Here is a 41,853-nt window from a genome sequence, read left to right as displayed (position 1 = left end):
TTTGGGTGTGTTGTGCGTCTGGGGTGTGACGTCTTGTTTTGGTCAGCTTGTACGCCACGTAGCATGTTCCAGGTTATGTGTCTTTGGGTCTGGTTGCATGTGTGTTGATTATATGATACAGTTTGGAGCGTATGGTGGTGGTTAGTTTGGGGGGGGGTGTTGGGTCGGTTGTGTGGGGGGGGTGGGTGGGGGGAGTGGGGGGTGTAACTCCGTGCGGCGCTCACTGGCGGTTATGCCCATCGCTGCGCCGATATTGTGCGCTTTTACGGCGATGCGGCGAAGGTGCGGTTTCCCGCGAGTGCAGATGCCTGCCCGCAAGGTCCGTAATCTACCCCCACGAACGCAGATGGCTTGCGTTTCCGCCGCTTCCTCCCTCTTCCGCGATCCGCCGGGTTGCGATAGGCTGTTACGCGTGACTGAATCCGTGAATACTGAACTTCGCATCGCCGTTATCGGCGCCGGTCCGGCCGGCGTCTACTCCTCCGACATCTTCCTGCGCCAGCTCAAGAAGCTCGGCGAGGGCCTCGGCCTCGGCACGCAGGCCCGCATCGACCTGTTCGAAAAGCTGCCCGTGCCGTTCGGCCTGGTCCGCTACGGCGTGGCCCCCGACCACCCGTCCATCAAGTTCATCGCCGACGCGCTCGAGAAGACCCTCGACAACCCGGACATCCACCTCTACTGCGACGTGGAGTTCGGCAAGGACGTGACCCTCGAGGACCTGCTCGCCCGCTACGACGCCGTGCTGTTCGCCACCGGCGCCGTCAAGGACAAGCCGCTGCGCATCCCCGGCGCGGACCTCGACGGCGTGTACGGCGCCGCCAAGTTCGTCGAATGGTACGACGGCTACCCCACGGGCGCCCGCGAGTGGCCGCTCACCGCCGAGAAGGTCGCCGTGATCGGCGGCGGCAACGTGGCCATGGACGTGGCGCGCGAACTCATGCGCAACGCCGACGACCTCAAGGCCAAGACCGACATCCCGGACAACGTGTACGCCGGCATCCAGTCCAACAAGGCCAAGGAGCTGCACCTGTTCATCCGCCGCGGCGTGGCCCAGGCCAAGTTCAGCGTGCAGGAGCTGCGCGAGATGGAGAAGCTGCCGGGCGTGCAGCTCATCATCAACGAGGACGACTTCGAGCTGGACGACGACACCATCGAGGTGGCCCAGAAGGACAAGCTCACCCGCCAGATGGTCGAGGAGCTGTACACCATCCGCGAGATGGCCGAGGACATGGAGGACGACGGCGACGTCGACTTCGAGGGCAATCCGGCCGACCGCAAGTACTACGTGCACTTCAACTCCGCGCCCACCGAGATTCTGGGCGAGGACGGCAAGGTGACGGCCATCCGCGTTGAGCGCACCGAAACCGGCGCCGACGGCAAGATGCACCGCACCGGCGAGTTCGACGACTACCCGGTCGAGGCCGTGTACCACGCGATCGGCTACCAGCCCGCCGAGGCGCCCGGCATCGCGTACGACGCCAAGGGCGCGCACCTCGCCAACGCGAATGGCGACGGCCGCATCACCACCGAGCCCGACGGCGGCGAAATCCGCGAACGCCTGTACGCGACCGGCTGGGCCAAGCGCGGTCCGGTGGGCCTGATCGGCTCCACCAAGTCCGACGCGCTCGCCATCGTGACCAACATGCTCGAGGACCTGGCCAAGGCCGCCGAGGGCGGCCGCGTGGCGCCGGACCGCGACCCGGAGTCCATCGACCGCCTGCTCGCGGAGCGCGGCATCAAGCCGATCGACTTCGCCGGCTGGAAGAAGGTCGACGCCTTCGAGCGCGCCGAGGGCGCCAAGGAGGGGCGCGAGCACAAGAAGGTCATCGAGCCCGACCAGATGCGCGAGCTGGCTCACGCCTGAGACGTGAGCGGCCGCATGCAACGGCAAACTCCCCCTGCAAACGGGGGAGTTTGCCATATTCAAGGCACCTCTAGGCAACGTTCAGAAAAATCACAGCGTAGTTCCCTAGCCTTGAAACCATGAATGGGCAGACAGGGCAGTTGCGCGTGCACGGCCACTTCAACGGGCTGAAAACCACGCTGCTATTTGGGCTGATGTGGGCCATCATCATGCTGATTTGGTGGACCACCGGCGGCAGCCGCGGCACGCTGGGCGTGTACATCGTCATCGGCCTCGCCACCACGTTTCTGTCCTACTGGTTCTCCGACCGCATCGCCATCGCGTCCATGGGCGCGCGCGAGGTGTCCGAGGCCGAAGCCCCCGAACTGTACTGCATCGTGCGCGAACTGTCCGCCCGCGCCGGCCGCCCGATGCCGCGCATCTACGTCGCCCCCACCATGAGCCCCAACGCCTTCGCCACCGGCCGCAACGAGAACCACGCCGCCGTGTGCTGCACGCAGGGCATCCTGCGCATCCTCAACGAGCGCGAACTGCGCGGCGTGCTCGGGCATGAGCTCATGCACGTCTACAACCACGATATCCTCACCTCCGCGGTCGCCTCCGCCATGGCCACGGTGATCACGTACCTCGGCTACTCGCTCATGTATCTGGGCAACGGGCGCGACGACCGCAACAACGGCGGCGGTCTGGGCCTGATCGGCGTGCTGGTGAGCTCGATTCTGGCGCCGCTGGGGGCCTCGCTCATCCAGCTGGCCATCAGTCGCACGCGCGAATTCGACGCCGACGAGGACGGCAGCATGCTCACCGGAGACCCGATGGCCCTCGCCTCGGCGCTCAACCGAATTGAGACCGGCATCAACGCGGAGCCGATGCGTCAGACCGCCGGCACCCAGTCGGCCTCCGCCATGATGATCGCCAATCCGTTCCGCGGCGACGGGTTTAGCCGTCTGTTCTCCACGCACCCGCCGACTTCCGAGCGCATCGCCCGCCTTATGCAGATGAGTCAGGAGATGGCCGCCGCGCAACTGCAGGGCGGTCCGGCGGGCGTCCAGCAGCCGTACGTCCAGCCCTCTTATTCCCAGTACGCGCGGTAGCCTCGCGTCGAGTCTCGTGTCAAATCGCGTTGCGCCCGCCGGGTGGTTGATTCGAGGGCTTCACCTTCACGCGTAGTATTGTGCCTGCGCGTGCCAGAGCTCGTAGTACTTGCCCGACCGGTCCGCGACCAGCTGATCGTGCGTTCCCGTCTGCACGATCCGCCCGTGGTCGAACACCGCGACCTCGTCGCAGAACCGGCACGACGACAGCCGGTGGCTGATGTACACCGCCGTCCGGTCCAAGGCGATCCGGTCGAACCGTTCGTAGATCTCCGCCTCCGCGACCGGGTCCAGCGCCGCGGTCGGCTCGTCGAGCACGATGAACGGCGCGTCCCGGTACAAGGCGCGGGCGATCGCGATCTTCTGCGCCTCCCCGCCGGAGATCTCCACGCCGTCCGGGTCGAGCTCGCGGTACAGGAACGTGTCCAGCCCGTGCGGGAGCGAGGCGAACCGCTCCCCGAAGTCCGCGTCCCGCAGACAGCGGGCCGCCAGCGCGGGGTCGTAGGACGCGCTTCCGGCGACGTTCTGGCCCAACGGGAGGGCGAGAAGCCGGAAGTCCTGGAACACGACGGCGAAGATGCGCATGTACTCGTCGTACCGGTATTTGCGCACGTCGATCCCGTTGAGCAGGATCTGGCCCTCGGTCGGGTCGTAGAGGCGGCACAGGAGCTTGATGAACGTGGTCTTGCCGCTCCCGTTCTCGCCGACGACCGCGAGCCGTGAGCCGACGCGGAACTTCACGTTCGCGTGCCTCAGGGCCCAGACGCCTTCGGGGGCGCCGGGGTAGCGGAAGGACACGTCGCGGAACTCCACGTCGTATTCGCGGTCGGAGCGCTTCTCGGTGGTGAGTGTGCCTTGGTACATGGTGTTCGGGGTGTCGAGGAAGGCGAACAGGCGCTGCAGGAACGGACCGTTGGCGCGTATCTCGCCGGCTTGGTTCAGCACCGTGTGCACGCCGGCGAACATGGTGGTGATCGCGCCAACATATTGGGTGACCGCGCCCACGCCGAACGCCCCGCCCCACGCCTTGAGACACACGAACGCGTAGATGACGCCGACCGGCAATGCGGAGACGCCCGCCGAAAGCGCGGCCAACGGGCCCATGACGCGCGTGATCATGCGGTACGACTTCGCGTGGACGCCGAACGTGTTGTTCGTCTTCCAGAACGGCAGGGCCACCCGTTCGTACTGCCGGTACATGCGCAGGTCCAGCGCGCGCCGGCGGTCGCGGAACAGCAGACCGAAGGACCGGAACACGCGGTTGCCGAACCGGCCCATGTCGTCGAACCGGAACCACACCATGCTGGACTTGGCGTAGCACAGCGACGACAGCGCCACATCGGCGATCAGCAGAGCGAACAGCGCCGCGCCAGCCATCGGATGATTGAGCGCGACCAGCCATCCCGCGTCCGGCGTGCCCGGCACCGGGGACGTGAACAGTCCCACGGAAAGCGCCGCGCCGCCTGTGATTTGGAATATGCCCGGCAACGCCCGGCCGAAGGTCAGCGTCACGTTGCGCAGCCCTTTGCCGGCCATGCGGTCGCTTTGCAGGATGTGCGCCACCACGTCGGACGTGCGCTGATCGTCGAGGATCGGGAAGTCCACCGTGGACAGCTTGTCCGCCGTCACTTGCTGCCGTGCGACGAGTTCCATCGCCTCGTCCTCGGCGTCCCTCCACCGGGCGAACACGGCCGCGGCCAAGCCGAGCGCGGCGCCGACCGCGAGGATGAGGAGCACCCACATGCGCAGTCGGGCCGGGTCGCGCGCGCCGGCGAGCTCGTCGATGAGGCGCGCGGAGAACCAGATCGTGGCGTAGGGCAGCGCGGCCTTCATCAGCGCATCGCCGACCGTCGCCACGAACCATGCGGGACGCAGCCGCCAGCACAGGCGCAGCGCCCGCCATTCCAAGCGCCAAGCCCGTCCGACGGTCACCTGCGCGTCGTCCTGCGAAGTCTCGTTCTTCATCGCTGATTCCTCACTCGCCATCACTGACTTCCTTTGCTGCGGCCGTCGTCACCCGCAACCGCGTCCCCAGCCGCAGCCGCGTTCATGTCGTCCCGGTAGTACTTGCTCTGCACTTCGAACAATCGCGCGTACCCGCCGCCCATGGCGAGCAGGGACTCGTGCGTGCCCTCCTCCGCGATCCGCCCGCCGGCAAGGAACACGATCCGGTCGCAGAACCGCGTCGACGCCAGACGATGCGAAATGAACACCGACGTGCGCCCCGCGGTCATGCGCGCGTAATGCCGGTACACGTCGTCCTCCGCGATCGGGTCCAACGCCGCCGTCGGCTCGTCCAGCACCAATACCGGCGCGTCCTTGTACAGTGCGCGCGCCAGCATGAGCCGCTGCGTCTGCCCGCCCGACAATTCCACGCCGTCCTCGTACACGCCGCGGCCCATATGCGCGTCCACCCCGCCCGGCAGCCGGCCCACCGCGTCCATGAGCCCCGCCTCCCCGAGGCACGCCTCCACGCGCGCCCGGTCGATCCCGTCCACGCGCTGGGCCACGTTCTGCGCGACCGTGGAGTCCAACACGGAAAAATCCTGGAACACGGCGGAGAACAGCGCGTAATAGTCCCGCCGGTCGTATTGGCGCACGTCCACGCCGTCCACAAGGACGCGTCCGGAAGTCGGGTCCAGCAGGCCGCAGACGAGCTTGACGAGCGTGGTCTTGCCCGCCCCGTTCAGGCCCACGACCGCGAGCCGCTCGCCCGGGCGGATGTCCAAGCTGACGTCGTGCAGCGTGTCCCGGTCGGCGCCCGGGTATCGGAACGACACGTGCTCCAGGGTGATCCGGTACGCGTGGCCGGGCCTGCGTTTCAGGGGTTCGCCATCCTCGAACGCATAGGGTTCGGGCCAGTCGAGGAACTCGCGGATCTGGGAGAGCTCCAGGCTTTCCTTGTTCAGTTCCGCGAACTGGTCGAGGATGCCGGTCACCCACATGCCGAACCCGCTCACCGCCGTGAAGTAGAGCAGGAACTCGGAGGCCGTCAGGCCCTGCGCGAGGGTGAGGCGGATCAGGTACGCGTACGCGATCCCGTTGCGCGCAAAGGCAAGCGCCACATCGATCACATTCGCCCACAGATTGTTGGCCTCACGCCGGGCATAGAACGCCAGCAATGCCCGGAACGCCCTGTTCCGCAGTTCCAGAATCCACGGGCGCAGGTTGAGGATGCGCATGTCCTTCGCGTACTCGCGCTTGCCGAACACGTCATTGAGATAGGTGTAGCGCTTGAGTCTGGCCCGTTCCTCCTCGCGATGCCGGTAGCCCCACTCGTTGATCCGCTTGGCCGCCGCATATCCGACACCCGCAGTGACGATCACGAGCAGGATCATCCATATGCTGAGGTTCGCCAGCACGAACAGGTACGCCACGAATCCGAACACGTTGGTGAGGATCTCCGTCCATGTGCGCCAGAATTTCTCCGTGGCCGCGTCGTTGCCGCTGCAGTTGCGGTAGCTCTTCTCCTCCAGCGCGTTGAAATCGGCGTCCAACATATTGGCGTAGGCGGTGCCGGAGGCCTTCAGCCCGATGCGCTTGACGATGGAAACGCGCACCTCGACGTTGCCGGAAAACGAGATCTGGTCGAAATAGTCATGCACCGCCGCAAGCGCCACCAGCCCCGCGGCGAACGCCGCTATATCAAGCAGCATGCCGCCCAGCGACGCATGAACCTCGATGCGATGCAGGACCACCGGCGCGACGAACAATTCGGTGAGCGTGGTTCCCGCGGCCGTCAGCGCCATGACGGCCGCGACGAACGGCACCGTCCATGCCGTATGCCACGCGGCGTCCAACATGAAACGCGTGTTGCTCCACAGCCCGTATTTTGTCTTTCCCGAGCGCCGTGTCTCATCCGAAGCGTGGGTGCGTTCCCGTTCCATGCGTCCCCTTTCCGTCGCCCTTGCGATCGCCACGCTTGGTTGTACCGCAGAATCGGCGTCCATGAGGCTCCGTGGGGACGAAACGCGCAAATTCGGGGACGAATTGCACGGCGGACGGCATGCCTCGGCGTGTCGCGCGGTCACCCCTGCGGCAGCAGAATCTCCGTGGTGAACGCGCCGGACTCCGAATTGCGGCTCAGGTACCCGCCGGCGTCCTCCACGATCCGGTCGACGCTCACCAGCCCGAATCCGTGGCCCCCGCCGCGTTTGGTGGTGCGGAACAGCCCGCCCACCTTGCGCTTCTTCACGGCCGGCGCGGCGTTGGTGAACGAGATGTACAGCTGCGTGCCCTTCATGTCCATGTACACGCGGATCATGCGGTCGGACTCGGGCAGGGGCGCGTTCGCCTCGATCGCATTGTCGAACAGATTGCCCAGCACGCAGCACAGGTCCAGCTCGGAAATCCTGAGCCTGATGGGAATGCGGGCGTCCACGCGCACGTCGATCCCGCGCGCCTTCGCCAGCGACACCTTGCTGTTCAGGATCGCGTCGGCCATAGCGTTGCCGGACTTGATGGGCGTGTCCAGCTCCCTGAGCTCGGTGTCGAGCCCATCCAGATATTTACGGATCGCGTCCATGTTGCCGTCCGCCGCCAGCACCTTGAGCGTCTGGATGTGATTGCGGTAGTCGTGCCGCCACACGCGCATCTGGCGGTACATGTTCTCCACCTCGCGGTAGTGCGTGTCCACCAGCTCGCGCTGGTATGCGGCCAGCGCCTTGTTCGTCCTGCCACGTCCGAACAGTCGCGGAAATTTCATCGTCGCCCCTCTCATGTCCGTTCGATGATCGCGCGGTTCAGCGGCTCGTACGCCCCTCGCGGCAGCCGCAACGCGGTTCCGTCCGTGAGCTCCACCGCCGACCTGGTCACGCGCCGGATTCGCCGCAGGTTCACGATCAGCCCGCGTCCCGCGCGGAAGAACCCCGGTCCCAGATCATGTTCGAACTCGCTGAGCGGCCGTTTGACCGTGTACTCGCGTCCCGCATGTACGGTGACGTAGTTCTGCCGCACGTCGAGGTAGCGAATCGTCTCCAGCGGTACGCGCGCCACGCCGTCCGCGCATTGCAGGGTCAGGCAGCGGCCGCCTTGGTGCAGGTGTTGCGCGGCCCGATCGAGCACTGCGAACAGCTTGCGCTCGTTCACGGGCTTCATGAGGTAGTGCAGCGCCTCCACGTCGTACCCTTCGGCGATGTAGTCGGAGTAGCCGGTGATGAACACGATCTGCGCATGCCCTGTGCCGTCGTCTTCGCCATGGCCGTCGTCTTCCGCACGCCGCACGGCCTTCGCCAGCTCCACGCCGTCCATCGAGCCGGGACCGCCCATTTCGATGTCCAGCAGCAGGATGTCGAAGTCCCTGCGCTCCTCGTAGCGGGTCAGGAACCGCTCGGCGGAGGGGAACGTCTCGACCGTGACGCCGTCGCTGGCGTTGCCGTTGCCGTCGCGGTTGCTGTTGCCGGTGCTGCGGTTCTCCGCCCACCGTTCGACCAGTGACCGTACGTATGCGGCGTCCACGTCGCTGTCGTCGCAGACCGCAATCCGGTATGGCATGCGCGTCCCTCCTTCCGGGCCCATCCTACGCGCCTTGCGATTCCTGCGGCGCCGGGCTCATTTTGCGCTGTTTGGCGGCCATGACCCTTACGTATGTGGTACAGTGAATATTTGTGTGTTCGCGTCATCGCGCGAGTTCATCTGCGGATGTAGTTCATCGGTAGAACGAAAGCTTCCCAAGCTTTAAAGGCGGGTTCGACTCCCGTCATCCGCTCCATCTGTTTTCGTTGCAATTCCGCGTATTTTCGGGCTTTTCTCATGCCTTGAGGGGCATGCAAGGGGCGTCTCGACAACATGACGACAACGCGCTGAGAGCATGATGAGAACAATTCCGCGGGATCGCGCACGGCAGTTGCGGATTCCCGCATGCGCCAACATGCTGCGCCCATCTGCATAGTGTGCAGCACTTTCTGGCCTGCGCGGACACCTATCTGCGTTCTGTGCAGCAGTCCCTCCCGCCATCAGGCTGCAAAATGCTTCACATATGCATCATTTTGGGGTCGAAATGGCATCGATCCGGCAGTGGCGCATGACCAAGTGCTGCACAGAACGCAGATAGGTGTTCATGCCCCTGCAAAAGTGCTGCACACTATGCAAATAGGCGCGCGAAGCCCCCCATCGCTTGCCGCATATTCGTGCGACATCGTCGGCTTAATGCAATGGATGAGAAAAAGTGGAGGCTCCCATGACGAAGCACGGGAGCCTCCACTTGCATCACACGAGAGCCGCGCCCTCGTTCCGTATCATTGCGAGCATCGCGATCACTGCTGCGACGGCGGCAGCTCGCCCTTGATGGCCCAGTCGGGGAAGCGCTGCTGCTGGTCCATGGCCATGAGCTCGCTCACGGTCACGAATTCGTAGCCCTGCGCCTTGAGGTCGTCGATGATGCTCGGCAGCGCCTCCACGTCCTGCTCGCGGTTGCCGCCGCCGGTGTGCATCAGCGCGATGGCGCCGTTGTGCGCCTCCTTGAGCACCGTGTCGTGGATGGCCTGCGCGCCCGGCATCTTCCAGTCGAGCGTGTCGATGTCCCACAGCACGTTGGTGGAGAGCATGTCGCCCACGCGATCCCAGTCCTTGTTGGTGAACGCGCCGTAGGGGGAGCGGAACATGCGCGAGGTCACGCCGGCCTGCTCCAAGCCGCCGAATCCGGCGGTGAGCTCGGAGCGGATCGCGTCGTCGCTGAGCTTCGGCAGGAACGGGTGGGTGTTCGAGTGGCTGCCCACCTCGTGACCCTCGTCCACCATGCGCTTGACCACGTCCTTCATCTCCGCCGACTGCGAGCCGATGTTGAAGAACGTCACATGGATGCCCTTCTCCTTGAAGATGTCGAGCATCGGGGCCGTGTACTGGCTCGGGCCGTCGTCGAACGTGAGCGCGATGACCTTCTTGTCCGCCGGCGGCTTCGGCGTGAGCGCGGTGGTCTGCTCGTCCACGGGCTCCTTGGTCACGCCCTTGTCCACGGTCTCGCCGGACACCTTGCCGACCCACGTCTCCTTGGTGCCGTCGGAGCCGGGCAGATGCAGCTGGATGATGCCTCCGGTGACGATGTTCGTGGCCTTCTTGCCGTGCGGGATCGTCTCGGTCTTGGTTTCGTGCTCCTCGTCCTTGTCGGTGCCGTTGGTGAGCGTCACCTCGTCCTGCTCCTTCAGATGCGTGGACGCGAGCTGCTCCTCGGGCACGGTGGTGCCGTTGACGGCCACCTCGACCGGATTGCCAACCTGCCCGTCGATCACCTTGCCGCTCACGGAAATGAGCCGGCCCGGGGTCTTGCCGAAGTAGGCGTTGTCTTCGAGGATGGTCTTGATCGACTGGCCGTTGAGGATGTTCACGACCTGCCCGTCGATGATCACGGGGTAGCGGCGCAGGTTGTTCCACCAGTACCAGCCGCCGCCTCCGCCAAGGCCCGCGATGGCGATGATCACCACCAGCACGATCGCCACGATCTTGCCCGCGCCTCGCTTGACGGGCTTCCTGCCCGGACGCGGACCGTATGCGCTGCCGTTGAAGTCCAGCTCCTGAACGTCTCCCCGTTCGTCGTCCGAAACACCCTCCAGCAGATGTTCCATGCTGGCGTCGTTCTCTTCGTTGTTCCCGGCCAACTGACCACCTTTCTATCCGCTCATATTCTATGGACCATCCCGGTCCGGCCCGCCGTGCGAGGGGGTAATATTCCCCTCTGCCGTGCCTATGACGCGGGTGTATATGGCACCGCGCTATGACGCCGCGTTACAGCACCGCGTTACAGCACCGCGCCGATGAGCGTCCAGCCGAGCGTGACGCACACCAGCGGCGCCAGCATGGTCGCGGCCAGATAGGCGCCCGCCATGCCGCGCTTGCCGCCGCGGGCCAGCGTGACGATTTCGTTGATCGCGGTGGAGAACGTGGAGAAGCCGCCGAGGAAACCCGTCACGAACAGCAGGTACGTGGGGTTCGTGACGGCCAGATGCGCGGCCGCGCCCGCCGCAAGTCCCGCGCAGAACGTGGCGATGAGGTTGATGATGAACGTGGCCAGCGGGAAGTCGCCCTTCCACTGCTGCTTGATCGACACTGTGAGCACGAAGCGCGCCATGGCTCCCAGACCGCCGCAGACGCAGACGCCGAGGAATACGATCATCGTTCCGCCTCCTCTTCTTCCTTGCGCCGCTCGTTGACCGCGGTCACGATGCGCCCGAAGCTCGGCGCGTCGTCGCCGGCCTCGCCGACGATGTGCGGGATGATCACCGGCTCGGGCTTGGCCGGTTCCGGCTCCGGTTTCGCCTCTTGGGACGGTTCGCCTTCGGGCTCGGGTTCGCTTTCATGCCCGGGGATTGCCTCGGCGGTTGTGGCGTCGGACGACGGTTCTCCGGACGGCTGAGACCCGGCCGGCTCTTCCGGCGCGGGAATGCCCAGCATCCCCATACCCGGCTGATCGTCACCGTCGCCGCCGTTGTCCGTGATGGCAGTCTCTTCGACTGCTGCCTGACCCGCGACGGAAAGACCGACTGGCGTTTCAGTGCTCTGAACGGGCTCGGAACCCGCCGCCTCCGTATGCCCGTTCCGCGTGGAACGGGCCGTCTCGGCCTCATCATCCTGAGCGGAATGCGCCTGACCGGCATCAGCCTGCGCGGAGCCGGTCGGTGTGGATTCCGCCGGAGCGGCGCCGAAGGATTCATCCTCGTCGGTGTCCCGGCCGTCTCCGTTCGGATTTCCGGTTTCCGGAGTCTCGCTCACTTCCGGAATCTCCGCCGTAACCGGACCGGCGTCCTCTCCCGGTTCCTCAACTTTCTCGGCCTTGCCGGCGGCGTCATCCGTCCCAAACGACGGGAACACCAGCGCCGGCAGCGGATTCGCCGTCGCCGCGGGGTTTTCGCCCGCCTCATCGGCGGGATCGTTCACGTCGGGGGCGGTCCCGCCAATGCCATGCCCTCGCCTCGGCGTCATGGCGAACACTTCGGTCGGCGCCTCCGCCACGGGCCCGGATTCCGGCGGCGCAAACGTGGCTGCCTTGACGGCGGCTGCCCCGGCGGATGCAGCGCCGACGGTCACACCGGCGGTCGCATTCCTCTCGGAAGCCGCCGTGCCCGTCGTCCCCGAATCCGCCACTGCATCCGCGGGATGAGCCGCCAAAAACGCGTCCGCCGCCGCGTCGGCGTCCTCCATGGTGATCGGAATGTCGCCCGTCGTTTCGGCGGCGGTCCGACCGTTGCGCGCCCGCGTCGGGCCGGTCAGCGTCAATCCCAGCCGCGTGCCCGCGTACGCCAGCGCGAGGCCGCACGCGAAGCTCATGACCTCGTAGAACGCCACGCCCCAGAAGTTGCCGCCGCGCCAGTTGAGCAGCTCCTCGATCACGAGCGCGCTCAGCGTGGAGAAGCCGCCGCACATACCCATGCCGATGCCGCGGTTGGCGAGCTCGCGCCGCCGCGCCGGAATCCACTTGGCCTGTCCCATGGCCGCGGTCAGGCATGCGAAGATGAAGCACGCGAACATGTTCGCCACGAACGTGGCCGTGTGGAAGGCCGAGAAGAAGCCCGTTTCCGCCGCCGGGCGCGGGATGAGCAGACTCAGGCCGTAGCGCATGCCCGTGCCCAGGCAGCCGCCCAGAAACACCACCAGATACAGCATAGGGTCCATCAGCGGCTCGCTGCGGTCGGGGTTGCCTTGCATGAGCGGTCGCACCACCTGCACCGCGGGGGTGATGGTGGTCTGCGTGGGCGCGTCGTCGTAATCGGGATGTGGTGTGTTCATGGGCGTACCGGTGCCTCTGTAGCGAAGTGAATGGTCCAAAAGCCAAAAACCGCCGGACGCTGGGCATCCGGCGGTTCAACGCTTAGTCGATCAGGGAATGGATCTGAATGATGTGGTCACGCTGCGGGCCGGTGCCGATCACGGAGATGCGGCAGTTGCTGATCTCCTCGAGGCGCTTCACGTACGCCTGGCAGGTGGCGGGCAGATCGTTGAAGTCGTGGACCTTGGAGATGTCCTCGTCCCAGCCCGGCATGGTCTCGTAGACCGGCTTGGCGGCGGCGAACGCGGCCTGATCGGTCGGCATGTCGTCGTAGCGGGTCACGGTGCCGTCCGCGTTCTCGACCTCGTAGGCCACGCAGATCGGGATCTCCTTGAGGCCGGTGAGCACGTCGAGCTTGGTGAGCACGATGTCCGTGAGCCCGTTGACCTGCGAGGCGTAGCGGGTCACCACCGCGTCGAACCAGCCGCAGCGGCGCGGACGGCCCGTGGTCACGCCGTACTCGTGGCCCTGCGCGCGCAGCCAGTCGCCCTCCTCGCCGAACTGCTCGGTGGGGAACGGGCCCTCGCCCACGCGGGTCACGTACGCCTTGGCCACGCCGATCACGCGGTCGATCTTGGTCGGGCCCACGCCGGTGCCCGTGCAGGCGCCACCGGCGGTCGGGTTGGAGGAGGTGACGAACGGGTAGGTGCCGTGGTCCACGTCGAGCATGGTGGCCTGGCCGCCCTCGAACAGCACGGTCTTGCCCTCGTCGAGCGCCTTGTTGAGGATCAGCGACGTGTTGGCCACGTACGGCTTGAGGCGCTCGCCCAGACGCAGCAGCTCGTCGGTGGTTTGGTCCACGTCGATCGGGCGGCGGTTGTACAGCTTGACGAGCATCTGGTTCTTCTGGTGCAGGCTGGCTTCCACCTTGTCGTGCAGGTGGTCGGCGTTGAACAGGTCGTGCACGCGGATGCCCACGCGGTTGATCTTGTCCGCGTACGCCGGGCCGATGCCGCGGCCGGTGGTGCCGATCTTGTGCTTGCCGAGGAAGCGCTCGGTCACTTTGTCGATCACGCGGTGGTACGGGGCGATGATGTGCGCGGCCTCGCTCACCAGCAGGCGGGAGCAGTCCACGCCGCGGCTCTGCAGGCCGTCGATCTCCTGGAAGAGCACCTCGACGTCCACCACCACGCCGTTGCCGATCACCGGGGTGACGGTGGGGGAGATGATGCCGGAGGGCAGCAGGTGCAGGGCGTACGTCTCGTCGCCGACCACCACCGTGTGTCCGGCGTTGTTGCCGCCGTTGAAGCGGGCGACGTAGTCCATCTTGGTGCCCATGAGGTCCGTGGCCTTGCCTTTGCCCTCATCGCCCCACTGTGCGCCGATCAACACGATTCCAGGCATGATGCACCTCCGCAGCCGTGTGTATGCCTTGCATGTAAGGATTAAACCGCTGATCAGCCTACCGCGAGCCCTAAACCGCCATCCAACACCGTCCAAAAGTTGCAGATCCGTGCGCGAATGGACGGTTGAACGCCCCGTATACGCACGAATCTGCAACTTTTGGACGGTATCGGATGGTCAGTCCGTCTGCGCCGGCACCGAGTCCGGGCCGAAGAGCAGCTGGTGTACCGCGTCGGTCATGCGCGTGGTCTCGCCGAGCTTGACCTGCATGGGCACCAGATCGGCCACCATGCCGGCCGGGCCGTGGACGTCCGCGTCCGCCGTCTCGCCGGAGCCCTCGTCGGAACCGTGCATCTCCGTGATCATGCGGCGCGCGACCGTGTCGGTGATCGTTTCGAAGTCCTGCAGGATCGACGTGATGCGCATGCCCGCCAGATCCGTCACATACGTGCCGTCGTAGGCCATGATCTGCATGTGGTCCGGCACTCGCACGCCCCGGCGCAGCGCCTCCTGCACGCAGAACGCGGCGGCCATGTCCGGCGCCACGATCGCATCCGCCTCGGGGAACCGCTCGAACGCCGTTCGGGCCACGGCCTCGAATTCGGAGAAGTCGGCCACATCCTGCACCTCCAGATAGTCCCAGCGGATGCCCGCGAGGTCCAGCGTGCGCTCGAACGCGAGGTGGTAGCGGATCGGGGGGAACGTGGTGTTGCCGCCGATGCCGTCCAGGTCCGTGATCGACGTGGCGTGGCCGTCCGAGTGGCCGTCGGCGCCCGTCATCGCGGACGACAGCAGGTCGTTGTACTGTGACCGCGGTCCGCCGATCTCCACCACGTGCCGCACGCCGGTGAGCGCGAACATGGTGGCCGCGAGCTCGCCGCCCTGCTCGTGGTCGGATCCGATGGACGGGATGGACGCGCCCAAATAGCGGTCGAACGCGACGATCGGCCGCTGGATGGACGTCCAGTAGTCGGCCGGATGCGTGGTGTGGCCCATCATGATCATGCCGTCCATCATGTGCCGGCGCAGCATGTCCACGTATCGGTCCTCGCCGGAGCCCATGTCGGCCGTCGAGCAGATGATCGTGCGGTATCCGGCCTCGAACAGCTGCCCCTGCAGGCCCGCGACGAGCGTGGCGAAGAACGGGTGGCGGATGGTCGGCACGATCGCCCCGACCACGTTGGTGCGGTCATGGTACAGGTTGCGCGCCAGCTCGTTGGGCACGTAGTTGAGCGTCTTCATGGCGGCCTGCACCTTCTCGCGCATCTCCGCCGACACGTACCCGTTGCCGTTGACCACCAGCGACACCGTGCTCAGCGACACCCCTGCCTTGCGTGCCACGTCGCGCATGCCCACCATTGCGACCACCTCCCTTGCCGATCCACGGTCCGATTATGCACGCCATTGTACTCGAACCGGTTCGCCTCGCACCTCTTCGCCAAAAGTTGCATATTCGAGCGTGTACGCACCCATTTGGAGCCCATTTACGCCCGAATGTGCAACTTTTGACGCGGGCATCAGCGGCGATGGCGCCGGCGGAGCAGCCGCAGCGGTTCCGCGGCCCGTGGCACGCCGGCGAGGTCGAGCCTGCGCCGCACCAATTCGGGAGCATGGACGACCTCGTTGAACGTAAAGCGCACGAAGACCGTGTTGCCCAACAGCCGCAGGTCGCCCTCGCGCTCCTTCTCCGCGAGAATGGTGTCGATGGCGTCCGCGCCCTTGATCATGTCCGGATTCACGTACTTCTCCCGCCCGTCCAGCTCCCCGATGATGGTCGCGCCGTCGTGGCGGGTCCATTTGAAGTCGGTGCGCCAGAGACGCCGGCTGACGGGATCGACGATCTCATACTGCAGCTCCGGCGGCTCGTATCCCCAGATGAGCATCCACGCCCGCGCGATGGATTCGCCGCCGTTCTCGCTTCTCGGATCGGCATGCGAGGCTACCAGCCGTGCCTGCTCGACGCCCTTGTGCCCTGCGCGTTCGTCGATGAACGTGGCCAATTCGTCGCGCGCGAGACCGTATAGTCGCATCGCCGCGTCGCAGATGGCCAGTGCGGGCGGGAACCGCAGCGTGCGGATGCAGTCGAACACGGTCTGCATGAGCGACGTGACGAGGATGCCGTCCCGGATCTCGGCGCGTGCGTCCTTGAGATGGTGGAATCGGAAGTAGGACCGGTTGCGGGTGCATGTGCGGTCATCGACGGCGACGTGCACGCGGTCGTGCATCGTGTAGGTGCCGTGCAGCCTCCAGACGGCCGCGGCGCTGATCTGGCAGAGCGGCCAGTCGGGGCGCCGCTCGGCCACCGCGCGCAGCATGTGCATGATGCGCTGCCAGTAGGTGAGCGATGCCCAGTAGGATGGCCGCACGAACAGGTCGTCACGGACGGCGAGCAGTTCCCCGCATGCCAGCCGCCCGTCTATGACGCGCTTCAATGCCCGATCGCGCGTCCACAGGCACGTTTGCGCCCGTTCCGCCTCCGCCAGCGCCCGTTCCAGTTTGTTGCTCCGCCTCATATCGAAACGCTAAGCGCTGGTCCGCGGGTGGGTAAAGCCGAAGCGGGCATTGTGCGCGAACGTGCCCCCCGCTTGCGTGTTTTGGGCGTGTCGCTCGCCCGTTTATCCACGTACGCAACTGTCCTGCCGCAAAAGTTGCATATTCGAGCGTTCCGAAGCCTTGACAGCACCGTGAAGCGCTCGAATATGCAACTTTTGCGGCAAAAAGATTAAAAAAGATTATTAAGCGCGCGCCCGGGCCTTCGCGCGTGCCACGGCGTCGCGGGTGGAGCCGGCCCCGTCGCCGCGCACGCCGAACACCACGATGAGCAGCTGCACGAACACCAGAAATGCGCTTACGCGCAGCGTCCACTCGGTGCCGAAGATCGAGGCGAGGATCTTGTCGCCGCCGTTGGACTGCATGCGCAGCCGGCTCAGCGTCTCCATGAGGATCACAAGCACGGGCGCGCCCACCGCGCCGGCGATCTGCCGCACGGTATTGGTGACCGCGGAGCCGGCCGAGACCTCCGACGGTTCGAGGCAATTGAGCGACCATGTGGTGATGGGCATGATGATGAAGCCCATGCCGATCTGCCGCACGAACTGCCAGATGGAGATCCACCAGATCCACGTGTCCGTGCCGATGAGGCTCATCATGATGGTGCCGAACAGCAGGATGATCGTGCCGGTGAGTGCCACGGGCCGCGCGCCGAGCCGGTCGAGCAGCTTGCCGCCGTAGTACTGCGAGATGCACATGCCGAACGCGCCGGGCATCATCACGAGGCCGCTGATGGTGGCGGAGAAGCCGCGGTCGTCCTGGATGTACAGCGGCATGATCACCATGATCGAGCTGAACGCGAAGAAGCTCAGCGCCGCGCAGATGGTGCCGGTGGTGAAGCTGCGGTTCTTGAGCACGCCGAGGTCCAGCAGCGGCGGCTGCACGTTGGAATTGGCAGAACCGTCAAGACTGCCAGCCGCCTCATACCGCCGCGCCCCGCGCACCTGCCTCGCCACGAACCACACGATGCCCACCACGCCCACGAGCATCGACAGCCACACCATTGGGTGCGACGCCGGGAACGCCTCGATGTTGGTGAAGCCGAACATGAGCCCGCCGAAGCCGAACACGGACAGCGCCACGGAGAAGAAATCGGCCTTCGCGTCGGCGTCGTTCTCGCCGAAGTCGCGCAGCCACAGCGCCGCCATGATCAGGCATGCCACGCCGATTACGGTGAGCGTGAGGAATATGGACCGCCATCCGAACATGTCGGTCTGCATGCCGCCGATGGTGGGGCCGAGCGCCGGGGCCACGCTCATGGCCATGCCCACCGTGCCCATGGCCATGCCGCGGCGGGAGAGCGGGTAGATGGAGAATACGGTGATCTGCAGCACGGGCCACATCACGCCGGTGCCCACGGCCTCGAGCAGACGGCCGAGCAGCACGAGCAGGAACGACGAGCCGATCCACGCCAGCGCGGATCCGACCGTGAACACCGTCATGGAGACGATGACGATCTGCCGGGTGGAGAACCGCCGGGTGAGGAATGCGGTGAGCGGGACCATCACGCCCATCACGAGCTGGAAGATGGACGTGAGCCACTGTCCGGTGGTCACGGAGATGTTGAACTCGGACACGATGGTGGGCAGTGCGGCGCTCAGCTGCAGCTGCGTGAAGTTGCCGACGAACGTGATGAAGGTGAGGATGGCCAGCGAGACGAACGCCGCACGGGTCAGGTGCCCGTCCACGTACGATTCGTCGCTGGAAAGCCGCTGTCGTTCCTTCATCCGTTTCGCCATTCGATCATCGCCTTCGAATCTTGGTACGCGGAAAGCCTATCCGCACCCGTGGAGATGAATGCACGATGAACTCTCGGAACTCGAACCGGTATGGAATCGCGGCGTAACCATACGGGGGCAACTGCGTGATATAGGGTGTATGGGGTTGCTCCGCAAGGGGTATAGTGCATAAGAAGAGGCAAGAGCCGAAGATGAGAACTGTAGTAAAGAAGGGCACACTGCAATGGCGTTGACGAGCGACCAGGCAGCGCGTGAGGCGCAGGTGCGGGAACCGGAGGGCTCCGCCCGGGGCGGGAATGACCGACGCCGCTCGCTGGGCCGTCAGATATCCCATCAGATGAACAGCGTCCAGTACTGGCGACTGTTCCTCAATATGGCCCTCGGACTCACGGACGCCGCCATGTACGTGATCGCCGGCGCGACCGTGCTGCTGCTGCGCGACGAGTCTTACTCCTTTTATTCATCCCGTCTGTTCTTCTCCATGGACGTGTCCGTGTACCTGCTCATATGCGCCGCGCTGTGGGTGTGGTCGCTGCGCACGGTGGGCGTGTACCACCGTCACGTGATGGGCGACGGCTACCAGCTCAACATGCTGCTCATCAAGGGCATGGTGGTGTGCTGGGTGATCCAGTGCGCGCTCAACTTCATCTTCGGATTCGAGCTCACGCTCGTCTCGCTTACCATGGCCGTGGTGAGCGCATGGCTGCTCACGGCCGTGGAGCGCATCATCACCCGCCGCGTGATCACCGGCAGCCGGCAGAAGGGCGCATATGCGTACGCCACCGTGCTGGTCGGTTCGCCCACGGGCATTGGCCGCATGCTGCATTTTCTGGCCCAGCGCCGTCAACTCAACTACCGTCCGGTGGCCGTGTGCCCCATCCACGTGCACGAGGAAAGCGGCCTGATCCGTCCGCTTACGGATGCGGAAAGCCTCAACGAGCTGGACGCGCAGGTGATGAAGAACTGGGGAAGCTCCCTGCCCGTCATCGACTACGAGGACCACGAGCTGGCCGAGCGGTTCGTGGACGCGGGCGCGCAGACCGTGATGGTGTGCGATGTCATCACCCGCTACTCGGAGAACTACAACACCTTCTCCGTGCGCATGGAGAGCCTCGGCTTGGAAGTGGCCATGCTCGCCTCCGCCGCGGACACCGGCAACCACGAGCTGCAGGTGCGCTCCATCCAGGGCACCACGATCATCACGCAGCGCCTGTCCCAGTACACGCCGTTCAACGCGTTCTTCAAGCGCGTGTTCGACATTGTCATCTCCTCGCTGGCCATCATCCTTTCGGCGTGGATCACCATCCCGGTGGCCATCGCCATCAAGGCGACGGACGGCGGCCCGGTGTTCTACACCCAGACGCGCATCGGCCTTCGTGGCAAGCCGTTCAGGATGTTCAAGTTCCGTTCCATGGTGGTCAACGCCGACGAGCTCAAGAAGAAGCTTGCCGCGGAGACCGGCCAGTCCGACCGCTTCATCTTCAAGATGAAGAACGATCCGCGCATCACCCCGGTGGGCCATTTCATCCGCCGCTTCTCCATCGACGAGCTGCCGCAGTTCCTCAATGTGTTCAGGGGGGATATGTCCGCCGTGGGCCCGCGCCCGCCGCTGCCGGAGGAGTACGCCCGCTACAATCAGGTGTACGCCACGCGCATGCTCGTCAAGCCCGGCATCACCGGCCCGTGGCAGGTGTCCGGTCGCTCCGACCTGTCCGCCGAGGAGAGCGAGGCGCTGGACGTGGCCTACGTGCAGAACTGGAGCGTGCTGGGGGACATCGTCTTCCTGTTCCGTACCGTCGGCGCCGTGCTGAGCCATAAGGGAGCCTACTGATAATGACCGATCCCACCGATCCCACGAACGCCGGTTCCGCCTCTCCGCTCGACCCGCCGCAGCCGCCCGCTCCGCCCGCGCAATCCGCGCCGTCCGCGCGCTCGGCGTCATCCAAGCCCGTGGTACCGTCCCTGCCGCCGATTGCGCCGGTACCGCCCGTGCCCCCGGTGTCGTTCGAACCGGCAACGGACAATGCGGGCAATGCTTCTGCCGCTTCGCCGCTTGTCGGTGCGGCGTCCATCCCCGCCGCGCCCGTGGCCGTGGCCGCCGCCGATACGTCTTCGTCCGGGGCACCCGAGACCGCGGCGAACGCCCCCGCAGATGGCCCGGCAAGTGAGGACGCCTACGTGGAGCACATCGACGACGCCACCCCGATCGTCCAGCCGGACATCGATCCCGCCATACTGGCCGCGGACACTGCGGCCGCCGAGCATCATTCCCATCGCCGCCGCATGAGCCCCGAGCACATCCGCCGCATCAAGCGCCGCAAGCGCCGTCGCCGCATCTTCATCGGCGTGCTTGTGTTCGTCGTGCTGCTCGCCGCGCTCGTCGGCTGGTTCGCGGTCAGCGCGCTCAAGGCCAAAAACGAGGTGGAGGCCGCCGTCGCGCAGGCGTCCGGCATCCAGTCGCAGGTCATGAGCGGAGACACCGCCGCGGCCAAGGCCAGCATCGAGCAGTTCAGCGCCCACATCGACGCCACCTACCGGCAGACCAGCAGCCCCGTGTGGGCCCTCGCCACGCTGATCCCGCACTACGGCTCGGACGTGAAGGCCGTGCGCCAGACCGTGGACATCCTCGAGGACGTGAGCAACAACGCCCTGCCCAAGCTCGCCAGTTCCGTGGACGGCTTGAACCTGAGTCAGATCGGCATCCACGACGGCGCCGTGGACCTGGGCAGCATGGCCTCCGTGGCCGGCAACCTCACTGCCGCCAACAAGGTGATCGCCGACGCCAACGTGAAGTTCGGCAACGTCTCCGGCACCAACATCCCGCAGATCACGGACGCGTTGGCTTCCGCCAAGGCCAAGTTCGCCGACCTCGCGTCCACCGTGGATCTCGGCACCCGCGTGGCCAACCTCATGCCCGCCATGTTCGATCTGGGCAGCGGCAGCGCGCCGAACGACGGCAAAGTGCGCAATTATCTGGTCATCGCGCAGAACAACGCCGAGCTGCGCGCCACCGGCGGCATTTTCGGCTCGTGGGGCGTGCTCACCGTGGACGGCGGCAAGCTGACCATGGGCACGTTCAGCCCGGCGCAGGTTCCCCCGGTGCCCGGTTCCCCCGTGGTGCAGCTCACCGCCGAAGAGAAGTCGCTCTTCACCGAGAAGATGGCCACCTACCAGCAGGATCCGGACTTCACCCCGGACTTCTCGCGCGCGGCCGAGATCGCCGCCGCCATGTGGAAGAATCTCAACAACCAGACCGTGGACGGCGTGATCAGCATCGATCCGGTGTTCCTGCAAAGCCTGCTCGGCACCACCGGCCCGGTCACCCTGGCCGACGGCTCGCAGCTCGACGGGCAGAACACCGTGCAGGCTTTGCTGCACGACACCTACGTCACCAAGCTGACCGGCGCCGCGCAGGACGCGTTCTTCTCGTCCGCCGCCACGAGCATCTTCAACCATCTCATCACGTCCGCCGGCGGCAACAATGCCGGGCTCGTCAAGGCCGTGCAGGATTCCGTGACCAACGGCCACGTCTACCTGTGGAGCGCCCACGAGGACGAGCAGCAGCAGCTCGACGGCACCGCCATCTCCGGCACGCTCATCACCAACCCCAGCAAGCCCGTCACCGGCGTGTACTTCAACGACGGCACCATGGGCAAGATGGACTGGTACCTGAAGCGCGAGGTGAGCTACGAGTACGACCAGACCTATCCGTCCGGCGCCAAGCAGTATACCGTGCACATCAAGCTCACGAACACGGTCGATCCGAATGCGGTGAAGACGATCCCTCAGGACGTGCTCGGCTTCGACGAGCAGGGTGCAAACCGCCACGGCGAGATCGACACGGTCACATACACGTATGCTCCGGCCGGCGGCCGACTGGTGGACTGGCAGTTCGCCGGATCCGGCGTGGGCGACGGCAACTACGACAGCATCGCCGTGCACAACGACCTGACCGTTGGCGTCAAAGGCGTCACGCTGCAGCCGGGGGAGTCCTTCGAGGCCACGATCCACGTGGTCACGTCGCCCACCGTGGCCGCGGACGATGAGATGGTTTTGCGTCAAACCCCCTTGCTGAATTAGAAGGCACGGGACAGACGGTAGACTAAGGAAAGAACTTGGGGCGGATGAGGTTCCCCCTAACTGCCCGGGTATGAGGAATGGAGTTAAGTTTTGGCTACCACCGAAAACGCCGAGAACGACGTCATCACCATTGACGTCCTCGGGGCCATCAAAAAGCATGTCATCACCGCGGTCGTCACCCTCGTGGTGGTGTTCGCCGCAGTGGCGGGCTACACGTTCACCCGCACCCCCCAGTACACGGCGTCCGCCCAGCTGCTGGCCACGTACAAGGGCAGCAGCGCGCAGGACACGAACGCGAACGCCTTCAACTCCGGTGCGAATTACATTGAGTCGCAGATCGCCACCTACCCGGAGCTGGTGAAGACCGAGGCCGTGCTGCAGCCGGTCATCACGGATCTGGGCCTCAACATCACCGTGGATGATCTGGCCAAGCAGGTCACCGCCTCCAACCCCACGGACACCATGCTTGTGGAGATCAGCGTGGAGGACACCGATCCCAAGAGCGCCTCGAACATCGCCAACAGCGTGGCCTCCAGCCTGCAGAAGCAGATCACCACCACCCTGTACAGCGACGAGGGTGAGAAGATCGTCTCCCCGGTGAACCTGCAGATCGTGCAGCAGGCGTACGTGCCGGCCAGCCCGAGCTCGCCGAACACCAAGATGAACCTCGCCATCGGTCTGGTGGGCGGCATCGTGCTCGGCGTCGTGGCCGCCGTGGTCAAGGACCTGCTGGACCGCCGCGTGCGCCAGTCCTCGGACGTGCAGGCCATCCTGAACGACGTGCCGGTGCTGGGCACCTTCTCCAACAGCGACGCGTTCTCCGGCAAGGCCCCGGTGATCATCGCCAAGCCCGCGTCCCCGGAGGCGGAGGAGATCCGCCGTCTGCGCACCAACCTGTCCTTCGCCCTGCCGGAGAATAACCTGTCCAATGTGATCGTGGTCACCTCCGCCAGCCAGCACGAGGGCAAGACCACCACCAGCGTGAACCTCGCCACCGCGTTTGCCGAGACCGGCAGCAGCGTGCTGCTCATCGACGCCGACGTGCGCAGCCCCTCCGTGGCCAGCGCGCTCGGCATCGAAGGCAGCGTGGGCCTGACCCATCTGCTCACCGGCAAACTCTCCGCCCAGGACGCCATCCAGCGCTACTGGAAGCCCAACTTCCACGTGCTGCCCGCCGGCAAGCAGACCATGAACCCGAGCATCATGCTCAACTCCCGTGCCATGAAGTCGCTTATCGCGCAGGTGGCTGGCCACTACGACCACGTGATCATCGACACGGCCCCCATGCGCGTGGCCAACGACGCCGCCGTGTTCGTGAAGGAAGGCGGCGAGCTGCTGCTCGTGGTGGGCCTCGGTGTGGCCGAAAAGAAGCAGCTGCGCACCACCGCGCAGGAGCTCAAGACCCTCGAGATCGAAACCGCCGGCGTCTCCCTCAACTTCGCCGAAGGCGACAAGAAGAAGGACGAGTACTACTACTATTACGGCTCCGACGACGACAAGGCCGCGTCCGCCAAGTCCAACTCCGACGGCAAGAAGCACAAGAAGGCCTGAGCGCGTCGGTTTTGCAAATGAGAGGGCCCGGGGCCGTCACTGCTCCCTATTCGGGGAGCGACGGCACCCGGGCCTTCCTCTATTCCAAACCAATGCATGCGCAGCCTTTTATGGCCGCAATGTGGTGATGGGCGCCACCAGTACTCCATCCTTACGTGTATAGCTGTATGCGCCCGTACCGGTGAGCACCATGAGGAAACTGGGATTCTGCATTCTGCTCGTGTCAATCCGCTGTGCCAATTTGCGCAGGTTGGCGGCTCCTTCCTCTATGAGTCGATCTCCTCCGAGTTTGACCTCAATCAGCCCATACCGTCCGTCGCGCAAATGTATTACGGCATCACATTCGAGGCCTGTTTTGTCACGGTAATGGAATACCTGCCCGTCAAGCGCATCGGCATACACGCGCAGATCACGCACGCACATGCCTTCGAACAGGAGCCCAAACGTCTCAAGATCCTGCAATATGCCACGGGCGTTGACACCTAAGGCTGCTGCGGCGATCGACGGATCCACAAAATGGCGTGTGTCTGCGGACCGAATTGCCGTTTTTGACCTCAGATTCGGATTCCAAGCCGGCATATCTTCGATGACGAAGATCTTCTCGAGTGCCCTGATATATGACTGCACTGTTTTGTTGGAAGGACCGGAATCGTCGTTGGCGGAGATGTCCTCCGTGATTTGTGCGGTGGATGTCTGCGAGGATTCCATGCGGGCATAGGAACGCATGAGACGTCGCGCCAGGTGTGGGTCGCGTTCTACGTCATCAACACGGGAGATATCGGACTCCACTACGGCGTCCACGTAATCCACGGCCTGCTGAATCGCTATGTCTTCACGTTTGATGCCGATGGCGCCTGGCCAGCCGCCTCTGCACAGCAGGAACGCCAGTTGCTCCACCGTGGCTCCCGCCGGCGCCGGGTGTAGCATCTCGCCATTGAACAAGGCTTGCAACGATGTGGTGCCGGTTGAATCTTCGGATTCGAACAGGCTCATTGGCCGCATCCGCATCCTTGCGATTCGCCCCGTGCCCGTATGCGATAGTTGAGCTAAATTGGGCGGAACGCTGGAACCGGTGAGGATGAACTGTCCGAACGCATTGCGTTGATCCACTTCGAATCTGACTGCGTCCCATAGTTGAGGGGCCAGCTGCCATTCGTCGATCAGACGAGGAGTTGCGCCTTCCAGAAGGAAAGACGGCTGCGTCTCGGCCAAGAGGAGGTTCTGCGACCGGGCTGCCGGATTGGCCATATACAATGAGCTTTTTGCGATCTGTTCACAGGTCGTGGTCTTCCCGCACCATTTAGGGCCCTCAACCAAAACGGCGCCCTTGGCGGCGAGCCTCTTGCTCAGTAGATCGTCGTAGATGCGGGGAAGATACCGTCTTTTTGTGGAAGCTGCCATAACAACACCACCTTTACTTCCTCATTTGGACCGTTTTCATTTCCTCATTTGGCTTAATTCTATTTCCTCATTTGGACCGTTTTCATTTCCTCATTTGGACTCATGTTCTCGTATGGGGTCTAGCGGGTGAGATCCGGATACCGGTAGTACTCGGAATGCCGTCGTTACGGTGAGATTCTTCCATCATCCTGCGCCAGTCCGCTAAGGCGAGGCCCTCTCACACCAACGGAAAATTTGCTAAGATATCTGAACATATCTAAGGTTATCTATACATATCTGAGGTTATCTGAGGTTATTTTGGAGGGATAATGGAATCGCAGACACCTTTGCAGGCTTTGAATCCCTTCATGCCGGGGGCCGGTTTGCAACCCCCGGCATTGGTCGGGCGCACCGGCGAACTGGAGCTCATGGACCGTATGGCAGCACGTACCAAACTGAGGCTCCTCAACAGGGGCATAATGCTGTACGGGTTGCGTGGCATAGGGAAAACCGTGCTCCTACTGCGCATGCGGTCCATTGCTGAGCAGAGGCATATGGCCACCATCAAGATTGAAGCCAGCGCGGATGCCGGCAAAACGTACGATGCCTTGTTCCGCGAGATTCCAATGTCTATCGCGCGCATTGGCAAGCCTGATCTGCGGGAAAAGGTCGGCGGAGTGTTCTCACATGTGGAGTCGATTTCCTTTGACTTCATGGGCGTCAAAGCCGGCGCAGATTTCAAAGGCAAAGAATCATTTCGCACGGAGTCTTATCGTCTGCAATTGCTGATTGAGGGCATCTGCCGGGAGCTCAGGAAAGCGGATTCCGGTCTGTACCTGTTTGTTGATGAGTTGCAGGAGATGAATGATGGACCGCTTGGGGATCTGATTACCATTCAGCATGAAATGGGACAACAAAATCTGCCGTTCTACATCATTGGCGCCGGGTTGCCGGATCTTCCCGGTGTTCTTGCCAAATCCCGGTCCTATGCCGAGCGGCTGTTCGAATATCGGGAGATCGACAAGCTGGATGATATTTCCACGCGGAAGGGCTTCCAAGAGCCGGCACGCAATAGCGGCCGCCCATTCAGTGACGATTCATTAAGCCAGCTTGTGGATTTGTCCCAGGGCTACCCATACTTCATTCAGGCCTACGGCGCAGCAACATGGAATGCGTCGGATTCCAATCCGATTGGCGAAGACGCCGTTGCCAAGGGCAAGTCGGAGGCGTTGCGGATGTTGGATCATGGCTTGTACATGTCCCGCTGGCAAAAGGCCACCGAAGCCGGGCGAATGTACCTGCGCATCATGGCGGATCTCTCCGATGGGCCGGTGCGCACCGCCGATGTGGCCCGGCGGTTCCGCAGCCGTGGATCCGCCGCCAGTGCCCGCGCCTCCCTGATCGCCGACGGATTGATCTATTCCGCCGGGTATGGTCAGGTGGCGTTTTCCGTGCCTCGTATGGCCGAATTCGTCCGCCGTGTCATGCCGGAGGTGGAGCAGCCGTATGACGGGAGACGGTAGGGAAGGCGTATATGTCGTTTCCTCGCTGGGGCTTCGCCTTGCCGGCGAAGCCCCGTAGATGAAAAAATGGCTGCGCCAGTAGCATGTATGATGCTGTCGTTGTTGCTACTGTCGGAGTCTCCTCCATCCTGGGGCATGGCTTTACGATGGTCCCGTCTCCTGCCTGTCTGAACGAAGCTTACCGAGGTGAAGTCGAAAGATTCTTAACCCCTTATTTCCAAACCAGCGGAAAATATGGCAAAGTATTCGGACGCATCTTAGACATCAAATGTTCTCATACTGGCAAAACATTTGTGCAGCCAACTTTTAGCAATGAGAAGAAAGATAATCATATAGTTTCTGCGAATATGCTTGGGGCGAATGGGCTTGCATGCATTTGGCAAGGTCTTGGGAAAGCAGTCGACGTCTATCAGGGCTTGACAAAAGAGTTTGGATGGATGATGCGAGGGCTTCCGCATTGCCGGTTGGATAAGAATACCCCCCCCCTAAGTCCATTAGTAGTAATTAGCTTGATGAGCGATGAATTTTCGGAAACAATAACGGGACGATTCAGCGAAGCAGATTGAAAAACAACGGTTAAACCATTCGGGATATTATTTGGAACTGGCACGACTGAAATACTTGATTGGCCAAGTAACGTGTAGAACTCTGACATTGAGATATCAAAGTGCATATCCAAGTTGGTGGGTTTGTTAGCTAGCAAATTCTGATCAAAAGAATTAGATCCCGCAACTCCAACAAAATGCACATCAGACAGTAACGAAGCCGCATGGAAGAATGTTTTCCAATCTCTGATATTGCCGCCGCAGAAAATATCCCCATTGCCAACATCAAAACTTTTTGTAGGCATTGAAAGATATGAGCAATCTTGTAATTCGAAAGTATGATCCCAATTGATTCTATATCCGCATGATTGCAAATACTCCATATTATTTGCAGATAAATAGAAATCTTTATCATTGAACATAAAATTGAATAATAAGGATTTAATCTTTGCTTTCCAGCCCGTTGAATGATCCAAAAAATTTAATGCCACGAGCTTGGTTTGCTTATTTAAAATTTTATTTGCAAAGAAAAAAAGAGGAGCATAGTCAAATATCCAAATAATAACGACATCATCATTATGTGTTTGCTTTAAAACAGAAAAAGCAAACGATAGATCTAGAAATCGATCTTTTAATTTCTCAATTTTACTTTCCTTTGCAAATAACCCATGTTTTTGTGGTTTGATATGAGGTATGGTCGTAAATGTACCCTGCGGAAAAGTATTCGTAAGAAAGAATGAATCAGTATTATTTAATGGAACAAAGAAATATTTCATAGCATGACTCCGTATTGGATATTCATCATCAAAATTTCTAATAGAAAGTTTAATATTGATGTATATGCGTGTATATAGGCTGCTTTGATTCAAAAAACGATGTAATCTTTTTTCTGATACGTGTGGTCAACTTTGTCTTGTTATGTTGTTTGGTGTTGTATCGTATAATATTCTCGGTTTTGTTTGGTAAATCAATGGATTCAAAGAGATGGCGTAAATCTGGATTGGAATCCGTTGGCTTCCTTGAAACAACATCATCTGGATCCCGCTGAACGCGATAGACGGGTATGTTGGGGGGGGGTAATTGCCGGGGTGTCGGAGATCAGTATAAGTCTATTATTTATATTAAAGGATTTGATCATGTTAATTATCTCTTGAGAATGGCATGTAATATATTGCATTTCGGTTAGGGATGAACCGTCGCTCCGAATACTCATTCGAGGTTCACTTGCAACATACCTGATAAATAAAGTAGGCTCGCAGATGTTGGATAAAAAACGATCGCATCTTCTCTGATATTTCCTTCGAATATCAGGCAATTGTTCTTGCAAAGATCGATGGCTATTGAAATCATGGAAGAATTCAATACCATAACGAATGTTTTTGTAATGTGAAGGCTCGTTTTTGCTTTGATAAAGCAGTGAAGGTTCCAGTAGTTTATCAAAGCCGTTGGCGAGACATTGCTCCACACCGGTCCATGGAGAGATGCACCAATCAAATGGAGAAGAGCAATCCCTTAAGCCGTAGCGTTCTAGTTCCATGGCAGTGGAACAAAAATAACCAAGTGATATGCAATGTGCAAATTGTGTCATCGTATTACTCCACGTGACCGCTGTCGTGTATATAATTAGTTGGTATCTCAATTAGAACTTCGTTGACAGGTTTTCTTGCCGTGGCTAATACTTTATTGTGTTTAGCCGGGATTCCAAAACCAACTGCAGCGATAATTACTTCATTATCCGGAATATTGGCAAGTTGACGCAATTTAGGCACATTTGGGTGTGCGACAGGGATTTGGAAAATGCAACTTGCGATATGGTAGGCATGCAATGCTTCTACAAAGTAAGAGAGAAAAATACCGCCATTGACAAACCATTGCAATTGTTCGATGTGTCCAAATGCATCACGGTCTGCCGTGATTAGAGCCCAATTGGGTACTTCATTTTCAAAGCCCTTATTACCAGGAATTAATTGGTTGATTTTATGAACTATCTTCGGGGTAGTTGTGTAGTGAACGTATACAGGCTGTCTATTGCAGGCGCTAGGTGCATGCTCTGCAAGAGCGACAACTCTTTGTAATGTTTCTTTTGGTACAGGCTGCTGCAGGTAATGGCGAATGCTATGGCGTGATGAAATGAAATATGATATTTGCTGTGTGTCAAGATTTTTATATATCATATTCATATCAGTGATATTTTCAAAGCCAGCAGGCAATTGTTTAATGGATTTGGAAAGTTGCTGGTAGCGTGGTATTAATGCTGAAATGTCATTTTCTGTGCTGGCAAGATATTTTCCTAATATACTCACGCCTTCAGTGAAAACATAGGTATCGGTTGTCGTTGAATTAGCGTGATATTCCTGTAGAAGATCTAATAGTCGCTTTGCTTTTTGAAGTCCAAAGCCTGGCCTAGGGTTTGGCAGCCCCATTCCTTTCTCCAATGAATGGGCAAGAAGTAATATCATGGTGTTAATATTATCTTTATTATCCCACTGAATTTCTTGCTGCAAAATATGCTGATTTTTTTTCTTATCTATATAGGTGAGAATAGAGCGTTTGATATTGCCTAGTTGCTTTTTCATATTATTTCCTATGCCTTCCATGGTTAGTATTCTTAATAAGAATTCTTTTAAATCTATTAATTAGACTACGTGCTGATTGTGTGTGGAATGTCGCCGCGAAAAAGATCGTATTAAAGAATATTGAAAAGATTACAATCTTTACGATAAATCCTATTAACCCTGTAATAGGTAACAAAGGTATGATCCAATAACTAATATATCCATCTGCTACTATTAAGGCAGCTGTAACTGCGTATATAACGAAATAGTATAAGGCGTTTTTCTTGAATATCCGTTTGCAAATGATAATCGGATCAACGATCTCGTAGGTCAGTATACGCGCTATGGAGGATGCAAGAAGAATGCCCGTCAGTCCCCAAAGCTTTCCGAGTGCGAAAGCCAATCCAAGGTTAATCACGGCCGCTGCAATGGGCACATACTTGCCGAACACGAACAACCCGGCTGTAGTGCGATAGGTGTAGCAGGGGTAATGCATGTTCGAGATGTAGAAGTATAGGCATGCCGCGGCGACGGCGCCGTTTCCAATCAGATACGAATCTCCCAGCCAGATTGTGATCAGCGGAGAGGTGAAATAGTACAGTCCCATGGCGGCGAAACCGTAGAACCATGCGTTGAGATAGAAGATCTCGTAGAAGACCCGTTCCTTCTTGTCGTCCTCAGTTCCGGCGTTGAGATTGCCGACGCTGGCGACGATGGAGTTCATCACCTGGTTGCCGATGGTGCGGAATACGTCCACAAACATTTTGTAATTGTTGTACAGGCCGACGGTAACGACGTTGATGAGCATCGAAGTAAAAATCGACGTTGTACTTTCAAGCGCGATGCCGCCAATCTTGTACACAACAAGTGCCTTGATATTCGCGACGATGTCCTTGATTTCGGTCTTGCCGAGGGGCTTTACGTTCCTGTCGCGCAAGTATGGGTACATCTTATCCGCTTTGCGGGCCACGAAGTAGTTGTTCAGGAACGTGCATAGCACCACGATCAACAGATATGGGATGAACGCCCGGGTGATGATCAGGAACACGGATTGCGCGATCACCTGAATGGCGTAGAAGATCTGCTGATAGATGTCTACTATGTAATTGCGTTGGTCTGCTATAATGAGGGATTTTTTGTAGACGAAGAAGTATGACAGCACACTGTTGAGCAAGAACAGCAGATAGAGCAGTGTGATGTTTTCCTTCACATAGGACACGTCTCCCACAATGTAGGGCAGGAACGGAATCACGCATACACCCAGTACTGCGATCACAATGCCAATCGCCCAATACGAGCGGGCGTACAGGCGCATGAGGGACTTGATCTTGTCGATGTTCTTGGTGGCCAAGGGCTTGTACAGACTGAACACCATCGCATTGCCGATGCCGAGTTCCGCGAACGACAGAACAGTGAGGATCTCAGTGAACAGGCTGTTGACGCCCAAGTATTCCGCGCCCAGTACGTACACGAATACGGTCCTGCTGATGAACGCGAGAACGTTCTTGACCACCTGCATGGCAAGGGTGACCGACGCGTTCTTGACCACAAACTCGCTTCTTGACGTAGCCATTTATCCCCGCCTGTCGTTACCGTTTGACGGCACGGAGCTCACGCTCCAGAATTTGCTCCAGATAGGCATTTTTCTCTTGTACCGTCGCCATGCATGCGGCGACTTCATCTTTCAGAGCTTGATGCCTTTCGATCAGCGCGAACGTGGATTCGAGCGCCGCATCCGTATCGAGTGCGCATAGATCGATCACATGGTCGTAGCCAAGAGCTTCATATAATCCGGCGAATTTGCGGCTGTATGCCGCCGGGATGGTGGCAACGCCCGAAGAGAATGCTGCGATTGTGGCGTGCATGCGCGACCCCACGAACACGTCCATTGAGGCGATGCAGTTTTTCGCGTCGATGGGGGAAACGAACCGATCGTGGCAGATCACGCCTTCTAATCCCCTGAAGTCTTCGACGGCGTCATCCCCGACATGCGGGATGAGGTGGACTTCGTATCGCGAATCGTGGCGGAGACGCTCGACGAGCGTTTCCAGATAACGGTCGTAGTCGGTTTTCAGCGGCACCGCGAGTTGAGTGCCCTCGGTCTTCTTCGAGAAAAGAAGGCCTGACGGATTGATGCCGACCCTAATTCGGTTGCTGTTTTTGGCAGGTTTGTCAAATGGCAGGGCAAACGCGAGATCAGTCGTGACATCCACCTTCTTGTTTGTGAATGTGGAAAGATAATCGCGAGACTTTTCATCGCGGGAAATCACGCACTGAGCCCGGTCGATCACCTTACCGGCCAGCTCACGAACTTTGGTGTCCTTGAAGGGACCGTACGTCTGAGGACCAAGAATCAACGGGACGCTCATCTTCTCGACTTTTTCTTTGATGAGTGTCAGCTCGTAGAATCGGCGCTCGCCGTAGATGTCGGTGAAGCTGTCGCCCTGAGTTAGATCGATGACGACATCGCAGGAACGGATTGCGTTGCTCATCCGGTGGTTGACGGAGACCATTTTGACAACGTACTTCCAGTCTTTCATCCACAGGAAGCCATTGCGAACGAAACGAAGGCGATTGTCCGGAAGATGCAGATAGGAACGCAGCCGGGTGTACAGCTTGGGATCGTGCTCGAATTCAAAGATCGTGTAGCTGAACTCTTGACCCATTTTCTTGGAAACTTTTTCAAGGTCGGACAACAGTGAATAGGTTAAAGCCACACAACCGAGATTGGGATTGGAAATAAGACCACCCATAATACCGATATTAAGCATTAAATACCTTTCTAAGAATGGGATTTATTAAGCCTTAGTGAAATTATTTGGTAAATTGTTATATGCAAATCCAAGGCCAAGGAGGAAATAGTAGAATCTCAGATCTTCCGAAGCAAAACAGGAGAATTGGGCAATAATATAAGCGATACTAATGATTAGTAGCAGAAGATTAAATGAAAAAATTTCATTCCGTTTCTTTAAAAAGAAATTTTTTAGCAAATAGAGTAAGGAAGAAATTTGTAAGAAAATATACGATGCTAAACCTACTAAACCGATATGAAAAAGCTCGTATAGCCACATGACTTCGATAGATTTCTTAATATAACCTTCAGGTGCCGGATAAGAAAAGTTTGCCGTGTACCCCTTTCCCCAAGTAGCAGAATCCTTTACGGAAATCCAAACCCAATTCCATAATCTAAATCGGTCTCCAGCGCCCTGCATATCTGAGCTATTTGTTCCCGAAATAACAGAGATAATCGAATCAAACATTGAGTAAAAAACTTTACCGAGATTTTGTATTACTTGTGGCATTGCAAAGTTTGCAAAGAAGAGTAAAATTACTGCAGAAAAAATAATTCTTATTATATTAAGAATCTGTTTATAGGTTGAAAGGCTTAAAAATATTAATAGTAAAGATAGCGATACTTCTATCCAAATACTTCTTGATAGGGTAAGGAAACAATTGATTAAAACAATGAAAAAAGGGATTAGGTAGCGACGCTTCTTTGTGTTGATTCCTCTATAAGCTATTAGACAGACTATCATTGATAATAGCATTCCGTTGGTAATAGAAATATCGCATGCACCGCGGGCGCGAGCGAGCCCAAATCGAATTTCATTTGCATTTTCATATACAACTTTTGTGTTCGATAAAGTGTCGAAAATATTCCACTTAAAAACCGATTCAATAATACCGAATATGGAATATATTGAAAAGGTTATTGTGAGAAAATCTAGAATTTGATTAAGATCGCGTTCTTGTCTAACGACAACAACTGTCATATATGTTAATCCAATAATTTGAATTATTTCAATAAAATGAGTATACATGTTTCTATCAGAAAAATGATAAATCATGCATACTATCATCAAAAATAAATAAATCCAATAAAAAATTGGAATTCTTATATTTCTTTTGTGAAAAATAAATATGAAAATAAGGCATGGAACAATTAATAATCTATCGGAAGCTATGCCAAAAATTGATCCTCGAGTGGGAATAAAAAAGGAAAATAAAGATAGAAATAGGAGCAATGTATCGATTGGTATACTGCCAATCCCTTTGACTTCTATTTGTTTTAACAACTTTTCCTCGTTTCAAGCTGAAATCTTCGTTTAGTAATATCTTGCGACGCCTGTTTTCTTAGTTAGAAAGTCCTGCCAAGCTCTTATCTCATTAGTCCAGGTACTTCTGCCGCGTAAGGCATCTTTAAGTGAACGAATTAGTCGTTTGCATTCCGGAACTAAGCGCTCGAACAGTGTGTGATACTTTTTGAGGAAAATAAGATAATTACGTAAATTGTAATAATTATACGACGGGCTACCCTTCTTGGTGGAGCGACTTTCCTTATGATAGATTACCGACTTTGGTTCGTACCAAATCTTTAGGCCAGCTTGCTTAACTCGCTCACAATAATCTGCATCTTCGTAATACAGGAAATAATCTTCGGACATCAGTCCAACGGTTTCAATAACTCGGCGAGGTATTAACCACAAACAACCAGTGGCAAAGGGAATCTCTTTGGAATGCGAATATTTATCATTATCTGGCTGACCAAGTCCATCAATCTTGCATTCCAGCAGCTTGTCATTGTAATAACTGCCACCGAACCATAGATAATCACGGTCGTCGTAATAGCGGATCTTGCCGGTTACTATGCCAACCGAGGAATTATGTCTAAAAACTTCAAGTAAGGGCTTTATGAAATTGGGCTCGACAACCGTATCATTGTTCAGAATCAGGAAATAATCAGCGTCGAGTTCCAATCCACGGCGGATTCCCACGTTGTTTGCGCCGGCAAATCCAAGATTTCTGCCAGTCTCAATGATTTCACATTGCTCACGGGGGATAGCCTTCCCGTAATGGACCTTGCCATGGTCGGAGCCGTTATCCACAATCAGAATTCGCAAATTCGGATAGGAGCAAGCCAGTAGACTTTGTACGCATTCCTCGGTATCTGTAGCGCCGTTGAAGTTCACCAGCACCGCGCAGATCAAACCATTCGCCATGATTGATCACATTCCTTCCCGATAAATCGTCAGCAGCCTGTCAACCATGTGCTCGATGGAAAAGCGTGCTTTGGCATCGCCGGATATGAACGTCGGATCGTATGTGTCCAACTGATCAAGCACGGAGTCCAGCTTGTAAGCCAGATCAGCTGCATCCCCGGCGCTGAACAACTCGCCTAATCTGGGATCGTTGATCACCTCGTTGAGTCCTTCCACATCGCTTACGACGCATGGAAGGCCCATTCCCATAGCTTCAACTGCGGAAATGCCGAAACCTTCGTAGCGTGAAGGCAGACAAAAAACATCGGATTGGCGTAAAAGGCTCGGCACGTCCGTTACATTGCCGAGAAAATCAATCCGGTCCTCAACCCCGCTCGATTTAGCGAGACGTTGCATGTCAGCAATGGCGTGTGGGGCATCGGCTGTTTCTCCACCGGCAAATGTGATGTGGAACATCCGCCCTTGAACCTTGAGAATAGCTGCGGCCTTAATAAGCAGATCCTGACCCTTTTTAGCAGGGAAAAAGCGAGCCACATTCACAATATGAGGTACGGATTCATGCGTTGAATGATTTTCCTGCACGGAGAACCGAGAGAAATTAGTGCCATTGTAAATTCTCACGATTTTTCGTTGACTGACCCCACATGCCTGAATGTCCGCAACTACGGCATCAGAAATGGCGATAATCTTTTTACAAAGCAAGCGCGCCAATAATTGGTTCGTCTGGTTCAATTCCGAAAAAATGTGAGTGTCATGCGACGTGAAGTAAAGTCGTATATGCGGCCGTAGCAACTTAATGACAGCATAAAAAGGCATCAAATTACCTTGATGCACATGAACCACATCAATATGTTCGTGATCAATAATAGAGATCAGCTGTTCAATGTAGCCAAGTTTGTGATTCCGCTTGTTCTTTTTCAGCTTGAACAGCTTCACTTCCGGATTAAGCTGATTCAGTAGTGCCTCAGAATAATCCTCGGAGATGATGCACAGGTAGGCATGGTTGCCCGTGTCCACTAATGCATTGGAAACATCAATGGCTAATCGTTCCACCCCGCCGGGTTGAAAACTGTAAACAACATTGAGAATATTCATTGTCTGAGTTTCAATCCTTATGCCCGAGCGGCATCTTCATTGTGAAACGCTGAGGGATATGCCGGGAATTCGTCATTTTCCTGCAATGCGTCACGAACCGCCTCAAGATATTTGTAGCCATTCTCCTCGTCCGGCTCAAGATAGCCGCCTTCGGCCCATTCGTTCCATGCATACATGAAGATCATGTCTTCGTTGTAGGCGTCACGAGCATGCTTGATTTGCTGGGAGAGGTAATGTTCGAACTTTTCTGGTGTCCCCACGTTGACTTGTCCGCGATCGCCATGGCGGGGAGTGTTGTCCCAGCGCACGAAAGCGCCCGGAATGCTGTTCTTGCGTACCGGTTTGGCGTTAATGATCTTTTGCCAGAACTGATCGTAGTTCACAATCGTTTGTCCGGTCATCTTCTTGTACTGGGCGGTGCCGTAGCGGTAAATGTCAATGCCAAAGTGCTTGCCGGCCCACCCACCGAGAAGACGGCGCATCTTCTTCAGGAAGGCAACGATCCTGCCGTCGTTGGAATAAATCCAATGGCTGGCATAGGGAGGCTGAAACTCGATATCATAATCGAAGTAGTTCGCTTCCTTATTGTTATCCCAATCATAATCGCCACTTTGGAAAGCGAATGAGATCCCCTTGAAACCATGTTCAATGGCAAGTTCATTCCAGTAGTCGATCATTTCCTTCATGCAGGGAACGATGTTTGGCCGGTAGAACACGAAGAAGGGCTTGCCATCTTTCTTGATGTAGCGCTCATCTTTGAAGAACGGGAGCAAATATTCAAAATGTTCCTTCCATTCCTGTTTGCCGCCGTATTCCTGCGGAATGAGCTGCTTCTTTTCCTCGCCGACCCACGCTTTTGTCCACGGTTCATTTGCCCAACAGATACAGAAGGGAATGTCCACCTTTTTATTGGCAAGCATTTGTTCCATCGGCTTTTGCAGCAGCATCTTGCCGCTGAACCAGTAGTGGTAATAGCAAAATCCATAAATGCCGTATTTTTTGGCTAAGTCGGCTTGCCAGATCTTAACGTTGTCATCCAATAGATTGTAATAATTATTGTTCAGCGGAACACGAGGCTGGTGATGTCCCTTGAAGATGGGCTTGGCTTTTTTGACGTTGGTCCATTCAGTGAAGCCATCACCCCACCATTCATCGTTTTCGGGGATGTTGTGGAATTGGGGCAGATAAAACGCTATGATCTTCATCTCACTTCTTTCTCGTCTTCATTAAGCTCGTTGCTTTGATTCAATCGGATAGTTGTTGGGTAATTAATTGGTGATAAAAAGTTGGAATATCGTTCTTGTATTCGGAAAATGTTTGTTTCCATGTGAGTTTGAACAGCGACGTGTCCCGATGAAGTTCATCCCACGCGTGCTCGTCGAACGGATCACCCAAAACCTTGTACAAATCATCGCAACGCGGATTGTTCGGCACGATCCCCGCGAACGCATCCGCAATCCCCCTGCAATGACGCTGGGCCAACACAATCATGTAATCCACCATGAGGTAGTCGACCATGAAGTCGTTCGTCCGCCAATACTCGAGGAAGAAATCCCGAATCGCGCGGAAAATCCAGCGATGCTCCACGTCACAGGCCAGGGAGTAGCCGGCGAAGTAACCCTGCGCAATGGAGCAGTGCAGGTAGTCCGGGCGCTTGATGGACCACAACGGACGGGAGAACACCATCCCCTCCAACGGACCCGTGCAGAAAAACGTCGAATCCAGCCACAGGCCGCCATGCTCCGCGAGAAGCGACAGACGAAGCAAGTCGGACAAGTTGGTTTTAGTGATGATTCCGTCCTTCTGCTTGGCCTTCACCCACTCCGGGATGTGCACATACCGCCCGTAGTTCTCGTCGGTGACCACGACGACCTCGCGGCCGCCCGCGTTCCGGCGGATCGACTCCACGCACCGGCGCACGATCAGGGGCGCGCTGTCCAGCCCCTGCCACCAGCACACCCAGACCTTCCCCTCCAACGACGGATCCGACGGGGGCATCGGCGCCTCGTAGTCGTACGCGTCGCAGAAGGCGCCGTACCGTTTCTCGAAGTATTTCATCAGGGTCTCGTGCTTGCGCACCAGACGGTCCCTCACCGCCGGCGGCTCGCGGAACCCGTTGCGGTTCATCACCTGGATGTCCGCCTTCGCCCGGAACGTGCCCAACGCCTCCGGCCACGACGTCAACCGCGCGATCTCACCCGTCGAACGCAACTCCTCACCAACACGATGAACAATGCGCTTAATGCTGGAATGCCCTGCAACCATGATCGTTGTCCTTGCTGTCTTTTCTCTATGCCATGCGCTCTGCTGGCTGAACCAGTCCAGCGGGCGCGAGACTCGCATACAGCTGTTCCAGTTCGTGTACATAGATGTTCTGTTCGCAGTGTTTGTTCACGTACTGCGCGCACGCCTGTTGCATGTGTGAGTAATCAGCCCGGGCGATATTGGCGGCCTTCAGGAGAACGGCACGCAGCGAATCCCCGTTCCCGCTCTCGAACCTGAACCCGGTCCCGCCCCCGACCACCAACTCGGGAATGCCGCCAATATCCGCCCCGATCACCGGCGTTCGAGCGGCCAGGGACTCCAAACCCGAATACGGCATGTTCTCCCGCCACTGCGAACACAGCACGCTGAAACGCGCGTTACCCACCTCGCGCTGAAGATCCTCGCCCGTCCTGTACCCCAGCAGCCTGATACGGGAACGGGCCTCGGGGCCCGCGGAATCCACAAGCCGCTCGATGGTCCCGCGCTCAGGGCCGTCGCCCACGATACGAAGCGTCCAGCCGCGGGGAAGGCCATCGGCCGCAGCGTCCAGAAACGCGCGCACCAACGTGAGGACGCCCTTCTCCCTGGAAAGACGCCCGAAGAACAGGAAATACGGCTCCACCGTGCCAAACTTGTCCGGATTCGCGACCTTGCGGGCCATGCTCATCTGACTGTCGGTCAGGAAATTCTGCATCGCCACCGTACGACCGGCATAACCACCCTCGTCCAGCTTCCGCTTCATGAACTCCGAAGGCGCAACAATCCGATCAATCTTGTCGTACGAATGGTGGTACTTCAGGAACTCGGCCTCGAGGAACGCCAAGCCACTCTTGGCCTTGGAGCCCTTCACGCAAGTCTTCTTCACCGCATGGAAGAAGTGCCGGTCCAAGCAGTCGTCGCACACGTGGCCGGAGCCGTCCACCATGGTGTATGCCGGGCACAGCAGGATGTAATCGTGTGCGGTATAGACCACCGGCACGCGATGCCTCTTCAAATACGGCGCATCCAGAATCGACAGCGTGAGCTGGCGGTGCACATTGTTCATGTGGATGATGTCCGGCTGGAACTCCTCGAGCAGAGCCTCGAACTTGCGCTTCGATTCCAGCGAATACACCAGCGTGGCTGCTTCCTTCACCTGCTGGAACGCGCTGATCTTGCCCACGTAATCCTTTTCGGACACGAAGTACTTGCTCCAGTAGCTCGGCTCGTTCTCCGGATGCTGCATGGAGAAAAACGCGACCTCATGCCCAAGGGCCTTCAATCCCTCCGCCAAGGCGAAGAAATAGGTTTCGGCGCCGCCCTTGCGGTAGAAATACTTGTTGACGAGGAGGATTTTCATCGCTACTTCTCCTCCTCGCCGCGGTACAGTTCCAGCGTCCGTTTCACCACGTCGTCCCAGCTGTACTTCGCGGTGATGTAATCGGCCGCGCCGGCCTTAAATTCCGCCACGCGGGACGGATCCGCAAGCAGACCCGACAGCTTGGCCTTCAGATCGTCCAGATCGCCCTTGCGGAACGTGACGGCGTGGTCGCCGACCACTTCGGCGCACTCGGGGATGTCCGAGGTCAGGCAGCAGTTGCCGTAGCTCATGGCCTCCAGCAGACTCATCGGCATGCCCTCGAGATCACTCGGCAGCACGTACACGTACGCGTTCGAATACAGCTCGGCAAGGGTCTCGCCCTCCACGAAGCCCGTCATGACCACGCGGTCGTCGAGAGCCGCTGCATCCTTGACGGACTGGTAGTACTCAGAGGAGTCTGAGGATCCGCCGGCGATCACCAGCTTCAGGTCCGTGTCGATCCCGCGGAACACGTCGACCAGGTACTTCACGCCCTTCTCCGGCACGATCCGCCCCAGAAACAGCACGTACCCGTCCTTGCGCAACCCCCACTTCCGGGTAATCTCCCCGGCCGGGACCGCCTTGGCCCGTTCGATGCCGTTGGGAATGAACCGCGTCTCGCGGCCGTACGTTTCCCTGAAATACCGCTGCACGTTGCGGCTGAGCACGATCACCTCGTCCGCGCACTTCGCCGCCGTCCGCTCGCCGAACTTCAGGTACGCCGACGCGAAGCGCCCCCACTTCGCGCGCTGCCAGTCAAGTCCATGGATCGTCGCCACCGTGCGGATGCCGAACCAGTGCGCCAGACGCAGCGGCACGCACGGACCCTCCGCGTGGTAGTGGATCACGTCCGGCCGGGCCTTGATCACCTTCAACGTGGCGAAGAACGAGGAGGACAATGCCGCCAAGCCCTTCGCATCGATCGTGCGCACCGGCACCACGCGAACGCCCCTATATATATAAGGAGCGTCCGAAGTGTTCGACTCGTTGTCAAACTCCGCCCCGGCCACGTTGTGCCCCTTGCGGTTGTACGCCACGACCTGATTGCCCGCCGCGGCCATGCGGGTGGCGAGCTCGTCCACCACGATCTCGATGCCGCCCTCGCGCGAAGGAATCCGCTTATGCCCGATGAACGCGATTCTCATGCGGATGCTCCGTTCCGAGAGGAATCGGATTGCCTCAGCCAATGAGCCGGAACACCAGCGACGACCGAGTCTGCTTCCACGTCTTTGGTTACGACGGATCCTGCGCCTATTACCGAATTAGAATGGCAATGAACATTGCCTATGACTATTGCCCCAGCGCAAATGATGACATTGTCATCAATAACGGGAGGTTCAATACTGAAGCCAATGGTACATTGTTGAAAAATTCTACAGTTTTCACCAATTTTTTTTGCGGCGACAATTGTTGAAAAGCCATGCTGAAATGACAATCCGCCACCGATATTTTCCGGTGGTGTATTAATGTATAATGAATCCAGTGGCTTGAACAGTATCCGGAACAGCAAATACCGAATCGGATTTCTGTGAAGTCGATTCAATAAAACGTTCCTGATACTTTTTTCCTCTAATAATATTTTCCCAAATTTAAAAAAAGAATAGCCTGATGAGAAATCGTACCTACAATAAGCTTCAATATCTTTGAAGGCTTTTTCTTCAAACTTGCTGCCTTTAAGTAAAAGAAAGGCAATGAAGATACGGAAGTAATTACAATAAACTAATATTGTCTTAGCTTTTCCCATAATCTAGCACTTTCGTTCATTCATTGCTCATGTATATTTGGCGTCAATTGAATTGGCTTTTCAGTAGGCTGGTGGCATCACGAATTTCCATAGATATCTTTTTGCCTGCTTCATTGTGATCGTTGACGAACTCAGTAACCGCGATCGGACATAAACTGCGCTGGGGCGGCTAAGATCAGGCCATTGCGCGTGCTCATCATGTTTGTGAGATCCCCGACTCACGAGCGATGGCGTGTTTCCCCTCGCAATCTCCGCAGACTCGTCGTGCTCAGAACGCCAGAATGCGAAGGAACGGCCAAACCTGACATAACGGCCGTTATCGGCTAATGAAGAAATGCGAATGCGGAAAGTACAGTTTTGTGAAGAAAAGTGCACTTTCCGCATAGAAAGTGAAATTCCTGACAGAGAAAGTACAAAAGCTGTATATA

31 protein-coding genes and 1 tRNA gene are annotated in these 41,853 nt (G+C 58.4%); 7 read left to right on the top strand and 25 right to left on the bottom strand.

Annotation, left to right across the window (positions count from 1 at the left end; translation table 11 throughout):
- The first annotated feature begins 412 nt into the window (after positions 1–412).
- Together DSM100685_RS09145 and htpX are read left to right on the top strand one after the other, a co-directional pair.
- Positions 413–1,864, top strand: coding sequence for an FAD-dependent oxidoreductase (locus tag DSM100685_RS09145; RefSeq protein ID WP_152351037.1), 1,452 nt, complete (start codon positions 413–415; stop codon positions 1,862–1,864).
- Positions 1,865–1,983: 119 nt separating this feature from the next.
- Positions 1,984–2,958: a zinc metalloprotease HtpX gene (gene htpX / locus DSM100685_RS09140; protein ID WP_152351036.1), complete on the top strand. Its 975-nt coding sequence runs from the start codon at positions 1,984–1,986 to the stop codon at positions 2,956–2,958.
- 66 nt (positions 2,959–3,024) lie between these two features.
- Here htpX and DSM100685_RS09135 read toward each other — a convergent pair whose 3' ends face one another.
- From DSM100685_RS09135 to DSM100685_RS09120, 4 genes are all read right to left on the bottom strand, one after another.
- Positions 3,025–4,923 (bottom strand): ABC transporter ATP-binding protein, encoded by a 1,899-nt coding sequence (locus DSM100685_RS09135; RefSeq protein WP_152351035.1) that lies wholly within the window; start codon positions 4,921–4,923, stop codon positions 3,025–3,027.
- A 20-nt stretch (positions 4,924–4,943) separates the two neighbouring features.
- Complete coding sequence (locus tag DSM100685_RS09130) at positions 4,944–6,761, bottom strand: ABC transporter ATP-binding protein (RefSeq protein ID WP_204314306.1); 1,818 nt, start codon at positions 6,759–6,761, stop codon at positions 4,944–4,946.
- Positions 6,762–6,985: 224 nt separating this feature from the next.
- Complete coding sequence (locus DSM100685_RS09125) at positions 6,986–7,663, bottom strand: sensor histidine kinase (RefSeq protein ID WP_152351033.1); 678 nt, start codon at positions 7,661–7,663, stop codon at positions 6,986–6,988.
- A gap of 11 nt (positions 7,664–7,674) precedes the next feature.
- Positions 7,675–8,451, bottom strand: a complete 777-nt coding sequence (locus DSM100685_RS09120) for a LytR/AlgR family response regulator transcription factor (RefSeq protein WP_152351032.1) — start codon at positions 8,449–8,451, stop codon at positions 7,675–7,677.
- 143 nt (positions 8,452–8,594) lie between these two features.
- Between DSM100685_RS09120 and DSM100685_RS09115 the strand changes: the two genes are divergently transcribed.
- Positions 8,595–8,668: transfer RNA gene (locus DSM100685_RS09115), tRNA-Gly, on the top strand.
- A gap of 544 nt (positions 8,669–9,212) precedes the next feature.
- On the opposite strand, the gene DSM100685_RS09110 is transcribed toward DSM100685_RS09115, so the two are convergent.
- The 7 genes from DSM100685_RS09110 to DSM100685_RS09080 all read right to left on the bottom strand — a co-directional run bounded on the left by DSM100685_RS09110 (position 9,213) and on the right by DSM100685_RS09080 (position 18,348).
- A complete protein-coding gene (locus tag DSM100685_RS09110; protein ID WP_152351031.1) occupies positions 9,213–10,517 on the bottom strand; it encodes a polysaccharide deacetylase family protein in 1,305 nt (434 codons plus the stop codon).
- 173 nt (positions 10,518–10,690) lie between these two features.
- Positions 10,691–11,065 (bottom strand): fluoride efflux transporter FluC, encoded by a 375-nt coding sequence (locus DSM100685_RS09105; protein ID WP_152351030.1) that lies wholly within the window; start codon positions 11,063–11,065, stop codon positions 10,691–10,693.
- Complete coding sequence (locus tag DSM100685_RS09100; protein WP_152351029.1) at positions 11,062–12,675, bottom strand: CrcB family protein; 1,614 nt, start codon at positions 12,673–12,675, stop codon at positions 11,062–11,064. Before DSM100685_RS09100 ends, DSM100685_RS09105 begins: the two co-directional genes overlap by 4 nt.
- A gap of 82 nt (positions 12,676–12,757) precedes the next feature.
- Positions 12,758–14,059 (bottom strand): adenylosuccinate synthase, encoded by a 1,302-nt coding sequence (locus DSM100685_RS09095; RefSeq protein WP_152351028.1) that lies wholly within the window; start codon positions 14,057–14,059, stop codon positions 12,758–12,760.
- Between the two features lie 177 nt (positions 14,060–14,236).
- On the bottom strand, positions 14,237–15,418 hold the full coding sequence (locus DSM100685_RS09090) for a LacI family DNA-binding transcriptional regulator (protein ID WP_152351027.1): 1,182 nt from the start codon (positions 15,416–15,418) through the stop codon (positions 14,237–14,239).
- Positions 15,419–15,576: 158 nt separating this feature from the next.
- Positions 15,577–16,572, bottom strand: coding sequence for a hypothetical protein (locus DSM100685_RS09085; RefSeq protein WP_152351026.1), 996 nt, complete (start codon positions 16,570–16,572; stop codon positions 15,577–15,579).
- 222 nt (positions 16,573–16,794) lie between these two features.
- Positions 16,795–18,348, bottom strand: coding sequence for an MDR family MFS transporter (locus tag DSM100685_RS09080; RefSeq protein ID WP_152351025.1), 1,554 nt, complete (start codon positions 18,346–18,348; stop codon positions 16,795–16,797).
- Between the two features lie 223 nt (positions 18,349–18,571).
- Here DSM100685_RS09080 and DSM100685_RS09075 point away from each other — a divergent pair, with 223 nt between their 5' ends.
- The 3 genes from DSM100685_RS09075 (at position 18,572) to DSM100685_RS09065 (ending at position 23,979) form a co-directional block, all read left to right on the top strand.
- On the top strand, positions 18,572–20,179 hold the full coding sequence (locus DSM100685_RS09075) for a sugar transferase (protein WP_152351024.1): 1,608 nt from the start codon (positions 18,572–18,574) through the stop codon (positions 20,177–20,179).
- Positions 20,180–20,181: 2 nt separating this feature from the next.
- Complete coding sequence (locus DSM100685_RS09070) at positions 20,182–22,428, top strand: DUF4012 domain-containing protein (RefSeq protein WP_239512678.1); 2,247 nt, start codon at positions 20,182–20,184, stop codon at positions 22,426–22,428.
- 90 nt (positions 22,429–22,518) lie between these two features.
- Complete coding sequence (locus DSM100685_RS09065; RefSeq protein WP_204314308.1) at positions 22,519–23,979, top strand: tyrosine-protein kinase domain-containing protein; 1,461 nt, start codon at positions 22,519–22,521, stop codon at positions 23,977–23,979.
- A gap of 108 nt (positions 23,980–24,087) precedes the next feature.
- Here DSM100685_RS09065 and DSM100685_RS09060 read toward each other — a convergent pair whose 3' ends face one another.
- Positions 24,088–25,380, bottom strand: a complete 1,293-nt coding sequence (locus tag DSM100685_RS09060; RefSeq protein ID WP_152351023.1) for an ATP-binding protein — start codon at positions 25,378–25,380, stop codon at positions 24,088–24,090.
- A 308-nt stretch (positions 25,381–25,688) separates the two neighbouring features.
- Between DSM100685_RS09060 and DSM100685_RS09055 the strand changes: the two genes are divergently transcribed.
- Positions 25,689–26,882 (top strand): ATP-binding protein, encoded by a 1,194-nt coding sequence (locus tag DSM100685_RS09055; protein ID WP_152351022.1) that lies wholly within the window; start codon positions 25,689–25,691, stop codon positions 26,880–26,882.
- A gap of 409 nt (positions 26,883–27,291) precedes the next feature.
- On the opposite strand, the gene DSM100685_RS09050 is transcribed toward DSM100685_RS09055, so the two are convergent.
- From DSM100685_RS09050 to DSM100685_RS08990, 13 genes are all read right to left on the bottom strand, one after another.
- Positions 27,292–28,203: a hypothetical protein gene (locus DSM100685_RS09050; RefSeq protein WP_152351021.1), complete on the bottom strand. Its 912-nt coding sequence runs from the start codon at positions 28,201–28,203 to the stop codon at positions 27,292–27,294.
- Positions 28,204–28,457: 254 nt separating this feature from the next.
- A complete protein-coding gene (locus DSM100685_RS11220) occupies positions 28,458–29,015 on the bottom strand; it encodes a DUF1796 family putative cysteine peptidase (protein WP_152351020.1) in 558 nt (185 codons plus the stop codon).
- A gap of 4 nt (positions 29,016–29,019) precedes the next feature.
- Positions 29,020–30,024, bottom strand: a complete 1,005-nt coding sequence (locus tag DSM100685_RS09040; protein WP_152351019.1) for a nitroreductase family protein — start codon at positions 30,022–30,024, stop codon at positions 29,020–29,022.
- The gene (locus tag DSM100685_RS09035) at positions 30,005–31,531 is read right to left on the bottom strand and encodes a lipopolysaccharide biosynthesis protein (RefSeq protein WP_152351018.1); all 1,527 of its coding nucleotides are present in this window, start codon (positions 31,529–31,531) and stop codon (positions 30,005–30,007) included. The genes DSM100685_RS09040 and DSM100685_RS09035 overlap by 20 nt, the downstream gene beginning before the upstream one ends.
- A gap of 40 nt (positions 31,532–31,571) precedes the next feature.
- Positions 31,572–32,735: a polysaccharide pyruvyl transferase family protein gene (locus tag DSM100685_RS09030; protein WP_170285002.1), complete on the bottom strand. Its 1,164-nt coding sequence runs from the start codon at positions 32,733–32,735 to the stop codon at positions 31,572–31,574.
- A 45-nt stretch (positions 32,736–32,780) separates the two neighbouring features.
- Positions 32,781–33,830: an O-antigen ligase family protein gene (locus DSM100685_RS09025; RefSeq protein WP_163200991.1), complete on the bottom strand. Its 1,050-nt coding sequence runs from the start codon at positions 33,828–33,830 to the stop codon at positions 32,781–32,783.
- A gap of 258 nt (positions 33,831–34,088) precedes the next feature.
- Positions 34,089–34,982 (bottom strand): glycosyltransferase family 2 protein, encoded by an 894-nt coding sequence (locus DSM100685_RS09020; protein WP_152351015.1) that lies wholly within the window; start codon positions 34,980–34,982, stop codon positions 34,089–34,091.
- A gap of 6 nt (positions 34,983–34,988) precedes the next feature.
- A complete protein-coding gene (locus DSM100685_RS09015) occupies positions 34,989–36,077 on the bottom strand; it encodes a glycosyltransferase family 4 protein (RefSeq protein WP_152351014.1) in 1,089 nt (362 codons plus the stop codon).
- A gap of 17 nt (positions 36,078–36,094) precedes the next feature.
- Positions 36,095–37,282: a glycosyltransferase WbsX family protein gene (locus tag DSM100685_RS09010; protein ID WP_152351013.1), complete on the bottom strand. Its 1,188-nt coding sequence runs from the start codon at positions 37,280–37,282 to the stop codon at positions 36,095–36,097.
- A gap of 40 nt (positions 37,283–37,322) precedes the next feature.
- On the bottom strand, positions 37,323–38,342 hold the full coding sequence (locus DSM100685_RS09005; protein WP_152351012.1) for a capsular polysaccharide synthesis protein: 1,020 nt from the start codon (positions 38,340–38,342) through the stop codon (positions 37,323–37,325).
- 25 nt (positions 38,343–38,367) lie between these two features.
- Complete coding sequence (locus tag DSM100685_RS09000; RefSeq protein ID WP_152351011.1) at positions 38,368–39,681, bottom strand: glycosyltransferase; 1,314 nt, start codon at positions 39,679–39,681, stop codon at positions 38,368–38,370.
- Positions 39,682–39,683: 2 nt separating this feature from the next.
- A complete protein-coding gene (locus DSM100685_RS08995; protein ID WP_152351010.1) occupies positions 39,684–40,826 on the bottom strand; it encodes a glycosyltransferase family 4 protein in 1,143 nt (380 codons plus the stop codon).
- Positions 40,823–41,425 (bottom strand): LbetaH domain-containing protein, encoded by a 603-nt coding sequence (locus DSM100685_RS08990; RefSeq protein ID WP_152351009.1) that lies wholly within the window; start codon positions 41,423–41,425, stop codon positions 40,823–40,825. Before DSM100685_RS08990 ends, DSM100685_RS08995 begins: the two co-directional genes overlap by 4 nt.
- Positions 41,426–41,853: the final 428 nt, after the last annotated feature.

The organism is Bifidobacterium avesanii (assembly GCF_009299475.1).
In the GTDB taxonomy this organism is placed as follows: domain Bacteria; phylum Actinomycetota; class Actinomycetes; order Actinomycetales; family Bifidobacteriaceae; genus Bifidobacterium; species Bifidobacterium avesanii.
Note: the sequence above shows the minus strand (reverse complement) of the source record. Positions and strands in the feature narration are given on the sequence as shown.

Bases quoted from the DNA above. Each gene is read 5' to 3' on its own strand.
- htpX (WP_152351036.1), top strand. From the start codon at position 1,984: ATGAATGGGCAGACAGGGCAGTTGCGCGTGCACGGCCACTTCAACGGG.
- DSM100685_RS09135 (WP_152351035.1), bottom strand. From the start codon at position 4,923: ATGAAGAACGAGACTTCGCAGGACGACGCGCAGGTGACCGTCGGACGG.
- DSM100685_RS09130 (WP_204314306.1), bottom strand. From the start codon at position 6,761: ATGTTGGACGCCGCGTGGCATACGGCATGGACGGTGCCGTTCGTCGCG.
- DSM100685_RS09125 (WP_152351033.1), bottom strand. From the start codon at position 7,663: ATGAAATTTCCGCGACTGTTCGGACGTGGCAGGACGAACAAGGCGCTG.
- DSM100685_RS09120 (WP_152351032.1), bottom strand. From the start codon at position 8,451: ATGCCATACCGGATTGCGGTCTGCGACGACAGCGACGTGGACGCCGCA.
- DSM100685_RS09110 (WP_152351031.1), bottom strand. From the start codon at position 10,517: ATGGAACATCTGCTGGAGGGTGTTTCGGACGACGAACGGGGAGACGTT.
- DSM100685_RS09105 (WP_152351030.1), bottom strand. From the start codon at position 11,065: ATGATCGTATTCCTCGGCGTCTGCGTCTGCGGCGGTCTGGGAGCCATG.
- DSM100685_RS09100 (WP_152351029.1), bottom strand. From the start codon at position 12,675: ATGAACACACCACATCCCGATTACGACGACGCGCCCACGCAGACCACC.
- DSM100685_RS09095 (WP_152351028.1), bottom strand. From the start codon at position 14,059: ATGCCTGGAATCGTGTTGATCGGCGCACAGTGGGGCGATGAGGGCAAA.
- DSM100685_RS09090 (WP_152351027.1), bottom strand. From the start codon at position 15,418: ATGGTGGGCATGCGCGACGTGGCACGCAAGGCAGGGGTGTCGCTGAGC.
- DSM100685_RS09085 (WP_152351026.1), bottom strand. From the start codon at position 16,572: ATGAGGCGGAGCAACAAACTGGAACGGGCGCTGGCGGAGGCGGAACGG.
- DSM100685_RS09080 (WP_152351025.1), bottom strand. From the start codon at position 18,348: ATGGCGAAACGGATGAAGGAACGACAGCGGCTTTCCAGCGACGAATCG.
- DSM100685_RS09075 (WP_152351024.1), top strand. From the start codon at position 18,572: ATGGCGTTGACGAGCGACCAGGCAGCGCGTGAGGCGCAGGTGCGGGAA.
- DSM100685_RS09070 (WP_239512678.1), top strand. From the start codon at position 20,182: ATGACCGATCCCACCGATCCCACGAACGCCGGTTCCGCCTCTCCGCTC.
- DSM100685_RS09060 (WP_152351023.1), bottom strand. From the start codon at position 25,380: ATGGCAGCTTCCACAAAAAGACGGTATCTTCCCCGCATCTACGACGAT.
- DSM100685_RS09055 (WP_152351022.1), top strand. From the start codon at position 25,689: ATGGAATCGCAGACACCTTTGCAGGCTTTGAATCCCTTCATGCCGGGG.
- DSM100685_RS09050 (WP_152351021.1), bottom strand. From the start codon at position 28,203: ATGAAATATTTCTTTGTTCCATTAAATAATACTGATTCATTCTTTCTT.
- DSM100685_RS11220 (WP_152351020.1), bottom strand. From the start codon at position 29,015: ATGACACAATTTGCACATTGCATATCACTTGGTTATTTTTGTTCCACT.
- DSM100685_RS09040 (WP_152351019.1), bottom strand. From the start codon at position 30,024: ATGGAAGGCATAGGAAATAATATGAAAAAGCAACTAGGCAATATCAAA.
- DSM100685_RS09030 (WP_170285002.1), bottom strand. From the start codon at position 32,735: ATGGGTGGTCTTATTTCCAATCCCAATCTCGGTTGTGTGGCTTTAACC.
- DSM100685_RS09025 (WP_163200991.1), bottom strand. From the start codon at position 33,830: ATGATTTATCATTTTTCTGATAGAAACATGTATACTCATTTTATTGAA.
- DSM100685_RS09020 (WP_152351015.1), bottom strand. From the start codon at position 34,982: ATGGCGAATGGTTTGATCTGCGCGGTGCTGGTGAACTTCAACGGCGCT.
- DSM100685_RS09015 (WP_152351014.1), bottom strand. From the start codon at position 36,077: ATGAATATTCTCAATGTTGTTTACAGTTTTCAACCCGGCGGGGTGGAA.
- DSM100685_RS09010 (WP_152351013.1), bottom strand. From the start codon at position 37,282: ATGAAGATCATAGCGTTTTATCTGCCCCAATTCCACAACATCCCCGAA.
- DSM100685_RS09005 (WP_152351012.1), bottom strand. From the start codon at position 38,342: ATGGTTGCAGGGCATTCCAGCATTAAGCGCATTGTTCATCGTGTTGGT.
- DSM100685_RS09000 (WP_152351011.1), bottom strand. From the start codon at position 39,681: ATGAAAATCCTCCTCGTCAACAAGTATTTCTACCGCAAGGGCGGCGCC.
- DSM100685_RS08995 (WP_152351010.1), bottom strand. From the start codon at position 40,826: ATGAGAATCGCGTTCATCGGGCATAAGCGGATTCCTTCGCGCGAGGGC.
- DSM100685_RS08990 (WP_152351009.1), bottom strand. From the start codon at position 41,425: ATGGGAAAAGCTAAGACAATATTAGTTTATTGTAATTACTTCCGTATC.